This window comes from Proteus sp. fly-1008, assembly GCF_040140305.1.
In the GTDB taxonomy this organism is placed as follows: Bacteria; Pseudomonadota; Gammaproteobacteria; order Enterobacterales; family Enterobacteriaceae; genus Proteus; species Proteus vulgaris_B.
This window is the reverse complement of record NZ_JBEEWH010000003.1, coordinates 230,686-288,356: the sequence shown is the minus strand read 5'-3', so window position 1 is coordinate 288,356 and position 57,671 is coordinate 230,686. Positions and strand designations below refer to the sequence as shown.

General features: G+C 36.9%; 45 protein-coding genes and 1 riboswitch (2 of these 46 only partly in view). Of the genes, 26 read left to right on the top strand and 19 right to left on the bottom strand.

What is annotated here, in order from left to right; all coding sequences use genetic code 11:
- The 4 genes from ABN256_RS07795 to ABN256_RS07780 form a co-directional block, all read right to left on the bottom strand.
- On the bottom strand, positions 1 to 977 hold the 5' portion of the coding sequence (locus ABN256_RS07795; RefSeq protein ID WP_349439314.1) for a sulfatase-like hydrolase/transferase. The gene continues 583 nt to the left of window position 1, outside the view; the window shows 977 of its 1,560 coding nt (coding positions 1-977); its start codon is at positions 975 to 977; the stop codon falls past the left edge of the window.
- A 329-nt stretch (positions 978 to 1,306) separates the two neighbouring features.
- Complete coding sequence (locus tag ABN256_RS07790; protein WP_340893535.1) at positions 1,307 to 1,795, bottom strand: N-acetyltransferase; 489 nt, start codon at positions 1,793 to 1,795, stop codon at positions 1,307 to 1,309.
- Between the two features lie 235 nt (positions 1,796 to 2,030).
- Positions 2,031 to 2,780, bottom strand: coding sequence for a hemagglutinin (locus tag ABN256_RS07785; protein ID WP_197268943.1), 750 nt, complete (start codon positions 2,778 to 2,780; stop codon positions 2,031 to 2,033).
- 235 nt (positions 2,781 to 3,015) lie between these two features.
- Positions 3,016 to 3,843, bottom strand: a complete 828-nt coding sequence (locus ABN256_RS07780; protein WP_196553976.1) for a MurR/RpiR family transcriptional regulator — start codon at positions 3,841 to 3,843, stop codon at positions 3,016 to 3,018.
- A gap of 494 nt (positions 3,844 to 4,337) precedes the next feature.
- On the opposite strand from ABN256_RS07780, the gene ABN256_RS07775 reads away from it, so the two are divergent.
- From ABN256_RS07775 to tehB, 6 genes are all read left to right on the top strand, one after another.
- Entirely contained in the window at positions 4,338 to 4,538 is a 201-nt protein-coding gene (locus ABN256_RS07775) for a hypothetical protein (RefSeq protein WP_196553977.1), read from the top strand.
- A gap of 320 nt (positions 4,539 to 4,858) precedes the next feature.
- Complete coding sequence (locus ABN256_RS07770) at positions 4,859 to 5,413, top strand: cytochrome b (protein WP_115350697.1); 555 nt, start codon at positions 4,859 to 4,861, stop codon at positions 5,411 to 5,413.
- A gap of 33 nt (positions 5,414 to 5,446) precedes the next feature.
- Complete coding sequence (locus ABN256_RS07765) at positions 5,447 to 6,025, top strand: YceI family protein (protein WP_072069302.1); 579 nt, start codon at positions 5,447 to 5,449, stop codon at positions 6,023 to 6,025.
- 250 nt (positions 6,026 to 6,275) lie between these two features.
- Positions 6,276 to 7,361 (top strand): linear amide C-N hydrolase, encoded by a 1,086-nt coding sequence (locus ABN256_RS07760; RefSeq protein ID WP_196554033.1) that lies wholly within the window; start codon positions 6,276 to 6,278, stop codon positions 7,359 to 7,361.
- A 22-nt stretch (positions 7,362 to 7,383) separates the two neighbouring features.
- On the top strand, positions 7,384 to 8,556 hold the full coding sequence (locus ABN256_RS07755; protein ID WP_197268944.1) for an NAD-binding protein: 1,173 nt from the start codon (positions 7,384 to 7,386) through the stop codon (positions 8,554 to 8,556).
- A 78-nt stretch (positions 8,557 to 8,634) separates the two neighbouring features.
- Positions 8,635 to 9,489: an SAM-dependent methyltransferase TehB gene (gene tehB / locus ABN256_RS07750; protein ID WP_197268945.1), complete on the top strand. Its 855-nt coding sequence runs from the start codon at positions 8,635 to 8,637 to the stop codon at positions 9,487 to 9,489.
- Between the two features lie 74 nt (positions 9,490 to 9,563).
- Here tehB and clcA read toward each other — a convergent pair whose 3' ends face one another.
- The gene (gene clcA, locus ABN256_RS07745) at positions 9,564 to 10,985 is read right to left on the bottom strand and encodes a H(+)/Cl(-) exchange transporter ClcA (protein ID WP_197268946.1); all 1,422 of its coding nucleotides are present in this window, start codon (positions 10,983 to 10,985) and stop codon (positions 9,564 to 9,566) included.
- Between the two features lie 196 nt (positions 10,986 to 11,181).
- Here clcA and ABN256_RS07740 point away from each other — a divergent pair, with 196 nt between their 5' ends.
- Positions 11,182 to 12,582, top strand: a complete 1,401-nt coding sequence (locus ABN256_RS07740; protein ID WP_197268947.1) for an alanine/glycine:cation symporter family protein — start codon at positions 11,182 to 11,184, stop codon at positions 12,580 to 12,582.
- A 188-nt stretch (positions 12,583 to 12,770) separates the two neighbouring features.
- Here the strand turns inward: ABN256_RS07740 and ABN256_RS07735 are convergent, their stop codons facing one another.
- Positions 12,771 to 14,252, bottom strand: a complete 1,482-nt coding sequence (locus ABN256_RS07735) for an aldehyde dehydrogenase family protein (RefSeq protein ID WP_109407495.1) — start codon at positions 14,250 to 14,252, stop codon at positions 12,771 to 12,773.
- A gap of 494 nt (positions 14,253 to 14,746) precedes the next feature.
- On the opposite strand from ABN256_RS07735, the gene hcp reads away from it, so the two are divergent.
- The 4 genes from hcp to mgtE all read left to right on the top strand — a co-directional run bounded on the left by hcp (position 14,747) and on the right by mgtE (position 19,605).
- Positions 14,747 to 16,399, top strand: coding sequence for a hydroxylamine reductase (gene hcp / locus ABN256_RS07730; protein WP_340893534.1), 1,653 nt, complete (start codon positions 14,747 to 14,749; stop codon positions 16,397 to 16,399).
- A gap of 57 nt (positions 16,400 to 16,456) precedes the next feature.
- The gene (gene hcr / locus ABN256_RS07725; RefSeq protein WP_197268949.1) at positions 16,457 to 17,461 is read left to right on the top strand and encodes an NADH oxidoreductase; all 1,005 of its coding nucleotides are present in this window, start codon (positions 16,457 to 16,459) and stop codon (positions 17,459 to 17,461) included.
- A 270-nt stretch (positions 17,462 to 17,731) separates the two neighbouring features.
- Positions 17,732 to 18,067 carry a DUF6694 family lipoprotein gene (locus tag ABN256_RS07720; RefSeq protein ID WP_036935025.1) on the top strand — a complete coding sequence of 112 codons (336 nt, stop codon included), beginning with the start codon at positions 17,732 to 17,734 and terminating at the stop codon, positions 18,065 to 18,067.
- 216 nt (positions 18,068 to 18,283) lie between these two features.
- Positions 18,284 to 18,455: riboswitch (M-box (ykoK) riboswitch) on the top strand.
- Between the two features lie 76 nt (positions 18,456 to 18,531).
- Positions 18,532 to 19,605: a magnesium transporter gene (mgtE, locus tag ABN256_RS07715; protein WP_196553986.1), complete on the top strand. Its 1,074-nt coding sequence runs from the start codon at positions 18,532 to 18,534 to the stop codon at positions 19,603 to 19,605.
- A 134-nt stretch (positions 19,606 to 19,739) separates the two neighbouring features.
- Here mgtE and ABN256_RS07710 read toward each other — a convergent pair whose 3' ends face one another.
- On the bottom strand, positions 19,740 to 20,255 hold the full coding sequence (locus tag ABN256_RS07710; protein WP_141650204.1) for a SprT family zinc-dependent metalloprotease: 516 nt from the start codon (positions 20,253 to 20,255) through the stop codon (positions 19,740 to 19,742).
- A 105-nt stretch (positions 20,256 to 20,360) separates the two neighbouring features.
- Here ABN256_RS07710 and ABN256_RS07705 point away from each other — a divergent pair, with 105 nt between their 5' ends.
- Genes ABN256_RS07705 through ABN256_RS07695 form a run of 3 tightly spaced genes read left to right on the top strand, consistent with a single transcriptional unit; the run spans position 20,361 to position 21,540 of the window.
- Positions 20,361 to 20,684, top strand: coding sequence for an ArsR/SmtB family transcription factor (locus ABN256_RS07705; protein WP_072069293.1), 324 nt, complete (start codon positions 20,361 to 20,363; stop codon positions 20,682 to 20,684).
- 3 nt (positions 20,685 to 20,687) lie between these two features.
- On the top strand, positions 20,688 to 21,122 hold the full coding sequence (locus ABN256_RS07700) for a YeeE/YedE family protein (protein ID WP_072069292.1): 435 nt from the start codon (positions 20,688 to 20,690) through the stop codon (positions 21,120 to 21,122).
- A gap of 4 nt (positions 21,123 to 21,126) precedes the next feature.
- Positions 21,127 to 21,540 (top strand): DUF6691 family protein, encoded by a 414-nt coding sequence (locus tag ABN256_RS07695; RefSeq protein WP_072069291.1) that lies wholly within the window; start codon positions 21,127 to 21,129, stop codon positions 21,538 to 21,540.
- Between the two features lie 81 nt (positions 21,541 to 21,621).
- Here ABN256_RS07695 and bcsC read toward each other — a convergent pair whose 3' ends face one another.
- The 5 genes from bcsC to bcsR are packed head-to-tail and all read right to left on the bottom strand — an operon-like array spanning position 21,622 to position 30,839.
- Entirely contained in the window at positions 21,622 to 24,930 is a 3,309-nt protein-coding gene (gene bcsC / locus ABN256_RS07690) for a cellulose synthase complex outer membrane protein BcsC (protein ID WP_340893530.1), read from the bottom strand.
- Positions 24,931 to 24,934: 4 nt separating this feature from the next.
- A complete protein-coding gene (gene bcsB, locus ABN256_RS07685) occupies positions 24,935 to 27,256 on the bottom strand; it encodes a cellulose biosynthesis cyclic di-GMP-binding regulatory protein BcsB (RefSeq protein WP_349439313.1) in 2,322 nt (773 codons plus the stop codon).
- Between the two features lie 60 nt (positions 27,257 to 27,316).
- A complete protein-coding gene (bcsA, locus tag ABN256_RS07680; protein WP_340893528.1) occupies positions 27,317 to 29,902 on the bottom strand; it encodes a UDP-forming cellulose synthase catalytic subunit in 2,586 nt (861 codons plus the stop codon).
- Positions 29,902 to 30,639, bottom strand: coding sequence for a cellulose synthase operon protein YhjQ/BcsQ (locus ABN256_RS07675; RefSeq protein WP_115350682.1), 738 nt, complete (start codon positions 30,637 to 30,639; stop codon positions 29,902 to 29,904). Before ABN256_RS07675 ends, bcsA begins: the two co-directional genes overlap by 1 nt.
- Positions 30,640 to 30,647: 8 nt before the next feature.
- Positions 30,648 to 30,839 (bottom strand): cellulose biosynthesis protein BcsR, encoded by a 192-nt coding sequence (gene bcsR / locus ABN256_RS07670; RefSeq protein WP_197268953.1) that lies wholly within the window; start codon positions 30,837 to 30,839, stop codon positions 30,648 to 30,650.
- Between the two features lie 859 nt (positions 30,840 to 31,698).
- On the opposite strand from bcsR, the gene bcsG reads away from it, so the two are divergent.
- Positions 31,699 to 33,453 carry a cellulose biosynthesis protein BcsG gene (gene bcsG, locus ABN256_RS07665; RefSeq protein ID WP_197268954.1) on the top strand — a complete coding sequence of 585 codons (1,755 nt, stop codon included), beginning with the start codon at positions 31,699 to 31,701 and terminating at the stop codon, positions 33,451 to 33,453.
- Between the two features lie 175 nt (positions 33,454 to 33,628).
- On the opposite strand, the gene metK is transcribed toward bcsG, so the two are convergent.
- Entirely contained in the window at positions 33,629 to 34,783 is a 1,155-nt protein-coding gene (gene metK / locus ABN256_RS07660) for a methionine adenosyltransferase (protein ID WP_072069285.1), read from the bottom strand.
- A gap of 691 nt (positions 34,784 to 35,474) precedes the next feature.
- On the opposite strand from metK, the gene speA reads away from it, so the two are divergent.
- The 3 genes from speA (at position 35,475) to ABN256_RS07645 (ending at position 39,522) form a co-directional block, all read left to right on the top strand.
- Positions 35,475 to 37,382, top strand: coding sequence for a biosynthetic arginine decarboxylase (gene speA / locus ABN256_RS07655; RefSeq protein WP_340893525.1), 1,908 nt, complete (start codon positions 35,475 to 35,477; stop codon positions 37,380 to 37,382).
- Positions 37,383 to 37,485: 103 nt separating this feature from the next.
- Complete coding sequence (gene speB, locus ABN256_RS07650) at positions 37,486 to 38,406, top strand: agmatinase (RefSeq protein WP_349439312.1); 921 nt, start codon at positions 37,486 to 37,488, stop codon at positions 38,404 to 38,406.
- Positions 38,407 to 38,742: 336 nt separating this feature from the next.
- A complete protein-coding gene (locus tag ABN256_RS07645) occupies positions 38,743 to 39,522 on the top strand; it encodes an acetoin reductase (protein WP_196553993.1) in 780 nt (259 codons plus the stop codon).
- Positions 39,523 to 39,582: 60 nt separating this feature from the next.
- Here ABN256_RS07645 and mutH read toward each other — a convergent pair whose 3' ends face one another.
- From mutH to leuA, 6 genes are all read right to left on the bottom strand, one after another.
- Positions 39,583 to 40,260: a DNA mismatch repair endonuclease MutH gene (mutH, locus tag ABN256_RS07640; protein WP_349439311.1), complete on the bottom strand. Its 678-nt coding sequence runs from the start codon at positions 40,258 to 40,260 to the stop codon at positions 39,583 to 39,585.
- Positions 40,261 to 40,884: 624 nt separating this feature from the next.
- Positions 40,885 to 42,564, bottom strand: a complete 1,680-nt coding sequence (gene sgrR / locus ABN256_RS07635) for an HTH-type transcriptional regulator SgrR (protein ID WP_340893521.1) — start codon at positions 42,562 to 42,564, stop codon at positions 40,885 to 40,887.
- A gap of 295 nt (positions 42,565 to 42,859) precedes the next feature.
- The gene (gene leuD / locus ABN256_RS07630; RefSeq protein WP_072069281.1) at positions 42,860 to 43,465 is read right to left on the bottom strand and encodes a 3-isopropylmalate dehydratase small subunit; all 606 of its coding nucleotides are present in this window, start codon (positions 43,463 to 43,465) and stop codon (positions 42,860 to 42,862) included.
- Between the two features lie 8 nt (positions 43,466 to 43,473).
- Positions 43,474 to 44,883: a 3-isopropylmalate dehydratase large subunit gene (gene leuC / locus ABN256_RS07625; RefSeq protein ID WP_349439310.1), complete on the bottom strand. Its 1,410-nt coding sequence runs from the start codon at positions 44,881 to 44,883 to the stop codon at positions 43,474 to 43,476.
- A 1-nt stretch (position 44,884) separates the two neighbouring features.
- Positions 44,885 to 45,976: a 3-isopropylmalate dehydrogenase gene (gene leuB, locus ABN256_RS07620; protein WP_196553997.1), complete on the bottom strand. Its 1,092-nt coding sequence runs from the start codon at positions 45,974 to 45,976 to the stop codon at positions 44,885 to 44,887.
- Between the two features lie 2 nt (positions 45,977 to 45,978).
- The gene (gene leuA, locus ABN256_RS07615; protein WP_349439309.1) at positions 45,979 to 47,538 is read right to left on the bottom strand and encodes a 2-isopropylmalate synthase; all 1,560 of its coding nucleotides are present in this window, start codon (positions 47,536 to 47,538) and stop codon (positions 45,979 to 45,981) included.
- Between the two features lie 868 nt (positions 47,539 to 48,406).
- Between leuA and leuO the strand changes: the two genes are divergently transcribed.
- The 8 genes from leuO to murE all read left to right on the top strand — a co-directional run.
- Positions 48,407 to 49,351, top strand: coding sequence for a transcriptional regulator LeuO (leuO, locus tag ABN256_RS07610; RefSeq protein WP_197268958.1), 945 nt, complete (start codon positions 48,407 to 48,409; stop codon positions 49,349 to 49,351).
- A 522-nt stretch (positions 49,352 to 49,873) separates the two neighbouring features.
- Complete coding sequence (locus ABN256_RS07605; protein WP_197268959.1) at positions 49,874 to 51,679, top strand: AMP-dependent synthetase/ligase; 1,806 nt, start codon at positions 49,874 to 49,876, stop codon at positions 51,677 to 51,679.
- Between the two features lie 222 nt (positions 51,680 to 51,901).
- Positions 51,902 to 52,909 (top strand): catabolite repressor/activator, encoded by a 1,008-nt coding sequence (cra, locus tag ABN256_RS07600; protein WP_072069275.1) that lies wholly within the window; start codon positions 51,902 to 51,904, stop codon positions 52,907 to 52,909.
- Between the two features lie 684 nt (positions 52,910 to 53,593).
- Complete coding sequence (gene mraZ / locus ABN256_RS07595) at positions 53,594 to 54,052, top strand: division/cell wall cluster transcriptional repressor MraZ (protein WP_072069274.1); 459 nt, start codon at positions 53,594 to 53,596, stop codon at positions 54,050 to 54,052.
- 3 nt (positions 54,053 to 54,055) lie between these two features.
- Positions 54,056 to 55,003, top strand: a complete 948-nt coding sequence (gene rsmH / locus ABN256_RS07590) for a 16S rRNA (cytosine(1402)-N(4))-methyltransferase RsmH (protein ID WP_349439308.1) — start codon at positions 54,056 to 54,058, stop codon at positions 55,001 to 55,003.
- On the top strand, positions 55,004 to 55,321 hold the full coding sequence (ftsL, locus tag ABN256_RS07585; protein ID WP_082151795.1) for a cell division protein FtsL: 318 nt from the start codon (positions 55,004 to 55,006) through the stop codon (positions 55,319 to 55,321).
- Positions 55,322 to 55,332: 11 nt separating this feature from the next.
- Positions 55,333 to 57,129 (top strand): peptidoglycan DD-transpeptidase PBP3, encoded by a 1,797-nt coding sequence (ftsI, locus tag ABN256_RS07580; protein WP_072069273.1) that lies wholly within the window; start codon positions 55,333 to 55,335, stop codon positions 57,127 to 57,129.
- Positions 57,116 to 57,671 carry the 5' end (the start) of a UDP-N-acetylmuramoyl-L-alanyl-D-glutamate--2,6-diaminopimelate ligase gene (gene murE, locus ABN256_RS07575; protein ID WP_349439307.1) on the top strand. It continues 932 nt past the right edge of the window, so 556 of the gene's 1,488 nt are visible here — the first part of the coding sequence; it begins with the start codon at positions 57,116 to 57,118; the stop codon falls past the right edge of the window. The genes ftsI and murE overlap by 14 nt, the downstream gene beginning before the upstream one ends.

Here is a 57,671-nt window from a genome sequence, read left to right as displayed (position 1 = left end):
GTATTATCTGTAAGGCCTTGTTTTTCTAATTCATCGACGATGCGACCAAATTGTTCATCAACACCGTTGACCATTGCCATGTATTCTTTGAAATATTGAGGCCCATAGCCTTCTTGGTATTCACTTTCCCATTGTACGTTCGGGCGAGTGTTGAGCTCTTTAGATGTTTTACCTTGATAAGCATCGAGGTATTTCTTCGGTACTTGGTCATAAGGCGAATGAGGTGGATTCATTGAAACCACTAATGCAAATGGTTTTGAATTATCCCTAAATTGATTGTTTTCATTTTTGAGAAACTTGATTGCCATATCAGCTTCATGTTCAGGTCCCCATTGATCAATGTAAATTGGTTTATCACGAGGAGTATCGTTTGCCCAATACATAGGTTTTAAATGTAAATCGTAGGTGCCATAAGAATACCAAAAGTCAAAACCATGGCGTCTATCAGGAGCTGCCCATTCATTCCAATAACGACCTTCCATTGGATTATTGTAACTTTCAATAAATGGTTCGTAAGGTGCATCAAGATGCCATTTGCCAATATAGCCAGTGCTGTAATCGAGAGATTTTAAAACATCAGACCAACATTTTGCATAAGGAGATAGATCAATACCTACTTTGCCACCATAATCATGTGCATTTCCTGTAATGCCATTGCGAACAGGGTATTGCCCAGTCATAAACATGCCACGGAAAGGAGAACAAAGAGGGTAATTTGAAGCCATTTGTGTCATTACTTTGGCTTGTTTCGCAAATTTATTCAGATTTGGTGTAATTGAAGGATCTTCTCCCATAAACTGTAACGCGTGTGCTCGCATTTCATCAGGAAAAACAATTAATAGGTTAGGGGCGTTTTCCGGACGAGATTGCGTGTTAGAGACCGTGCTTCCTGAATTAGCAATAACAGGGGTAGAAACAGTCATTGCTGCACCGCTGGCTGCGAGCCCTTTGATAAAAGTTCTGCGGGAAACAGTCATTGCTTCCTCCTATTTTACGTTTACTTTCGAATTGGTGTCTTTTATCTTATTTATACTTTTACATAAGATCAAAAAGTAAGTTAACGAAAGATCAAGAATTGAAAGGGAGATCACAGAATAGTGTCAAATTGTAAGCAATTTGACAGCTAAAATAGGAGTTGGAATATTGTTAAGAATAGATTAACTTTTTACGAATAATTTTAATTAATTGATTTATAATGATATTTATTGTTTTGTGATGATGATTGCAAAAATAGCTTAAAGTTTCTTTTTTTAGCTATAAAGTTGCATAATAGCTAGTGTAAGTTCTTTTCTTTCGTTTGTTTTCATTATCCTTTAATGACCCACCAAGATGTTCCTTTAAACTCAATATTTTTAACTATCTCCATGCCTAACTTTTGATGTGCTTTTAGTGAGCGAATATTTTCGCTATTAACAAATGCGATAGGGTGCCCGCCATGTAAAGAACAGATCTGCTGGTAGAGATCTTTTAATAATGATTTTCCTCGGTGCGTTTTATCAATACAAACAGGGCCGTAAAACCAATTGTTTTGTGTTATTTCTGGGAAGCGTCGATTAATTTCTTGAGCAATAGGCGGAATTGAGAAAGATGTGACAGGGAAGCTGAAAACCACAGCAACAATATTTTCTTGATTAATTGCAATAATAGTATTTATACTATATTGGTACATTGCCTCAACTTTGTTTTGTGGGTATTCGCCATATAATCCGCCTTGTTGAGATTCTGAATTTGCCTGTAATAATGTTGCTACTGAGTTGATATCTTTATATGTCATTTTTCGAAATATATAATGCATTTTTAATTCCTTTTTATACTAAGTTATAATCTTATTATATAAAAAATAATTTATAATACAAAAATACATTAATAATTCTAAAGATAAATTTATTAATTTAAGTGTGACTATTGAATTTTGACTATCTACAAAACCTCTTTTTGAAAGAAATGTAATAAAAGCAGTAATAGAATATATTTATTACTGCTTAATTAATAACATGATTTTTATTTTTTATTTATAGAAATAGAAGTAATTAGAAACCATAGGCTAATCCCCCACCGATAATGATTTCTTGTTCGCTATTTATTGAAGAATTTAATCTAAATGCAATGTCATTATTAGGTTTATATTGTATTCCCCCAGCAAAAGCTGTACCAGTTCGGTAGTTACTAATACCAATTCCTCCACTTAAGGTGTGATGGCTAAGATAAGGAATATTCGTCATTGCAACAGATGAAGCAATACCTGCAAATACTTTCTTTTCTAATGAGATGATTTTTTTATCTAAATTTGCAATTGAGTCTGTGATTTCAGCTTGTCTTTTCCTGTAATAGTGATCAAAATCATTAACATGAGTTTTGAGCTCATTAATATCTGTACTAATACTTCTTTTTAGCTGATTCATGGCATTATTTGTTGTTATTCTATTTTTTTCTACCATTTTTTTAGTTTGGATAAGATTAACGGCATCTGTATTATTTTTACCATCACTAATATTAACTAATCTCGATGTCTGCCCGTTTTCAGTGTTACCAAATGAAACCGTATTTTCTTCGGTTGCTAATGCATTATGACCAATAGCAACAGAGTGTGTATTTTTAGCTTGGCTATTGACTCCTATTGCAATTGAACCATTACCTGAAGCATTACTATTATCACCTAATGAAATACTAGGAATATTAACGATAATAGGTATTTCTTCCTTTTCTTTTATTGAATCTACATTTGAATGCGAAAATGAAGGGAATAATAGAAAGAATAAAAATAACTTTTTAAATAACATTTAATTTAACCCTTTGAAAGGAATTTTTGGCGTAAATCAATGCTAAATGATTGTTTTTTTCATCACAAATAAAACATTCTGGAAATACTCTTAAAAATAGTTTTAAATAAAATTATATTTTTTTAAATATATGATTGATTACTGCAAAAATATTCTATTAAATAATATTATATTTAATAAGTTATTAAATAAAAAACTGCATTTTCATTAAAATGCAGTTTTGGATAAGTGTTAATTAATGTTTTTTTCTAAAGGCAAAAGCAACAGAAATCGCTTGTAGCAAACACATTGTTGATGTTTGAGAGCGAAAGGTTTTTATTTGAGCTTCTTTTACCGTTAAACAAACGTCACTCAAACTTGCCAGTGGACTAATGGGACTGTCTGTAACAATAATTTGTTTAGCTTCTTTATATGTTGCCATCTCGCACATTTTTTGCATTTCATCTGAGTATGGATGGAAATGAATGCCAAAAAGTACATCCCGATATGTAATATTTCTCAATTGCTCTTTGTACATTCCTCCTAAGCTGTTTACAAAGACAGTTTCGCAAGGAATGTGCGAGAGGGCATGAAAAAAATAACTCGCAGCACTGAATGAATGATGAAATCCACAAATATAAATTGTTTCAGCATGTTCGAGTAACTGTACTGTTTTATTTAACATTTCTCTGTGAGTCTGATTTGCCAATTGTTGCAATGAATGGCTATTTGCTTGTGCAAATTCTTGCAAAACATAGGCAGGCTCATTCAGATTAGGGGGGGCCTCTTTATATTTCTGTTTATAAGTTAAATTTTCATTTTCATTTACCATTTCATTCATCAAGTGATGCTGAAATAATTGTTTCATTTCATTAAAACCATTGAAATGAAACGCATTGGCAAAACGAATTAATGTCGATGGAGGAACATTTGCTTTATCTGCAAGGATTGCAATTGTATCAAATGCCACACTGTTTTTATTATCAAGTAGATAATGTGCAACCTGCTGTAGCCTTTTACTTAATCCATTATAGCGGGAGCGAACTTGTTCCTGTAGTTCATTCAGATTTGTTGCAGTAGACATAGTGCCCTCAATAAAAATACTGCTGTAATTGTAGTGTTTTTTGAGTTGAAATTGAATGTTTTTAGCTAATAGCAATTAAAATGAAATATAGAGTTAATTAAAAGTAAATGAACAACCTAAAGGTAATTATTTGATGTTTAAAACTCTATTTTATTTATTCTTTATTGGTTTTATTATCACTTGTCGAAATTAATTTTCTTTATTTGAAATTAAATGAAATTAACATTTCATTTTGTTAAGGTGGGGATAATAACAATATCGTTTCTATTTTTTCTATTTTGTTTTATTTAACCTATTTCATTTTATATTGTTGTTAATTTAACTTAGAATATTATTTTTTATTATTGGTGTTATTGTAATTTAGAAGTTGAAGTATTTTAATATCTTTGTGCGCAATGATTGATATTCATAATACAACACTTGTTTTATTTGTTAATGATAGTAATTTATGACTATCTTAGTTTAAATATACTTATGTTGGTTGAAACTTTTATATGCAAAACGATCATCCGTGGATTAATTTATTAATGCACTATTTTCATGATCACTACTCAGAAATGATGCCTATTATTTTTTTTGTATGTATTGTGGGTATTATCTTTGGTGTTGTACGTGAAATGCGTTGGTTATCCGTTTTTTTTACTGTACCTTTAATTATCATTGTATTTTGTTTAATTAGTTCTAATTTAGGATAAGTAAAATATACAATTGTTATTAAGGTTGTACAATAGTTGTATTGACCTTATTTTTAGACATTATTTTTTTCTTATATTTTCTCCTGTTATTGAATGTTATAAATCAGCAATGTGTTTATTCTATTTTGCCCATAAGCGATGTATCAACAATACTATTGATTAGATAATCAACTAGGTGACTAATAAGAGATTGTTACATATTGATTATTATTGATAAAGATAAGCAAATTATTTGTTGAATTATATACTAACATTTTATTCCCAATACACTAAACTAGATAACATTGTTTTAATGAATTAAAAACTATTGGGTTTTTATTATGGAATGGCGAAATAACACTTCTCGCTACGGGTACTTGTCACTCCTTTTGCATTGGGTGTCAGCACTTACTGTCTACGGTATGTTTGCTTTAGGATTATGGATGGTGACGCTAGGTTATTATGATAATTGGTATCATTCAGCACCTGAAATACATAAAAGTATCGGTATTCTTTTATTTATCATCCTAATAGTACGTGTGATATGGCGTTGGATATCACCACCACCTAAAGCATTAGGAAGCTACAGTAAATTTACTCGCATTAGTGCTCATATCGCGCACATGCTCTTATATTTAATTTTATTTTCTATTCTCATTAGTGGTTATTTAATCTCCACTGCTGATGGTCAAGCGATATCTGTATTTGAATGGTTTTCTGTACCCGCTATTTTTACAGGGGGAGCCGAGCAAGCAGATTTAGCCGGTGATATTCATCTTTATTTAGCATGGTCAGTTATTTTGTTATCACTATTACATGTGGCTGGTGCCTTAAAACATCATTTTATTGATAAAGATGTAACGTTAAAACGCATGCTAGGAATGCGAACTAAATAGTTAAATTTATAAAACAAAATTATGGAGATAACCATGTTTAAGAAAGCTTTATTGGGTTTAACAGCTGGTGCGTTGTTATTTAATGCGAGCACTGCTTTAGCCGCAGATTATACTATTGATAAACAAGGTCAGCACGCATTTGTACAGTTTCGTATCCAACATTTAGGCTATAGCTGGTTATATGGCACATTTAAAGATTTCGATGGTACTTTTAGTTATGACAAAGAAGATCCATCAAAAGATAAAGTTGATGTTGTGATCAAAACAGGAAGTTTAGATACAAATCATGCTGAGCGCGATAAACATTTACGTAGTGCTGATTTCTTTAATGTGAGCAAATATCCTGAAGCACGATTTGTATCAACCAACGTTACTCGTGAAGGTGAGAACTATGTAGTGGTTGGTGATTTAACATTAAATGGTGTGACTAAGCCTGTATCATTAAATGCAAAATTAATTGGCGAAGGAACGGATCCTTGGAAAGGTTACCGTGCTGGTTTTGAAGCAACAGGTAAAGTAAACTTAAAAGAATTTAATATTAAATCAGATTTAGGGCCAAAATCACAAGAAGCTGAACTAATTATCTCAGTTGAAGGTGTAAAAAAAGCGTAATTGAACGTTTTTTTGTGATGCAATAAAGCCCCATATGACTTTATATGATTTTTAAACCGATACCTTAGAGTATCGGTTTTTTTATGCGCGATTGAAAATTATTGCCTTATACTTAGGTAATAGTTCTTATTTTTTCATAGGGTTAATTAAGATTTATTTTGACGCTTTACCTATTTTAGGTAAGAACAAAGAGGATCATAACAAAGGCATGTTCACATCCTTATCCCTTTATTTAACGAAAAAAGAGTCAATAATGAAAAAATTACGTCATACTTTTTTGGGTACTCTGTTTATTTCTACTTTTTTAACAGCAGGTGTGTCAGAGGTTGATGCGTGTACCCGACTTGTCTACTTAGGTGATAATAATCAAGTCATTACAGCTCGTTCAATGGATTGGAAATATGACATTGGAACCAATTTATGGACATTTCCACAAGGTATGCAACGTTCAGGAGAGGCAGGTGATAATTCAATTAAATGGACATCTAAATATGGAAGTGTTGTTGCATCCGGTTATGATATTTCAACAACAGATGGTATGAATGAAAAAGGATTGGTCGCTAATTTATTATGGTTGGCGGAATCAGATTATCCAGCTTATACCAAAGAAAAACCGGCTATTTCGATTTCAGCATGGGCTCAGTATGTGCTAGATAATTTTGCTACTGTAGAAGAAGCCGTGACAGCATTAGAAAGTGAACCTTTTATTGTTTTAACAGATAAGGTACCAGGACAGGACAGAATGGCGACGTTACACCTTTCTCTTTCGGATGCTACTGGTGATAGTGCTATTATTGAATATATCAACGGCAAACAAGTCATTCATCACAGCAAAGAGTATCAAGTGATGACGAATTCACCTATTTTTTCCGAGCAGTTAGCATTAAATAGTTATTGGCAACAAATTGGTGGAACCGTGATGTTACCAGGAACGAATCGTGCATCTGATCGTTTTGCCAGAGCTTCTTTTTATGTGAATGCTATCCCTAAGGCTCAATCGAGTAAAAAATCACTTGCTAGTGTTTTTGGTGTGATCAGAAATGTTTCTGTTCCTTATGGATTAAGCACCGCTGAGTCGCCAGAAATCTCATCTACACGCTGGAGAACTGTGGCTGATCATAAGAATCAATTATATTTTTTCGAATCAGCATTATCACCGAATACTTTTTGGGTTAACTTAAAGGAAATTGATTTTTCAAAGGAAAGCGGGAAAGTCATGGTGTTACCATTAGGTGAAGAGCAATCAATCATTTATTCAGCTAATGCAACAAGCCATTTTAAGCCAGCAGAGCCTTTTAAATTTCAAGGATTAGATAATATTCCTTTAAATAACTAGTTGAGTATTCACGATACCTAATATGAAATTATCCGTAATATTAAATGTGATAGAGACATCTAAAGTGACAAGAAAGACGATGTCTTTATTACTTATCTTGAATGGTATATTTATCATTTACTCAATTTTGTTGTCCCGTGGTATTTATCTGGATTGGGAAATACACGGCTTTTCTGCATGGCTTAAATCATTGGGTGTATTAAAGCTTCTCGATATACCTAAAGTGATGTTAGCTTGTGCGCTGATCTTGCTTTCAATATTTATGTATTTAGGTGCAAGGATCGCATGGTGTGTCTCGCTTATTTTATTAGCTACCATTGTTTTTCTTGATGTTGCGGTTTATCAGCAAATTGGTTTTCAGGTTTATTTTTCATTTGCTTTGGTAATTGGATTATTAATCAGTTGGCGAGCCTTTCCACATCATAGTTTAACGAGTGCTGGCTTTGTGGCTTTTATCTGTATCCTTTCTTTGCTGTTATTCTCAATGTTAGGAAGTCTTTATATCGGGGATGAGTTCAGGCCTCATATTACAACATTAATGGATGCATTTTATTTTTCTATTGTCTGTATGACGACATTGGGATTTGGCGATATTGTGCCAATTAGTACAAATGCACGTATATTTACACTGACTGTTGTGATCTTGGGAATAACCGTTTTTACCACATCTATTGTTTATGTCATGGGATTTCTTGCTCGTGGGACTCGTGAGATTGTTAAGAAAAGGATCGCTAAAATGCATAATCATTTTATTATTATTGGCTCTTCGGCACTGGCTTCACAATTAGAAAAGGGATTAAGAGAGCAGGGAAAACCGGTTATTGCGATTTGTACTGATAAAAGTAAAGCTGTTTATGATACGCAAGCTAACATTATTGAAGGTGATCCGACTAACCTTAAGACACTGCAATCCGCTAATATTGCTAAAGCCAGTTGGGTAGCAACTTTATCTGAAAGTGATGCTGAAAATACCTTTATCCTACTCACTATCCAAGAATGTTCTAATGTTGATGCCAAGTTAATTACCATTATTAATCAAGATGAAAATAGAGATAAGATCAGCCGATTACGTCCTGATATGTTGTTTTCTTTAGCGTCGTTAGGTAAAGAAATTATGATGAAGGTATTATGTGGAGAATCTATTTCTTCATCAGATGTGACAGATTTGCTTTTAAACAAATATTTAAAATCATAATTTTGTTCAAACTATCTTTACGAACGATAATGATTACCATAAGATGTATTTAATATGCATCTTAAGTGAGGTTGAATTATGGAACTTGTTAGTTATAAAACAATGCCAGAGTGGACACGAACATCAATTCCTTTGGCGTTATTAGAACGCCACAATACAAAAGAAGGCACTTATGCTCAAATGCGAGTCCTGCAAGGTAATATGACATTTGTTGTATTTAATGATGACGGTTCGCAAATTTCGGTGGATTGTGATACGGAAAATCAACCTCCACTCATTCAGCCTCAACAATGGCATAAAATTGATAAAGCGAGCGATGATGTACGTTGCCAGCTTTCATTTTTATGTGCGCCAGAAGATAAACTTTTTAAAGAAAATGACTTATCACTACCGCATTCTGAAGTGCGTTACATGGCAACATTGACTCAGCCTTGCAAGGTTTTGGATTTAGGTGCAGGGCGTGGACGTAATAGCTTCTATTTAGCGTCTCAAGGGTATGATGTCACTGCATTAGATATTAATGCCTCTCATATTGATGCGATTGAAACCGTTAAAGCTAAAACAGGTTTTGCAGTAAAAAGCGGTTTATACGATATAAATGAAGCTTCACTGACTGAAAAATATGACATTATTATTTCAACCGTTGTGTTGATGTTCTGCCAACGTGAACGCATTGAAAGCATTATTAAAAATATGCAAGAATGTACTAATAGTAATGGTATTAATGTGATTGTTTGTCCGGTTGAAACAGCGAATAGTGATCCTGCTGAAATTCCTTTTAAGACTTTTTTACGCCAAGGCGAATTAGCGGATTACTATAAAGACTGGGAAATTATTAAATATAATGAAAACCCTGGTCATTTACATAAAACTGATGCTAATGGTAATCGTATTGCTTTGAATTTTGCGACATTAATTGCGCGTAAAAAATAATTCAGGTCATAACATTTATTTCAAAATACCCCAATTTTTTAGTTGGGGTATTTTTTTATCTGTTAAAGTCTGTTTTATTGTTGTGGTGATTTATCACTTTTAATGTCATCAGCTTGGTCTGTTTGTTCTTTTGTTTCAGACTTTTGTAAGATGCGTTCTAATAAAACAGTATAAATAGGGCGACCACCTAATAGCTGTGCCAACATTGTCGCTCCTAAACAGGTGATTATCATTGGAAGGATAAGCTGATAATTATCTGTCATTTCTAAGACTAAAACTATTCCAGTTAGTGGTGCTCTTACTGTTGCCGCAAATAAAGCTCCCATACCAGCAATGGCAAAAGTACCAATTTGAATTTGATAATCAGGGAAAAGTAATGTTGCTATTAATCCGAATGCACTACCAAACAGAGTGCCTAATGCGAGAGTGGGGGCAAATATGCCACCTGGAGCGCCAGATGCAAAACTAATAATGGATGTGATCGTTCGTAAAATAAAGAAAAGTAACAGTGCAATAAGAGAATATTGTCCGGTACTGAGTGCTGGAATAATACTAAATCCACCGCCAGTAATTTCAGGAATGATAAGTGCCAATAGGCCACAAAGTCCACCAATAATACCGCCAGTTAAAACAAAACGTGAAGTTTTATCTTGATAAAAATGTTGGAACTGAGTTTGAACATAAAAAAGCAATTTACTGAATATAACGCCAATAACGCCGAATAACATACCTAAGACTAAATATAACCAAAGTGTGTTGAGTGGGGCTGATGAAAATTTACCAATATGAATGACACCGCCTTCACCATTAAATAGGCGAAAGACAATGCATGACATAATTACTCCAATAAAAACCGCTTTAATAGAAATAAGGTTGTATTTAAATTGAGGACGCATCTCTTCAATAATAAATAAAATACCCGCAAGAGGTGCATTGAAAGCGGCTGTTAATCCGGCAGCTGCGCCGGTTGCTAATAATGTGTGACGTGATTCTTTATCTTTTAAGCGAGAAATATCATTAACCAATTGACCAATATTGGCACCCAATTGAACCGTTGGGCCTTCACGACCTAATACCATGCCTGAACCTAATGTTCCAATACTGGCAATAAATTTTACTGGTAATACTCGCCACCAACGAACAGGGCGAATATCTATCATTGCCCCTTCAATCTCAGGGATACCAGATCCTCCTGATTCAGGTGAGAATTTTTTCACTAAATAGTAACCGAGCATGGCTAAAACAGAGGAAAATAACAATGTAATAATTACCAGAACATAAGGATTGGTGAAGGTTTTGACGAGTTCTTCTTGTCTGAAGTTTATAACCCAACTCACACTTTTTTCAAATAAAACACCCACTAATCCAGCAAGCGAACCGACTATGGCAGACAGTAGCAGGACTTTCAGTGGCGCAAGGTTGGTTTCTTGAGCTTTTCTGAATAAATTAAAACGTCGTTCATTTTGGCTATTTTGGATAGATTTACGGTTATGCATAACTTTGATTTATGTATTGTAACAATGAACATAATGATAGCGTAATTTTGTATTGAAGTGATATTTCTCACATAACGTAATCAATTTTAGAGTTAGTCGTTTTTTTTTCTAGCATATTTTCACTTTTTCATCTTTAGTGTAATTGATAACAAAAAATACATATTTATATAACATTTTGGACGAGAAAGGGTAATTTATGGATTTCATCACAAATATATTAAGCGCTATAAATAGCGTGGTATGGGGAGTGCCGATGCTTGTCGGTATTCTAGGAATTGGTCTTTTTATGCAGTTTCGGCTCGGTTTCTTACCTATCCGAAAATTAGGTACAGGATTTAAACTTCTATTTGAAAAAAATGATAAAAGAGGCGAAGGACAAATATCGCCCTTTAATGCATTGATGACGGCACTTTCAGCAACTATCGGAACAGGTAATATCGCCGGTGTTGCAACGGCAGTTGTATTAGGTGGCCCCGGTGCTTTGTTTTGGATGTGGATGACGGCATTAGTGGGGATGGCAACAAAGTATTCTGAAGCTGTATTAGCGGTGCGTTTTCGTGAAGTTGATAAATACGGGAACTATGTTGGTGGCCCAATGTATTACATCAAGAATGGTTTGGGTAAAAAGTGGGTTTGGTTAGGTACCGTTTTTGCTATTTTTGGTAGCTTTGCTGGTTTCGGTATTGGTAATACGGTGCAAGCTAACTCAGTCGCAGATGTATTACAAAGTAATTTTGGTATTTCAACTACCATTACCGCCATTGTGTTAGTTGTCTTAGTTGGCGCGGTACTCATTGGTGGGATCAAACGTATTGCCGATGTCGCGGGTAAATTAGTTCCTATCATGACTGTTGGCTATTTTGGTGCTGGTATTGTTGTTTTAGCGCTAAATGTGACAGCCATTCCTGATGCTATTGTCCTTATTGTTAAATCAGCATTTACTCCAGTTGCTGCTCAAGGTGGGTTTGCTGGTGCAGCCGTTTGGGCAGCGATCCGTTTTGGTGTAGCGCGTGGTGTTTTCTCTAACGAAGCAGGATTGGGTAGTGCACCTATTGCACACGCAACAGCTAAAACACAAAATCCTGTTCGCCAAGGTTTGATTGCGATGTTGGGGACATTTATTGATACCATAATCGTCTGTTCTGTTACGGGATTAACCATCGTTATTACAGGACAATGGCTAACAGGACAAAGTGGAGCGACATTAACTGCCGCATCATTCTCTATCGCTATTCCGGGTGGTAACTATATTGTGGCCATAGCGTTAGCCATTTTTGCATTTACTACTATTTTAGGATGGAGTTTTTATGGTGAGAAATGTGTGCAATATCTTTTTGGACCTAAAGCTATTATGCCATTTCGTATTGCATGGCTGATTGCATTACCGGTAGGGGCAACACAATCATTAGAGTTTGTGTGGTTATTGGCCGATACACTCAATGCAATGATGGCTATTCCTAACTTAATTGCATTAGCTTTATTGAGCCCAGTTGTTTATCGCTTAACAAAAGATCATATAAAAGATGTTAACGCTGATAATATTGGGTTAGATAAAGAAACTCATTCAGTGAGCAAAAAAGAAGCCGAAGCAGAGTAACTCGTTCTTACTTATTGGCTAAAAAACACAACAAAAAACCGTATGCACTTAGAATTTGGCATACGGTTTTTTTTATGGTGATAACTTAAAGTGTGAGAAATTATAGATAATAAAAAGCCTTCTGGGGAGAAGGCGAAGAGATGAGTATAGATATTATATTTATAAGAATTTAGAAAAGAGAGAAAATCTTATTCTTTCATACTGATGAAGATGTTTTTCACTTGGCTATAAGCATCTAACATCATTTTATGTGTTTCACGTCCTAAACCTGATTTCTTGTAACCCCCAAATGGTGCGTGAGCTGGGAGTTCATGATAAGTGTTAACCCACATACGACCAGTTCTTACTGCTTTTGCAACACGTAAGGCTCGGTTAATATCTTGAGTCCAAACACCACCACCAAGTCCATATTCTGAATCATTTGCCATTTCGATCACTTCATCTTCATTATCGAATGGAATAACACATAATACAGGCCCAAAAATTTCTTCTCGTGCAACGCGCATTTGGTTAGTTGCGTTAATGATGATAGTAGGACGAACAAAGAATCCATCATCGTAGCCTTCACCCGTAATACGTTCACCACCAGTTAAAACAGTTGCACCTTCTTTTTTTGCGAGTTCAACGTAGCCTAAGATAGTATCCATTTGATCTTGACTAACTTGTGTACCCATTTGTGTATTAGGATCAAGGGGATCACCGACACGAATACTCTCAAATTCAGTTTTTAATGCTTTCAAAAAGTCGTCATGAATATCTTTGTGCAAGAACAGACGTGAACCTGATTCACAAGCTTGTCCTTGGTTCATCAATATTGCCAATGCTGAATATTTGACCGCTTTTTTCATATTTGCATCAGGGAAAACAATATTGGCTGATTTTCCGCCTAATTCCAGTGTTGCTGGAACCATTTTTTTCGCTGCGGCTTCTGCTACTGTATAACCCACATTGGTAGAACCTGTAAACGCCAGTTTATCAATATCTTGGTGCTCTAAAATAGCTTGTCCTACAACAGATCCACGTCCCGTAACAATATTAATTACACCAGCTGGTAATATTTCATTTAAAATACGACCTAGCTCTAATAATGAAAGGGAAGTCAGTGTTGCTGGGTTAATTACGACAGTATCACCCGCGGCAATTGCTGGCGCCAATTTCCATGCTGCCATTAATAATGGGAAGTTCCATGGAATAATTTGTCCAACTACGCCAATGGGTTCACGAATAACAAGGCTAATGGTATTTTCGTCTAGGACGGCACTTTCATCGGTATGAGAGCGTATCACGCCTGCAAAATATCGAAAATGGTCAATAGAGGCAGGTAAATCTATGTTTTTCGACTCATTGAGTGGCTTACCATTATCTAATGATTCGATCCAAGCAAAGCGTTCTTGCTCTTGCTCTAAGCGATCTGCAATTTTTAATAAGAGGGCTTGGCGCTCTGCTGGAGATGTTTTACTCCATGTTTTGAATGCCTTACGTGCGGCAGTGACGGCGCGATCGACATCTTCGGCACTTCCTGATTGGTATTCACTTAATAATTCACCGGTTGCAGGGCTATAGGTTTTAGTTGTTTTTTGCGATGTGCTAGTTACCCATTCTCCTCCAATTAGCATTTTATAGCTTTCTAGAGGACGAAATTCTGATGGAACATTATTTAGTTTAATCATTTTTAATCTCCAATGTAGGGGTGAGCATCATTTAAACTTATAATTTCATTTCGTAATACTCGTGCTAATAACATATATCAAATGAAATAATTTGATTAGCTATTGATGCAATAGGTGATATTAACTATAAAAAATAGTAATGAATATTACTGATTTAACAAAATTGAATTAATTTAATCGTTTCATCTCTCACTCTTTATATGATTAAACAAAAAATACCCCATCAGTTATTCTTCAATATTCTTTCTCATTTTCTTATCAAAGGTGTAATGCGATTAATCAATCTGTTCAAAAAATCAGGCTTTAGATTTATGTGAAATCAAAAGATAAAAAAAAAGATATTAAAAGATTTGCTAGAAATTGCGTTAGATCAAACAACATTTAAATTATTCAATATTGCACTTTCTCTCTGATAAAAATGGCGTATTCTTATGTTGCATCTAAAATGCAACTTATAAAAATAAAGCGTTATCTTTTATTAGAAGGAATACGATATGTATTGTGTGCAATGTGAACAAACAATGAAAACGCCTGTAGGTAATGGTTGTGCCTATGCGCAAGGTATGTGTGGTAAAACAGCAGAAACTTCAGATCTTCAAGATTTATTGGTTGCTGTATTAGAAGGACTATCTGCCTGGGCATTAGCGGCACGTAGTGTTGATATTATTGATCATGATGTAGACAGCTTTGCGCCTCGCGCTTTTTTCTCTACGTTAACTAACGTCAACTTTGATTCTGATCGCATTGTCGGCTATGCGAAAGAAGCTATCTATTTCCGTGAAAGTCTGAAGTCTCGCACCTTAGCAAAAAATGCAGCGATTCAGGTCACTAATCCAAGAGCTGAAATTCAATTAGCTGGAAATGATTTAGACAGTTTACAAAAACAAGCCCAGCTATTTGCCTTAAATGGTGATAAAGCACAGATTGGTGATGATCTTCATGGCTTACGTATGCTGTGTTTATATGGCTTAAAAGGTGCTGCTGCTTATATGGAACATGCGCATGTCTTAGGCCAATACGATAATGAAATTTATGCAGAGTATCACCGCTATATGGCGTGGTTAGGAACTGATCCTGCTGATATGAATGAATTGTTAGAAAATGCGATGGGTATTGGTCAAATGAACTTCCGCATTATGGCAATTTTGGATAAAGGTGAAACACAAGCTTATGGTAACCCAACGCCAGTTGCGGTTAATGTGCGTCCTGTTGCAGGTAAAGCAATATTAATTTCAGGTCATGACCTGAAAGATTTACAAATGCTACTTGAGCAAACTGAAGGTAAAGGTATCAACATTTATACTCATGGTGAAATGTTACCTGCTCATGGTTACCCAGAACTTAAAAAATATAAACACTTAGTGGGTAACTATGGTAGTGGTTGGCAGAATCAGCAAATTGAATTTGCGAAATTCCCAGGCCCTGTACTAATGACATCAAACTGTATTATTGATCCTAATGTGGGTAATTACGGTGATCGTATTTGGACTCGCAGTATTGTTGGCTGGCCGGGTGTAAAACACATCACAGGTGATGATTTCTCTGAAATGATTGAACAAGCTCAATCATTAGAGGGGTTCCCATATAGTGAAATTGAGCATTTAATTACGGTTGGTTTTGGTCGTGAAACACTATTAAATGCGGCTGATACAGTGATTGATTTAGTTTCACAGAAAAAATTACGTCACGTTTTCTTGGTTGGTGGTTGTGATGGTAGCCGTGGTGAACGTAGTTATTACACTGATCTAGCAAGAGAAATCCCGCAAGATTGTTTAATTATGACATTGGCGTGTGGTAAATACCGCTTTAATAAATTAGATTTTGGTACTTTAGAAGGGTTACCACGCTTACTTGATGTGGGTCAGTGTAACGATGCTTACTCTGCGATTATGCTAGCAGTTAATCTAGCTGAAAAATTAGGTTGTGGTGTCAATGATTTACCACTGTCCTTAATTTTGTCTTGGTTTGAGCAAAAAGCGATTGTTATTTTATTAACTCTGCTTTCATTAGGCGTAAAAAACATTTATACCGGCCCTACAGCACCAGCGTTCTTAACAGACAATCTGCTGGCAGTCTTAAATGAGAAGTTCGGTATGCGCTCTATCACTACACCAGAACAAGATCTTAAAGAGATCCTTTCAGCTTAATCGTTTAATTCATCATCATTGCCGAGGCCTACGGGCTTCGGTAAGGAATAAATATCCATGACGATGCCAAGTTCCCTTTGCCCTAATCGTATGCAAGTTCACTCAATTGTTCAGGAAACCCCTGAAGTGTGGACATTAAATTTAATTAATCACGACTTTTATTCATACAAACCAGGTCAATTTGCATTGGTTAGTATCAATAATAGCGATGAAACAATGCGTGCTTACACCATTTCATCTTCTCCAGGATTAAGCCCTTTTGTCACTTTAACTGTTCGCCGTTTAGAAAATGGTATTGGTTCAGGTTGGTTAACATCACAAGTCAAACCAGGTGATTATCTTTGGTTATCTGATGCCCAAGGTGAATTTACTTGTGCAGGAAAAGAAGATGCTCGTTATTTAATGTTAGCCGCAGGGTGTGGTGTTACCCCTGTGATGTCGATGACACGCTGGTTGCTAAATACTCAACCTAAAGCGAATATTACAGTTATTTTTAATATTCGTGAGCAAAGCCAGTTTATCTTTGAGAAAGAGTGGATCGAATTAGCCAATGCGTATCCCTATAATCTCAATTTTATTATGATGCCTAAATTACCTGATAATAAAGGGATATTTAGTGGTCGCATTTCTCAAGAAAAATTAGCTGCATTAGTACCTGATATTGCGAGTCGCACTGTTATGTGTTGTGGCCCAAATAGTTACATGGAAGACACAGGACGTTTTGCAAGAAATCTTGGTGTACCAGCTGAGAATATCTTTATGGAACGTTTTGGTGATGAACCTGTTTGCGTTGATGAAAATGAACAATTAACCATGACTATTCGTCATCCATTATCGCAAATTAAAGTTCCTGTTGGTGTTACTTTGTTAACGGCAATGGAAGAGAATAAAGTGCCTGTTTTTGCTGCTTGTCGTGCAGGAGTTTGTGGCAGTTGTAAAACGCGAATTATTAGTGGTGATTATGATGTTTCCAGCACTAGTACATTAACGCCTGAAGAGATTGCGCAAGGTTATGTGTTAGCGTGTAGTTGCCGTTTAAAAGGTGATGTTGAGCTAGCATAATCTCTTTTGATTAAACTCTTTCCTTCTATTTTTCTATTTTTTGCCCTGTTAATTTATTAACGGGGTTTTTTATGTCTATTCTTCCCATTAAATGTGGTATTAATCTGGAAAATACCCCCCTTTATTTTAAATTAAACTCCATTTTTATTTATTCAGAATAATAAAAGTATTGAAATGGAGGAGTTAATAAAAATATATTTTAATCAGTGTGAAGTTTCCTTATAAACATTCTGCTATTATTTAAACTATTGATTGGGTAAGGGGGGGTATATGAAAAAATTGTTAGTTATTTGTTTGTTTAGTGTCATGTTATCTGGCTGTGAAAAACCTCAACAAACCCTTGATGGCTCTAATGTAGAGTCATTACGTATGTCAATTGTTGAAATGCGTAATTCTCTCCCCCTTGATGAGCAAGCACGTTTTGACGAAGCAATAGAATTAGCGATCCTTAATGATATTAATTTTAATGATTTAGTGATTGCAGGGCGTCATAAGAATGGCGATATGATCACCCGTAAAATGTGCCAATCATTAGATGGTAAAACGGTAAAAGAGATATTTTCACAAGCAGAAGAAATAAGAGTGCAAAAATTAGCATTTAAATAATCAATTAATAAACAAATTACCTCTGATTTATGCGATTTTTACTTTCGTAGAAGAGGTTTATTTCTTTTTATATATTAGTTCAAAATGAAATTATGTTATTTAATTGCCTGGTGAATATTCTTGGCATCATTTTCAATAGAACTTAAACAAAATCGTTATCGTGCTTTCCATTATAATGTGAGTGGTTATAATGCGCGCCGCATTCGCAAGAAAATGGCAGTATCTCGTTAGGCGAGGCTCCTATACAAACACAGGTTACTGATCTGACGACGTCGAGAGACGCCCAAGATTAGGACAGGATATATCGACCGAAGGTATATCCCCATGTAACTTCCAGTATTCATCGGATACGTTGTATAGTGCTAAAACCGAGACGTGTAGATAGCTTTTGCATTCTCGCTTCTGGTTTCGCCCCTATGGAGAACTGATTTGCTAAACACAAACAGTAATAGGGAACCACAAAAATGACTTTCAATACTCAAAACAAAATGGATGCTGTATTAGTTGCAGATGCATCCTTAAACACACCGCAAAACAACTCAACTCAAGACCAATATAATCGTTTAAAAGATGATGCAACCGTTAGTGCTTATATGAGCCAGTCTTATATTGCAGTTTCTGTCGCTGATTCTGTTGAAAATGTGAAAGCTCAATTGGTTAATGATTTAAAAGATGAATTAATTCCAACCTATTTATATGTGGTGGATAAAGATAATTATCTTAATGGGATTTTACCTGTTAAATCATTATTAACCGCGGCAAATGATCTGTTTGTGTCTGATGTTATGCGTCAAACTTTTTTCTCTGTATCACCTGAGCAGAATCGACATGATGTATATCAATTGATTAGCCATAGCGGTTTAGACAGTGTACCTGTGATGCATTTTGGAAAATTAGTGGGTGTGTTACGTCCTCAAGATATTGCGGAATTGATTGAAGATGAAAATACCCTTGACGCACAGATGCAAGGGGCAACGTCACCATTAGAGCAGCCTTATTTAGAAACCAGTCCAGTGACATTATGGCGTAAACGTGTTGTATGGTTATTGATGCTGTTTGTGGCAGAAGCGTATACCAGTACGGTATTACATGCTTTTGAAGATAGACTAGAAGCCGCCATTTCATTGGCATTCTTTATTCCATTACTGATTGGTACTGGGGGAAATAGCGGAACGCAAATTACCTCAACGCTTGTTCGTGCTATGGCGTTAGGAGAAGTTAGCTTACGCAATGTGTGGTCTGTTTTAAGAAAAGAGATAACAACATCCATCATGGTTGCGTTAACCATGGGGATCGCGGGTTTTGTACGAGCTTGGTTCTTAGGCGTTGGAATGGAAGTGATGATTGTTGTTGGATTAACACTTGTTTCCATTACCGTTTGGAGTGCAATTGTTTCGTCTGTTATTCCAATGGTATTAAAGCGTTTAGGTATTGATCCAGCTGTTGTGTCAGCACCGTTTATCGCAACGTTAATTGATGGTACAGGTCTTATTATTTACTTTGAAATCGCATCTCATGTGATGAGCGAGTTTGCCTAAGACAATCCCACATATTTATTCTCAAGATAAAGCCGATGTGATTTTACTAACATATCGGCTTTATTTTTTGCTAAATTTTATTCGAATTAAATGCATTTTAGGCAAGGCTGAGATCTGCTACCTAGTGAATTAGGCTAGAATTTCGATTGTTCTATAAATTGCAAAATTGATTGACAATGACGGCAACGATATTGATTTTCACCACGTAACACCTTGTTATGACGGCGGATTGTAAGTTGATGTTCTTCTTCACATTGGCAAGCATAACGAAAGGTTTTGGCTTTAACAGTACTAACATCAAAATGATGGGTACGTTTAGCTGAAACGCCTAATACTGTTTCCATCATCCATTTCCACTCTTTTCCATGAGGCGCTGCGCGACCGAAATGTCGATTAACTAATAAGTGCGCTAGTTCATGGGGAATAACTTCCTCAATAAAATTCTGTTTATTTTCAATCAATAATGTAGGATTAATACGGATCTCCCAATTTGCATAATAGGCACTGCCTGCAATAGTCCCTCTCTGATTATAATGTAGAGTAGGTTCTGGGTAATTTGTATTAAGATAAAGATTAGCCTGCTGCAATTTTTCACGCAGTGTTCGCATAACGCTTTGCACTAAGGCGATGGGGACTCTTACCGTTTTCATGTTACAGAGCATATAGCGCCTTATACAAACACGCAATAAAAAGAAAACTTGCACAATATATAAATTAACATATTATTAAAAAGTATATTGATTATGGAGTTTACCATGACACAACGAGTTCAACCTGATTTATTAGATGCAATGAAATCGGCGGCTAATGAAGCGTCTAGCATGCTTAAGACGCTAGGAAATGGCGATCGCCTTTTATTATTGTGCCAATTAAGTCAGGGTGAAAAAAGTGTGAGTGAATTAGAAGAAAGTTTAGGTATACGTCAACCTACACTTTCTCAACAACTGACTGTTTTACGCAATGAAGGATTAGTGAATACTCGTCGTGATGGGAAACGTATCTTTTATTCTATTGCTGATGAAAAAGTATTAGTGCTTCTTAATACGCTTTATCAGCTTTATTGCCCTATAGCAGGTTAAGTTATGAATATAGATTGGGTTCACTTTACGCCTTTAAGTGCAGCAATAGGTGGACTAATGATAGGTGCGGCTGCCGCTATTTTATTGTTATTTAATGGCCGCATCGCAGGAATAAGTGGAATTTTAGGTGGTATTTTATCAATAAAACAGCAAGGGAATGGCTGGCGTTGGGCATTCTTAATTGGCATGTTAATAGCACCTACACTGTTTTATTTTTTTGATAAACCTTTAGCGCCAGTGATTGAAACATCACCTTGGATGTTGATCATAGCAGGTGTGCTGGTGGGAGCAGGTACACGTTTAGGTAATGGTTGTACTAGCGGTCATGGTATTTGTGGATTAGCTCGATTATCGCGTCGTTCTATCGTTGCTGTGATAGTGTTTATGGTGACCGCTTTTATCACTGTTTATATTCAACGGCATGTAATGGGAGGATAATAAAATGACAAAGTTTGTTGCTTTTCTTTGTGGCCTTCTATTTAGTGCAGGGTTGATCGTGGGTGGAATGAGTAACCCACAAAAAATCTTAGGGTTTTTGGATATTACAGGAAACTGGGATCCTTCTTTATTGGTAATCATGGGGGCAGGTCTTGTTGTCAGCATTATTGGCTACCAATTAACACGCCGTAGACAACAAAGTATATTAGCGTGCCCTTTAAATATTCCAACCAATAAGATTATTGATAAACCTCTCGTGTTGGGGAGTGTGTTATTTGGTATTGGCTGGGGATTAGCTGGGATTTGCCCGGGCCCAGGTTTGGTATTAGCAGGGGCGGGATTTTATCAAGGTATTTTATTTGTTCTTGCCATGATTACAGGTTGGTTATTAGTCGGCTTTTTGCGTAAAGCACCGTAATGGCAATGTAATCTGCTTATATTTGTAGAAATATTAAACGGGAAGCTCTAGGCTTCCCGTTTGTGTCTGACGAGTTGAACATTATTTAAAGTCAGCGTAAGGGATCAGAGGATTTGGCGGTAAATCTAAATCTCCGTTCCAGCCATCAAATGAATAACGTAAATACATTAATGCATGGCTAGGGGTATAGTTTTTAGCTTGTTGAATATCGATAGCTGCGCCAATAAACCAATGCGGTGTAATGCGATGTTCAACTAATGCTCTTGCGGTATAGCCAATGCCAGTACCCGAGTCACCTTCATCAACCGCATTACGCTCTTGATAATAAAGTTTCATCATTTCTTCTCGATCTTCAGGACTAAGTTCATTCATATAGCGATTAAACTTATCGACGGAGACGAGATTTTGTAAGGGGTAGCGTTTTCTGTCATCAGTTTGGGAGTAAGACCAAGAAACTGAGCCTGATAATTCCCAAGACCAGTTTTCAGTGCGTTCACGATAATTAATCGGTATTCCTAAAGAAACATATTTTTGAGGACTATAATAACCACCTTGACCTAAGGTATAACCACTTAAATCTTTATCGTAATGCCAAAGCATCGAACTTAATCCTACGGAAACCCGACGATTATTTTCATTGATAATTTTATAATAGTAGCCGCCCATTCCTCGGATACTACTATTATCTTCAACGTTTTTACCCGTGAGTTTATCAATAGAAACTTCCCCCCAGTAACCGTCTTTTCCGCCAAGATCATAACTTCCACTCAAACGGATACCTGTTCTCCTTACACCTCCCCACGTTTGGTTTGTCCAAATATCTCGTTGTCCACCAAAAGCAAGTAAAGAGCTATTAACCGGGCGACGATGAATATCAAGTGTCCAACCCACATTAAAAAGATCATGACTATAGGCAATTTTACCAACCCAGTCTGTCACTTCAAAACCTAATGGTGTTGTACCCAGATCCCACTGCCATTGTCCATTTTCCCAACCAATTGCAGGGCTAACACCAAAGGCTTTTTGTTCCAGAGGAGAACAGCCTGTACGGTAACAAGTTCCAAATTTAGAGTCATAAGGTGATGTACCAAGTTTACCACTATTGAGATTGACTAAATCTGCCCGCCAAAAAAAATGGCCATCATAAACAGGATGATCAAGTTGTAACATCGTAGTGTGAGCACGTAATTTTGAATAACCTTCACTTCCACTAGAGCCCCAATAATCATGTTCTAGTGTAAAACGCCATTCTTGCTGACGATAGAGTGATTCAGCATCGGCACGTAAGCTTCGAGATAACCAATTATCTTTTTCGTCATTACGCATTAATGTGGTGTATTCACTATTATCGTTGGGCAATCTATCTGTTATTCCGTCTTTGATCATGGCTTGTTGATAATAATAGTGGGCTTGCTGACGGTGTTGTCCATCACGCTGAAAACGTGCAATATCGCGTAACACTAAAGCGTCAGCACTCTCCGGCTCTTTCTCAATTTGTTGAGTTAAATACGCAAAGTAATGTTGTGCTTTTTCTGTATTACCCACCTCTTTTTCTGCATTAGCAACACGTCTAAGAGAATTACTATTAAATTGGTTTGGTGAAAGGGTTTCAATTTTAGCAAGATAATATTTTGCCTGTGCTTTCTTTCCTTGCTCTAAGGCAATATCTGTTGCGCCCAACAATGCAATTTCATTGTTGGGCTCTAAATTGAGTGCGGTATGATAATAACTTAAGGCTTGTTCAAGGTTATTTCGTTCTTCAGCCCAATTTGCTAATAGTAAATAAGTTTGAATTTTTTGCTCTGATGGAATATGAGCAAAAAGATAATCAACGGCTTGTTGTTCTTGTCCTTTTGCTCGTAAAGATTCAGCATGTGCAAATATTTCACCAGAACGTAATCGGCTATCTAACGCTTTCATACTTTCACTACGTTGAGATAAAGGAATTGTTTTTAGCGTATCAAGAGCCTGTGTTTCTCGGCCTGTTTTGTTCAGGTATAGCGCATAAGCATAAAGGCGAGATGCATCATTAGGGAGACGACGATTTAATTGATTAAAATATTCTTCAGCTACAGTGGCTTGCTGTGTCATTAATAAATCATCAGCAAGACGATAAATATTCCAAACATCATTAGGATAATCTTTAGCGATTGCTTTACGTTTTTCAATGGCACTTAGATATTGCTCTTTATGCTCATCATCAGCAGCTAAATCTTGTCTGATACCTGAAATGATATAGCTATAATCTTCTGCCAAATTTTTATATTGTCTTGGCGTTAACTGGGAAATAAATTGTTGTGCTTTTTCATGGGACTGTTGGCGATAAAGTTTCGCTAAACTATGTAAAGTAGCGGGATGATTGGGTTGATATTTTAATGCCTGTAAATAATATTTTTCCGCTACCTCTAATTGGTGTTGCGCAATAGCGATATCACCTAAGCCAAGATAAGGTTCACTTTTATAAGGGCTTAATTTATTAAGTTGATTGAAATAGCGCTCCGCTGTTTCATAATCTTGTATTAATAGGGCATCATCAGCTTTGGAAACCAAATACCAATATTGATTAGATTGCAACATTGTTTGCCATTGACCACTATTATCATGATTTGGTGCTAATTTTAACGCCTGAGAAAGATAATAAATTGCGGCACCACGTTGATTAGCACGAGAATAGCGGATGCCTAAGGCACCTACAATATCAGCATTATCAGGCTGTTGGCGTGCTTTTTGCTTCAATGTAACAAGAGGCAATGACGAAACATCAGATTTAGGCTTTATGCTTGCCATACGACTTGTTGTTGCCATTATTGTTTGTTGCTGATAAATACCCGCTATTTTTGCATTTTGAGAGTATTGCCGATAAACATGATTAAGTCGGTCTATTTTATCCTCGTGTGAGGATTGCATTAGCACTTGGATATACTCTAGCGCTAAGGTTTCATCAGGTGGCATTCCCCGATAGATTTCATCGTATAAAGTTAAGGCATCATCATAACGCCCAGCGGTGCGATAAAGCTGAGCTCTTTGTAGTTTTTGCCGATTTTCATCTGTTGTTAATGATAACGTTTTTATTGCACGCTGATATTGCTCTGATTGTGGAAATTGAGTGCCTAATTGAGTAAATAACAGTTGTGCTTTTGCACTATCTTTCTGTTTTACAGCAAACTGAATTTGCATTAATAATATATTAGGATCATTGGGTTTTATTAAAGATAAACGATGTAGCGATTGAGCCACTAAAGCTTTATTTCCTGTAGATGTCCCTAATCTCACTTGCTCTTGCAAAAAGGCTTCAGTTGTTTCTTCACTGGCTTGTGTGACAGGCAAGAAGCCTGTCAGCACAAAAAGAGCAATAATAGATCGTCGATGCGAGTGACCAAAATGCCACATAGCCTTAGTCCTTAGCCGCTAAACGACGTTGGCTTCTTATTTTCATTGCTCGCCAAATAAGAAGAGAGACAAGAATAATACCAATGATTGCTGCTAAACCAAGCCAGACTGGATGAGAAGCAAAGACATACCAAACTTCCTCCCACCAAGGTAAGTAACCTACATAATAAGTATCACCAACACGTAAGCTATTAACACCAGATTCTCTGACTAATACCACGGAGCCATGCATTGCATCACGTTTACCACTATCGCTGATAGCTTCATTTAATAGCTTGTAACCTTGTGTACTATCAGCTAATAGAGCGACTACGCTACGTTGTGAAAAGAATGGTGATTGGAATCCGATAATGGCTCCCATTGAGCCCTTAGAAGTTAAGGAGATCCGACTATCTGGACGTTTATCTGTAGGTTGATAGCTAGTATGGCTAAATATGCTGATTTCACGAGAAGGCAATGTAATTTCACTACGTGCCTTATCAATCAATACATTCATCTGTTTGTCATTATTTAATGCGGGTGGAATAGTCCCTATGAGAAGTAGGTCCGCATCTTTTTTTTGTAGCTCTTCTAATGAATCAGTTAGTGAAACATTAAGCGCTGGGTAGCCTGTTTGAGCACCAATATTCCCTGTAGAGATCAAAAGAGTTGATAACTGAGTCGGAGACGGTTGCTGATTGACAAAAATGAGTGTTTCAGAAAGGTCGGCATAACGGCTAAATGGAAAACCTGCATGGCTGTAAACACGTAAATCAGGTAAAGCGATATAATGTCGATAATCACCTGTAAAATTGAAACTGGATAAATCATCAATAGCAACAGCGTTTGGAACAGGTTGATAAGTAATACATTGCTCAGTTGAACCTCCCGGTATTGGATTAGTGTAATCAAATGCAAATGTAATTTGGTTACGTTCACCTAATTTTACTGCAGGGATATTTAATAAATTTTTATGCTCAATCCAGCCTTGAATAAGTGGTAAGTAAGCAATAACAAGATTGTCTTTTTTATCTTTTTCGAGAGGATAGGACTTAATGAAATGGTCATTTACTGAAATAGACATACGTGAATTATCTTGAAATGCAGGCGTGGTATAGCGATAACGCAATTGCATTTGTAATCCCGTATTATTAAACATAAAGAGATCAGGAGGTAAGGTCATATTTAACGTAATAGGATTAGGTTTTAATCCTCGTGATTGCAATTGACCTTCATAATCTTGTAACGTATTAAAATAAATAGGTTTATTTAATTGAACCCATTTGGGTGCATCGTAAGGCTCGCGAGGGATAAGCTTTTCTACTTCATTGATAGTGACAACATTTCCTCTGAAAATAACTTGCCCACGAGCGATACCATTTACTGCAGTGATCAAATCATTATCATCACGTCCCATAATCAGAAGCAATTTGATATAAGGATTTGTTGGATGAGTCAGCATTTCGATAGTGGGAGCATTAACATCAGCATGCTGTTTTAAAAATTCAGGTTTTTGTTTATTGGTCGCAAAAACAATACTGTGTTGATTTGGTAATGCATCATAAAACACAGGATAATTTTGCTGACGCCAATCGACTTGAGTACCAAACCAAGAGGTGAGTATTGCAGCCGCTTTTTGTTGAGTGAGGTTAGGTGATTGGCTGAAAACCATCGGCAGAGTTATTGAACCGAAATCACGGCTATCAAAGAATGGCTCAGGAAAATGAGCTAATTCATTACTTAAACGGAGCGACTGGAAGGTCAGATTTAATTGGCTACTTTTACTGACGTCAAGCCAAAGCGTGGTATTAGCTTGATTTTCACAAATCTCACGATAGTGACCAATAAAAGAGAGTTTTATATGGTTAAAATCTTGAATGAAAAGCGGATCAATCGGTAGGGTGGTTTGATTTTTCTTACCTAAATCTTCTGGTTTTAGAGTAATAACACCCATCATTTCATCGTTTAAATAGACATTAAGATGAGATTCGACAGGAAGCAACGATGGTGAAGGCGTAAATTCTAAATCTAGGGTTGCTTTTGAAACATATTCATCACTCCGTACACCAAATTCTAAATAGCCATCTGGGCTGACCCCAGTTAAATGAATAGCGCCATAGCTAGGGGCTGTATTTGCAAATTTCAGTGTTTTTTGACGCACAGAAGGCGCTATATCACCAGATGACAATGGTGTATTTGTTGGCTCTGCTTGAGAAATAACTTCAGATGCTGCTTCAGTTATTGTGACTGGTGGCACTGAAGTATTCGTTTGCACTTCTTGCGTTTCATCTCCATGGACTGAAGAAGTCAGCATAAATAAGGCAAGTATGAGAAAACGTTTTTTCATTATTGTTACCCAATGATCTTATTGTTTATTAATAAATTCCCAAAAAACGGAGTTTTTCCTTTAAGACTGATGAAATATTTTTGAAACATTAACGTGTTGAGGGAGTAAAGATGAAAGCCACAGCAAAAAGAGGCCGAGTAGGCGGAAAGTGGCATAAATAAAGTAAGGTGCCCGTTTTAACAAGGTGTTATAGCCTTGCATACTGATGAAAATAATATTTTTGAGACTATTTAAAGGTTTATCTATAGGAAGATCGTGTTGCCAATCAGCCCAGATATCAGCTCTATCAAAGGTACAAGCTGTAAAATCAATGGCTTTTTGCGTAGTCATTTCAAGTAGTTGCAACCCAATAATTTGTCCATCAATACGTGAAATACTGGCTTTAAAAGCATGCTCTCGCTGATTTTGGCTCAAGAGTAGGGTGATATTTTCATTTTGAGGTAAAGAGAGAGTGACATTATTAGGCAATAAAATTGCGCAGCTATTATCAGAGAAATCATAAAGATAGCATCTATAGAGAGCACCGTTGTTTAACAACAACATAGCCGGAACTTTGACTCTAACGCGAGGAAAACGACGTTGTTGTTTAGTTTCAACAGAAACTGCAATTGCAACACCCAGTAAGACAAGGTTATAGCAAACCCATATTAGACACATAACAGTCGCCCAAACTTCGTCAGGGTCGCCAGTTGCTATACGCCAAAAAGCAAACAAAATACCCAATAAATTCAGATTGAAAAAGATTAAGTAAGGGCGGTTAATATTCCAATCAACAAACCCTTCTTCCATCACTCCGCCTTTTTCAGTAACGTTAAATTTGCCTTTATATGGGGAAAAGAGGGTGCTTAATACAGGTCGAGTGGTGTACCACGCTAAAATCGTTTCATAGACTTCACCCCAAAATGAATGGCGGTAAGCACCTTGTAATTTCGCACTTGCCAGAGATATGTGGATCAAATACGGCACAACATACAAGGCGATAGCGATGGCGGGTGCATAAATGATGTAGGCGTGAAAAATAAGAAATGTCAGGGGGGCTAGTAAGAAAATCATACGAGGAATGCCTGAGAAAAAATGCAACATGGCATTTAAATAACAGAGGCGCTGTGGAATGCTTAGTCCTTTACCAAATAGAGGATTATCAAGGCGGAATATTTGTACCATGCCTTTTGCCCACCGAATACGCTGTCCGATATGTGCCGATAATGATTCAGTTGCTAGCCCAGCAGCTTGTGGTATACGGATATAGGCAGATCGCCAACCATGGCGATGTAAACGTAATGAGGTATGTGCATCTTCGGTGACAGTTTCAACGGCAATACCGCCAATTTCATCTAGTGCTGTGCGGCGTATAACTGCACAAGAACCACAGAAAAACGTAGCATTCCAAGTATCATTTCCATCTTGAACTAACCCATAAAATAGTGTGCCTTCATTTGGTGTTTCACGGAAATTCCCTAAGTTACGTTCAAATGGGTCAGGCGAGAAAAAATGGTGAGGTGTTTGTACTAACGCCATTTTTTCGTCTTTTAAAAACCAACCCATCGTAAATTGTAAAAATGAACGTGTTGGAACATGGTCACAGTCAAAGATAGCGACAAACTCACCCGTTGCTTGTGTTAATGCATGATTGATATTACCGGCTTTGGCAAAGTCATGTTTTTCACGCGCGATATAACGAATACCTACTTCTTGTGCAAATGCTTTAAATTCGGGACGATTACCATCATCAAGTAGATAAATAGAGAGTTTATCTTTAGGCCAATCTAAATTTAAGCTGGCATAAATAGTGGGTTTAACTACTTGCAGATCTTCGTTATAAGTGGGGATAAAAATATCGACACTTTGCCATTTTGTAATATCTTCAGGCATGGAAACGGGGTTTCTATGCAGTGGCCAAATACATTGCATAAAGCTGAGAAATAGCACACACCATGCGTAAGTTTCAGCAAGTAACAGCAGTAAACCGCAAAAAAGACTAAAATTATCAACCCAATACAGCGTAGATTGATAACGCCACCAGATATATCGACATGCAATGGTAAGTGCCAACATAATCATGGCAATGGAGGCAAAACGGCCAGGGATCTCACGGATCGCTAAAGCTACTAACCAAAGAACAACTACAAAAACAAATTGGAAAGTGAGATCAAATGGTTGAGTAATGCTTAGTAAAATAAAGAAAATAGCTAAAACAGCAATGGCAGAGTAAAGCAGATATTGCCAAATGGAGGTGTTCTTTTTCTTGTGTTGAATGAGTTCAATTGCAATAGGTGAAACCTGAACAAAGAATTTTTTGTACAGATTTCGGATATGGGAAATAAATTGGGTTGGTTTTTTCACCAATAAATACCCAATGTAATGACATGTTAACCAAATGCTTTGTAATAAATAGCGCAAAGGATCGAAAATTTTAGGGCAACGAGGATTAATATGAGGAAATAACTCACGCTGTTTTTTGGCTATTTTTCGCCAAAAAGATGATTCCATTCGTAAAAAAATCCACATAATGCCGATAAATAGCTCATTAACAATGGCTGCGCTACGAGAGGCTCCGTTATGGCGATAGAACTTGTAATAACGAATAAGAATGTGTCGTGGCACATTATTTTCTGTTTTTTTCTTGGCATCGAAAGATGATGGCATTATGGCTGTCCTTCTTTCCTCGCTAATAACGGAATACACCATTGGGTTAGTTGTGTGATTTCTTCAACTAACATGCAATTGGCTCGATAATCATATAAAGGTAAACGTGAGGCACACGCTTCTAATGACGCTTCATCTCGATGAAGAACCGCAGGGCATAAGGGAAAAGAAGTAGTTTGCCAAAATTGATAAAAATCTTGGTGAACTTGGCTAGTTGCTCGAAATTGATTAATGAGTATGTACTCATTTTTACCAAATTCATGTTGATTTAGGCGGATATGGCAGTTGCTTTCAGCCATTGCAACAGTGAAAAAAATAGCCGCTTTTTCTATCCAAGGGGTAAATAACGTATCTTGTGTATGTTGCAAGTCCATTAAAATAATGGCGTCTGGATGCAGTTGAATAAAGGATGATAAAAAGTGATTGAAATGCTGTTTTGCTGAAAATGATAACTGTAAGAGTAAATTATCCTTCGTGTTAACCAAACCAAAAGGTAAAACTTGATAGTGTGGCCGATAGTTAAAAATACACTCCTCTATGGGGGTTTGTGCCAATAATGCCTGACTTAATGTAGTCATTTTTTGCTGTGCAGGGAAATAAAAAGACAAAATACTTTCAGTGCAATTATCAATAATAAGCACTTTTTTATTTTGTTGATTAAATTGCCGAGCAAGAGCAATTGCAGTGGATGTTGTACCCACTCCGCCTCGTATCCCTTTTAATACAATAAGTGGCATAGTTAGCCTCATTTAGTCATGTAATGAAATGCATTGAGTAATGGCCATCGATAAATAAGCACACTATTTTCTTCTTCTTTATTAATATCCTGATAGTGATAGTTATTTAATGAAAATAATTTTTTTAATTTATCGATGTCATTATTTAGATTATTTTTTTCTATTTTTATATTTAAGTTAATAAAAGTTTCATTTCTCATTTTAATAACCTCCAGATAAAAACAAAACAAATTCTTTCCAGGATTAAATTCCCAGCAAAAGAATGTTTAATTAATATTACTTGCTAATTATTTAAAATTTCTAATTTAGAATATGCTTTAAAAATAATTATTTCAATTACGTAAAAATACATAAAATAGATATTTATTATCTTTTTTTTGTAATGGCAGTTATTGGTTTTTCTTTTTAATTCGTATTTTATTTTTTTGAATAATGGATTTTTAAAATAATGATAAAATGAGTTTAACTGCAAAATAAGATAAATAAAAAGAATTGTAAATTAGTTGATTATAACAATACATTAAATTATTTAATTATGACGATCATTATTGTATGTTGATCTTAATCATTTTTAACCACAAACCCTTTGTATAATAATCATTTTTTGATTATTTTTGTTTTTATATTAAGGGGTTTATTTCTTTACTGTAGCGGATGTTTTTAAATTGTTATTAATTGTTGTTTATCTGTTGTTTGTTTTGTTTTTATTTCGAAATATAAAAATAAGATAACTCTGTCTTTTATTAATCAATGAAAATAATGCACCATTTTTAAAAATAGTGACTATTCTATAAATAGAAGCTTGAGTTTTTTCTTTTAAATTTCGACTTAAATTAGTTGGTTTTTTATTATTATATTTTTTATATAAGAGACCAGTGATTGTCTGGTTAATTTATTTTTTCTTTTTTATTTAGGGGTTTTTACTAAGTGGTTAAATAAATATTCTCTTATAACATTATTTAGTAGTTAATTTAATATCAGAAGTAATAAAAAGACAGATATGAATCATCATATAACTGTCGAGTTGGATTTATTTATACTAATAAGTAGGAAATCAAAATGAACAAATCTAATTCAACCCAATTCGATTTTTTACATTACTGGCATGGGTTGGGAGCATGGAATTTCTATTTTTTACTAAAGTTTGTTTTACTTTGGTATGGTTATTTAAATTTTGATGCTTTTAGTAATCTAATTTTCCTCGCATTTTTATTGTTTCCATTACCTAAAAACATTTGGCATAAAATGCGTAATTGGATTGCTATCCCTATCGGAGTCATTTTATTTTATCATGATACATGGTTGCCCAGTTTTTCAACAGTATTGGCGCAAGGAGGTCAACTTAAGCAGTTTTCGTTTGATTATCTTGTCGAATTATCCGTTAATTTTATCAACATTAAAATGATAGGTGTTGCCTTTATTTTACTGGTGGCTTACCTGTTTATTGAGCAGTGGGTAAGGGTTTCTGTTTTTATCATTGCGGGGGTGCTTTGGTTAAATATTGGGGGATTCACTCATTTTTCACAAGGTATGGTGCCTGCTGTTTCAGCAAATAGTTTTACCCAAGAAAATAGTGTCAATAATGAGATAAGTAGTGAACAGGCCAGCGAAATTGAAGTGTTACCCGCAACCGTTGGATCTCCAATTTCCACGCTTGTGGCGCCTGAAGTTATTACGAAACCTGTAGAAAAAACAGCAATGGGAACGCTTTATCCTCCCCAAAAACATCAGTTTAATAATAAAGTATTAAATGATTGGTTAACTCAATTTTATAGCTATGAGAAAAAACGCATAACACCATTCCCAGCGCAGTTGTCTGCAGATGCTCAACCTTTTGATATCTTAATTATTAATATTTGTTCACTTTCAACAGCGGATGCCGCTGCTGTAGGCCTACAAGAGCATCCTATTTGGGGAAATTTTGATGTGCTATTTAGTCACTTTAATACTGTCTCTTCTTATAGTGGCCCTGCATCATTAAGATTATTACGTGCTAGTTGTGGTCAGACTCACCATTCCGATTTATATGATCCGACCGATACACAATGCTTGTTAATGGACAATTTATCTTCGTTAGGATTTGCAAAGAAATTAGTACTCGATCATAACGGGAAGTTTGGTCATTATCTTCAAGAAATTCAGCAGCTTGGTAACCTTAATGTCGCTTTACAAGATCAAAAAAATCTTTCTCATCAAATAACAGCCTTTGACGGCACTAAAATTTATAATGATAAAGAGACGTTGATGCGTTGGTTGCAAGGGCGTGAACAATCAAATGAGAGTCGTAGTGTGACATTTGTGAATTTAGTGTCATTACATGATGGTAATCGTTTTGTAGGGGAAAATAACACCGCTGATTATGGTAAGCGAGCCAGCACTTTATTAGACAGTTTAGATAACTTTATGAATGAGTTAGATAAAAAAGGAAGAAAAGTGATGGTAGTCATTGTGCCGGAACATGGTGCCGCTTTACAAGGTGATAAAACACAGATGTCAGGTTTAAGAGACATTCCTAGCCAAAGTATTACTACAGTACCTGTCGGTATTCGTTTTACAGGGATCAAAGATAGAGCACAATTTTATCCACCTGTAATTGTTGAAGAGCCAAGTAGCTATTTGGCCTTGTCTGAATTTATCTCTCGTAATGTTAATGGTGATGTTTTTAATCAATCTTCTATTGATTGGAATGCATTAGCCAGTGAATTACCTCAAACAGCCAATGTTGCAGAAAACCAAGCTACCATTGTGGTTGATTATCAAGGTCAGTCTTATATCAAGTTAAATGGAGGTGAGTGGATTAATTACCCTAACTAGCTTGTTATAAAAAATCATTTCATTATAAGTCTATGTTCTCGTTTTCTCCTTTTGAGATCCCCGTGTTGATTGCGGGGTTTTTTTTATGGATTTAGAAATAAAGAGTAATAAAAAACCACATCTCAAAGATGTGGTTTTATCAAGCAGTTAATAGCGTGATGTTATTGGCAGAGGATTATTTTAAACCTGCGGCTTCACGTAAGATTTCTGCTTTATCTGTTGCTTCCCACGGGAATTCAGGGCGACCAAAATGGCCATAAGCCGCAGTTTTTTGGTAGATTGGGTGCAGTAAATCTAGCATTTGAATTAATCCGTAAGGACGTAAGTCAAAGAATTCACGCACTAACAGAATAAGTTGTGTTGTTGGGACTTTTTCAGTACCAAATGTTTCTACCATAATTGATGTTGGCTCTGCCACACCGATTGCGTAAGAAACTTGAATTTCACAACGATCTGCTAAACCAGCAGCAACGATGTTTTTAGCAACGTAACGTGCAGCATAAGCTGCTGAGCGGTCTACTTTCGATGGATCTTTACCAGAGAAAGCCCCGCCACCGTGACGTGCCATACCGCCGTAAGTATCGACAATGATTTTACGACCCGTTAAACCACAGTCACCCATTGGGCCACCGATAACAAAACGACCCGTTGGGTTGATGAAGTATTTAGTTTGCTCATTTAACCATTCTGCTGGCAGAACAGGTTTGATGATCTCTTCCATCACCGCTTCATGCAGGTCTTTTTGTGAAATATCTTCAGAATGCTGAGTTGATAATACAACCGCATCAATACCAACAACTTTATTGTTGTCATATTGGAAGGTAACTTGGCTTTTCGCATCAGGACGTAACCAAGGTAAAGTGCCACTTTTACGTACTTGTGCTTGACGCTGAACTAAGCGGTGAGCATAAGTAATTGGTGCAGGCATTAATACGTCAGTTTCGTTAGTCGCATAACCAAACATTAAACCTTGGTCACCGGCACCTTGCTCTAAAGGATCTGCTCGGTCAACACCTTGGTTGATATCTGGTGATTGTTTACCAATCGCACTGATAACTGCGCAGGAATTAGCATCAAAGCCCATATCGGAACTGGTATAACCGATTTCACGAACGGTATTACGTGTAATTTCTTCGATATCGACCCAAGCTTTGGTGGTAATTTCTCCGCCTACCATAACCATGCCTGTCTTAACGTAAGTTTCGCAGGCAACGCGTGCTTTTGGATCTTGTTCTAAAATTGCATCCAGAACAGCATCAGAAATCTGATCTGCAATTTTATCTGGATGACCTTCTGAGACTGATTCAGAAGTAAATAGGTGTGTAGTCATTATATCTTGTTACCTTAATACAAACGGTTTAAGGATGGATGTTTTAACATCTAGACGTCTATTTTATGACTCTTCTCTCTTTAATTCCAGCTTTTTTTAATCAAATATAGGGATAAAATAGAATCAAACAGTTAATCTTATTTTTTATTGCGTGCTATTTACTGATGATAAAAGATCGAAAATAAGAAAAAAAAAGGTTTTTGTGCATTTTGCTTTTGCATTTTATGTTAACTACAGGTATAAACTCGCGGTTACTGTGAAATCTGAGCACAGTGTAAACCGCAGAATTTCTAATTCTGTTTCTCTGTTAGGGAAATGGCTTATAGGTTTAAGCCATGTGTGGAGTGAATGGGTAATGATCCATTGTCTACAGGTTAGTCTTTTCAAAAACCAAAACAGCACTCGCCAATACTATACTCGTAGTATATCTAGAGTGATTTCCTCTCTGAGCTCTTTCTCTTTAGAGCGAAGTTGTCTGTTACTTGCCAATAGGTGATTGTGTTAACTGATTAAAGGTTAACTCAAGAACTTTCTACTATTATGTCCTGCGAATAGCTGGATAATCATATAAAAATATATAGAGAGTCATTACTTCCAACTGTTATTTATCAGTCGTTTCAGATTTTTGTCAGATAATTGACTACTATAGTGACAGGCAAGGTATAAACTCATACTCCCTAAGGAGAATGTCATGAATGATAACATCGCTCGTAAGATGCAGCAGACCTATAACATTGCATATTGGGGGGGCGGTTACTATTTAGCGAACAATCGGGGAAATATTAGTGTTTGCCCTAATCCTGATGTTCCTGATGCCACTTTTGATTTAACCGAGTTGGTTAAACGTGTTCAAGAAGAGCAAGAGCACTTGCGCTTACCCGCGCTTTTTTGCTTTCCTCAAATTTTACAGCATCGTTTACGTTCGATTAATGCGGCGTTTCATCGTGCGCGTGAATCTTATGGTTATAAAGGTGACTATTTTTTAGTTTACCCAATCAAAGTAAACCAACAACGTCGTGTTATTGAGTCATTAGTTAATGCAGGAGAGCCTTTAGGTTTAGAAGCAGGTTCTAAAGCTGAATTAATGGCCGTGCTTGCTCATGCCAATATGACAAGCTCTGTGATTGTGTGTAATGGTTATAAAGATCGTGAGTATATTCGCTTAGCACTTACAGGCGAAAAGCTTGGGCATAAAGTTTTCTTAGTGATTGAGAAAATGTCTGAGATAAAAATGGTACTCGAAGAAGCTGAACGTTTAGAAGTTATTCCACGTTTAGGTGTTCGTGCTCGTCTTGCTTCTCAAGGATCGGGTAAATGGCAGGCAAGTGGTGGTGAAAAATCAAAATTTGGTTTAGCTGCGACGCAAGTTCTGCAATTAATTGATATGTTACGCCAAGCTGATCGCTTAGAGAGTCTACAATTACTGCATTTCCATTTAGGTTCACAGATGGCGAATATCCGTGATATCGCAACCGGTGTTCGTGAGTCAGCGCGTTTCTATGTTGAGTTGCACAAATTAGGCGTCAATATTCAATATTTTGATGTAGGTGGCGGTTTAGGTGTGGACTATGAAGGTACTCGTTCACAATCTGATTGCTCGGTTAACTATGGCCTTAATGAATATGCAAATAATGTTATTTGGGCAATTGGCGATGCGTGTGATGAAAATGATTTACCGCATCCAACTGTGATCACTGAATCAGGGCGTGCGTTAACTGCACATCATACTGTATTGATTTCTAATGTCATTGGTGTTGAGCGTAATGAATTTACCGCGATTACGCCACCTGAGGAAGATGCAGCAAGACCAATCGCTAGCCTTTGGGAAACATGGGAAGAGATGCAAACCAAAGGGCATAGTCGTTCATTACGTGAATGGTTGCATGATAGCCAATTAGACTTGCATGATGTGCATACTCAATATGTTCATGGCATGTTAAGCCTGACAGAGCGTGCATGGGCAGAAGAGTTATATTTAAATATCTGTCGTCGTATCCAATACGATTTAGATCCAAGTAATCGTGCTCATCGCCCAATTATCGATGAGTTACAAGAACGTATGTCAGATAAGTTCTATGTTAATTTCTCATTATTTCAATCTTTGCCTGATGCATGGGGTATTGATCAATTATTTCCTGTATTACCAATTGAAGGGTTAGATAAACCACTAGATCGTCGTGCGGTACTACTCGATATTACGTGTGACTCAGATGGTATTATTGACCATTATGTTGATGGTGATGGTGTTGAAACAACGATGCCTATGCCAGCTTATGATCCTGAATACCCACCTATGATTGGCTTCTTTATGGTTGGGGCTTATCAGGAAATTTTAGGCAACATGCATAATTTATTTGGTGATACTGCTGCTGTTGACGTTTATCTTGATGACAAAGGGGATCTTACTTACGTCCAAAGCGAAGAGGGCGATACCGTTGCCGATATGCTTCAGTACGTTAAGTTAAATCCAACGGTGTTGTTAGATCGTTTCCGTACTCAAGTAAAAAATGCACAGTTAGATGAAGCGTTGCAAGAACAATTCCTGACTGAATTTGAAAGTGGTTTATACGGTTATACGTATCTGGAAGAAGAAGAGTAATTCTTAACTTTCCAATGCAGGAGTGATGTTATTAAACATCACTCTTTATCTATCATATTGATTTGTATGTTACTTATTTAAAATAAGTGACAGAGGTAATAGCATGAAAAATAGTACGTTAGGTAATGAGACTGATAATTCATTGATCTCTAATGCATTTGGTTTTTTACGTTTTCCACTGAATTTTCAGCCTTATAGCAGTGATGCGGATTGGGTTATTACGGGTGTGCCTTTTGATATGGCAACATCAGGTCGTGCGGGAACCCGTCACGGACCGGGTGCTATTCGTCAAATTTCAACGAATTTAGCGTGGGAAGGTAACCGCTGGCCGTGGGATTTCGATATGCGTGAGCGCTTAAATGTTGTCGATTGTGGTGACTTAGTTTTTAACTTCGGTGATGCACAGGATATGAGCGATAAACTACAAGCTCATACAGAGAAGTTATTAGCCACAGGCAAAAAGTGTTTAACCTTTGGTGGTGACCACTTTGTCACATTACCTTTATTACGAGCTCATGCTAAACATTTTGGCAAAATGGCATTAGTCCATTTTGATGCGCATACAGATACTTATGGTAATGGAAGTAAATTTGATCACGGTACCATGTTTTTCCATGCACCAAATGAAGGATTAATCGATCCTAATCACTCTGTTCAAATTGGTATTCGTACTGATCATGACAGTGATAACGGCTTTACCGTGTTAGATGCAGCACAAGTTAATGATCGTGGTGTGACAGATCTTGTTGATCAGATCAAAGGTATTGTTGGCGACTTACCTGTTTACCTGACTTTTGATATTGATTGTCTTGATCCTGCCTTTGCACCAGGAACAGGAACACCGGTTGTCGGTGGATTAACAACAGATAAAGCACTGAAGATCTTACGTGCATTGCAACCGTTAAATATTGTTGGTATGGATTTAGTTGAAGTTTCTCCTGCTTACGATCAATCTGATATTACAGCGCTTGCTGGGGCTACAATTGCACTTGATATGTTATATCTGCAAGCAACAAAAAAATAATTTCTATTAACCCCCAGAAAATAAAGACAAGGCGATATCTTTTTAGGTGTCGCTTTTTTATTTTTCTTCTATCTATGAATAAGTTAAGCATTTTTTGCTAATAAATAAATTCACATCCTCAAATGTCTTTTCTGCTTTTTTTAGCGCTTATTTTATCATTTGTTAAACGCTTATTCTAAATGATAATCATTTATAGAGTGTTTAGTTGCTATTATTGAGTTTATTAGCGAATAATTGTTATTTTGTCATCCGCCTGTTTAATTGCTACTGTTAATCTATTAACAAAGTTCTTTTTTAGAAGAGCTTTTTCATCTGTAAATATTCAGGAGAAAGACAATGGCTTTGAATGGTAAAGTAATTTTAGTTACAGGTGCTGCTCAGGGAATTGGCCGTGGCATTGCATTGCGTTTAGCGAAAGATGGTGCTGATATTGCTCTGGTTGACTTGAAAGCAGATAAGTTAGCAGATGTTGCAAAAGAAATTGAAGCATTAGGGCGTAAAACAACCATTTTTGCTGCAGATATTAGTCATCGTGATGAAGTTTTTGCTGCTGTTGAGCACGCTGAAAAGACATTAGGTGGCTTTGATGTCATGATCAATAACGCGGGTATTGCACAAGTAAAACCTCTGGCTGATGTTACACCTGAAGATATGGATAAAATCTTCAAAATTAACGTAAATGGGACTATGTGGGGTATCCAAGCAGCCGCAGAAAAATTTAAGGCTCTGGGTCATAAAGGTAAAATTATTAACGCTTCATCCATTGCTGGGCATGATGGTTTTGCAATGTTAGGCGTTTATTCAGCAACTAAATTTGCTGTACGTGCACTGACACAAGCAGCTGCAAAAGAGTATGCTAGTGCTGGTATTACGGTAAATGCTTATTGCCCAGGTATTGTAGGTACTGATATGTGGGTTGAGATTGATGAGCGCTTTGCTGAGATAACAGGGGCACCAAAAGGTGAGACTTATAAGAAATATGTTGAAGGTATTGCTCTGGGGCGTGCTCAAACACCTAATGATGTCGCAGCCCTTGTTGCCTTTCTATCAAGTGATGACTCTGACTATATTACAGGCCAAGCAATTTTAACTGATGGCGGTATTGTTTATCGTTAATCACTAATCGAGATTATTTACCAATACCCTGTGTGATTTAGCGTAGTAACACAGGGTATTTTATAGCTGAAAATAACGGGCCAGTAGTGGGGCTGTAAAATTCTTTTTCAAATAAAAGCCTCTGGGCAATGTCATAATACTCTGCCCATTTTCTCCAATTGCTTCCGTTAATGCTTTGCTGTTTGCTGCTTTAGGACGAATTTGTAAGACTTGCCCATGACGCGCAGTAATACTTTCTACTTTGCCCAGTACAATCATGTCCATTAACTCTTCCCAATCATGGCGTAATAATTCTTCTTCTGTATGATTTGGGCTCCAAAGTAGTGGAGAGGCAACACGACGTTGCGCTAATGGAATATCTCTTTCACCTTCAACAGGAACCCATAAAACTCTAGAGAGTTTACGTTTTACATGGCTGTTTTCCCATGTAATACCACTATTACCTGTTAATGCTGCAACACAGACAAAGGTGGTTTCTAAAGGCATACCTAGTCTATCAATCGGGATCGTTTTAAGTTCAATACCCAACTCACTGAAATCTTGTTCGGGTTTACTGCCTGCACTTGCACCTAAATAATACTCTAACAACATTCCTACCCAGCCTTTATCTCTTTTTAGGTTGGCAGGAATAGGTAATTGTGCACAAGCAGCAAGTTCACCAAATGTATAACCTGCTAGGGCTTTTGCTCGTTCAAATAAAATCTGCTCATTTTCAGGTGCTACAGGTGGTGTAAACATAGTTATGATCTTCTTGCTTAAAAAATAGACAGAAAAAAAAGGTTGTTGATAATGTATTTCACTTTATTTCATTTAAATCATAATAGCATGATATATCATCATTTTTTTGAGTTAATTCTTCAATTGAAATTTATAATATCAAGTTGTGCACGGTTATCCTGAAATCATAAACAGGCTTTTACACTAGGTTATCCACAGCTTTATGGGATAACTCACAGAAAGTGAGATCACTGTTCTGATTTACAGCCTTGACTTTTGCAGATATTCCTCAAAATTATCCTATTTTGTCTAACTAATCGGCATAACCTGTGGATAAAACACTCTGTGGTTATTTTTTGTACGATTTAAGGCGGTGAGTCTTTTAATTGTTTTATCCAATCGACGAAATAGGCATTTAAAACTAGCTACTAATTTGAATTATAAGTGATATTTTAAAATTTATATCAACAGTCTTTTTTAGGATATAAAAACTATACCCTGATTATCTCACTCTTTTTCACATAGATATCCACAGAAAAAGTGAATAAATCCCCTAAGCATTTATGTGGGTGTTTATAACTTTCAAGTTTTCTGTGAATTAACTTAAATCGTCACAATCATGACGATGGAAAAGTTCGTTATCTCTTATTCTGGTTGTTGTAGCTCAATATCAGGTGTGAACCATGCTGATTTGAAATCAAACCAACCAAAAGTATTCATTTTGACACCACGTATGGTTCTTTGTCCTTGTAACTCAAGCAAATGGTGAAATAAAGGATAAAGCCAAATATCGTGTGTTAACTGATGGCACCACTCTTCTAGTGGTAGCTTTTTTTGATGCCATAAAGAGAGATCGTGTGTAAATGATCGCCCTAAACAGTGATGAAAAAGAGGTAATTCATAGAGAGTAGCGAAAATAGAAAACGCTAAGGGTTTATAGAAATTTACCGTTGCTAACCAGATATCACTTTCTGCTTTACCGTAATACCATTGTTCATAATCGAGGACTTGAATAGTGAGCTCAATATCATACAGAGATAAAATATTTTTGATGAGTTCAGCGATAGTGCTGTATTCATGATGCTCTTTATATAGTGTGACTGTCAGTTTGGTTAACGATGCAGGTTTGGGATGTTGGCGTATTAATTTACTGTGATGCCAATGAAGTAGTAAACCATAAGCAGGAGACCAATGACGTTGATAGAAAGGATCACAATGTGTCAGCATATTAACGGGAGTTAATACACTGCTTAACCACTCCCTTATTTCTATTTGCTGGCATTGTGCTGAGCGACTATCATAAAGTAAAAAATAACATCCTTCCTCTTTACGACTTTCCAATGAATCTTTGTTTGTATCATCATCTGTTAAATGAATGGTTGAACAGACCATTTTTTTATTCAGTTCTGGGACAACCCATATATCAATTTCATCTAATAATGCACGTAGTCCAAAATAGCGATTAAAGGCTTTTATTTGCAGTTTATGTTGATCATTAGCCATGATTTGATAAGCACCAGTGCCTATTGGGTGCTGTGCAAAAGCTGGGAGTGATGCCCATTCTTGTGGCAAAATAACAGCTTGAGGGCTACCTAATAACGTTGCAAATTGTTTATCTGCTTCGTTTAAGAAAATATCAAGCACATAAGGTTGAGGTGAGGAAATTCGTTCTATATGTGCATAAAGTGGATTGCATCGCTTCATACGCATTAAAGAAGTGCTGATGTCTTCAAAAGTAAGCTCGCGACCATGATGGAAATAGATAGAAGGACGTAAATAAAATCGCCAATGTTGCTCTGTGATCATTTGCCAATGGTGAGCTAATTCTGCTTCGATTTCCCCATTTTCCTCTTTTAAATGCACCAAAGAATTAAATATTTGGCTCATTAAATGTAATTCAGATCGTCTTAAAGGCGTACCTGGCAATAAATTTCTAAAAGGGCGATAGTAAATAATTCGAAGTAACTGTTGACCAGGATGAAAACTTTTCTCAATTTGAGAGAGCACCATTTGACGTACAGAGTCTTTATCTCCCATTAGTGCAACAAGCTTTTCAATATCGTTCTCTTCTATTAATCGCTCAGCTCGATTTTGTTGAATTTCCTGCGCATTAGATTGAAAACTTAGTGTGGATTTTTTGCCTCTACCTACTTCTGCTTGCCAATTTATCCAGCCTATTTCTTGCATTTTATTCAATAAAGAGCGGACATGACGGCGCGTACAATGTAGCGTTTGTGCTAATTCTTGTAAGGTGGTTTCAGATGTTTTTCCCTGAAATGCTTGCCATAGGCGAATAAATTGTAACTCTAAGCGGGGTGTGGACATAAAAGAGGAAATCCCTTAATAAAGTGTTCAATTTTAATTTCCTTATATTAGACCGATAATGCTTGTGTTTAAAGTTAGCTCTCATGTTAGTTATCACAAATTATGAATACTGACAGACTCCCCCATTTGAGCATTCGGTGATTGCCGGCCAGTGATAATTGATCACTGGCTTTTTTATTGGCTATTTATGGAAATAGTTTCATTGAGGCAAAAAAAAACCGTAAACGAATTTACGGTAAGAATGACAAAGTAAACATCACAGAAAGTAGTAGAAGAAGGTAAGAAATTGTCTTTATTAGCGCATAAAGGCCGGTTGATTTGCCTCGTAAGCGCTAATGTCATCTTGGTGTTGCAGCGTTAATCCAATACTGTCTAATCCTTCAATCATGCAATGACGGCGAAATGAATCGATTTCAAAAGAGAAACATAATTCACCGGCTCTGACTTCTTGTGCAACTAAATCGACAGTAATCGGGGTGCCTGTGTGTTGTTTCACCCAATCAAATAATTGTGAAACTTCATCGTCACTTAATTTGATTGGCAATAATTGGTTATTAAATGAATTACCGTAAAAAATATCAGCAAAACTAGGGGCGATAACGGCGTGAAAACCATAATCTGTTAATGCCCAAGGTGCGTGTTCACGAGATGATCCACATCCAAAGTTTTCTCGTGCTAATAAAATAGAAGCGCCTTGGTAAATAGGCTGATTCAAAATAAAATCTGGATTAGGCTGAGTACCTTCATCATCCAAGAATCGCCAATCATGAAACAGGTGCTTACCAAAGCCAGTGCGAGTGACTTTTTGCAAAAATTGCTTAGGAATAATGGCATCGGTATCAATGTTTGCTGCATCTAAAGGAACCGCAATACCGGTATGTTGAGTAAATTTATTCATCATGTTCTCCTTTAAGATGTCGCTGCAAATGTACGAATATCTGCAAAATGGCCATTAATCGCAGCAGCTGCCGCCATTGCCGGACTGACTAAGTGAGTTCGACCTCCACGACCTTGACGACCTTCAAAGTTACGGTTGCTGGTGGATGCACAACGTTCACCTGGATTTAATCGGTCGTTATTCATTGCTAAACACATTGAACAACCCGGTAATCGCCATTCAAAACCTGCTTCAATAAAGATTTTATCTAAACCTTCAGCTTCAGCTTGTGCTTTAACTGGTCCTGATCCTGGAACAACAATGGCTTGAACATGGGATGCAACTTTATGGCCTTTTGCGATTTCAGCAGCAGCACGTAAATCTTCAATACGTGAGTTTGTACAAGAGCCAATAAAAACTTTATCAATAGCGACGTCTGTTAAGTTGACGCCCTCACTTAATCCCATATATGCCAAGGCTTTTTCAGCAGAAGCGCGTTCAACAGGATCATTAAAGCTATCTAATAACGGTACTATTTGATCAATAGCAATAACTTGTCCTGGGTTGGTACCCCATGTAACTTGTGGTGCAATATCGGCAGCATTAATCGTGACAGTGGCATCGAAAGTTGCATCATCATCAGACTTTAAGGTTTTCCAATAAGCAACAGCTTCATCCCATGATTGACTTTTAGGGGCAAATTGACGACCTTTCAAATAAGCAAAAGTGGTGTCATCAGGCGCAACTAAGCCCGCTTTAGCTCCCATTTCAATCGCCATATTGCATAAAGTCATTCGACCTTCCATGCTTAAGGCTTCAATCGCTTCACCTGCAAATTCAACGATGTAGCCAGTACCTCCTGCACTACCTAATTTGCCGATAATGGCTAATACGATATCTTTTGCGGTGATCCCAATGGCAGTCTTGCCTTGAACTTCAATTTTTAATGTTTTAGCTCGTGATTGTTTTAATGTCTGAGTTGCTAAAACGTGTTCAACCTCAGATGTGCCGATCCCAAAAGCTAATGAGCCAAAAGCGCCATGAGTTGCAGTATGTGAATCACCGCAAACAATCGTCATTCCGGGCAACGTTAAGCCTTGTTCTGGGCCCATTACGTGGACTATTCCTTGATAAGGATGGTTTAAGTCATACAGCGTAACGCCAAATTCTTGGCAGTTTTTTATTAACTCTTGCATTTGAATTCTCGCCATATCACCACAAGCATTAATATCTTTAGTCTGTGTTGATACGTTGTGATCCATCGTTGCAAAGGTTTTATTGGGTTGACGAACAGGACGACCTTTTGTTCTTAATCCATCAAAGGCTTGAGGTGATGTCACTTCATGCACTAAATGGCGATCGATATATAAAATCGGTGTTTCATCACTCACTTCTCTGACAACATGTGCGTCATAGATTTTTTGATATAATGTTTTACCCATGTTATGCCCCTCCACGAATATACTGAGCGATACGATCACCCATTTCGGCGGTTGTTATTGCGTTACCATCTCCCGCTAAGTCTGCGGTACGATAGCCTTCTGCTAATACTTGAGTGATAGCATCTTCAATGGCTTGGGCCGCCTTGTCTTCATTAAAGCTGTAACGCAGTAATAAGGCAGCAGATAAAATTTGTGCAATAGGGTTAGCGATATTTTTACCTGCAATATCAGGGGCTGAGCCACCGGCTGGTTCATATAAACCAAAGCGTTCTTCATTAACGCTTGCGGATGGCAACATTCCCATTGAACCTGTGATCATGGCGCATTCATCAGATAAAATGTCGCCAAAAATATTGGAGCACAGTAATACATCAAACTGAGATGGATCTTTAATTAACTGCATTGTCGCGTTATCGATATACATATGCTGAATTTCAACATCTGGGTATTCTTTGGCAATACCGGTTACAACTTCACGCCATAAAATAGAACTTTGTAAAACGTTCGCTTTATCAATAGACGTTACTTTATGGCGACGTTTACGCGCTGATTCAAATGCAAAGCGGGCAATACGCTCGATTTCGTAACGATGATAAACTTCAGTATCAAAAGCGCGTTCTTGAGCGCCTTCACCTTCACGGCCTTTGGGTTGACCAAAATAGATACCGCCAGTTAATTCACGTACACATAAAATATCGAAGCCACGCTGTGCAATGTCAGCACGTAATGGGCAATAAGCTTCTAAACCTTCATATAAGCGAGCAGGGCGTAAATTACAGAACAATTTAAAATATTTGCGTAAAGGTAATAACGCACCACGTTCAGGTTGTTCATTAGCCGGTAAATGCTCCCATTTAGGGCCACCGACAGAGCCAAATAAAATAGCATCGGCTTGCTCGCAACCCGCTAAGGTATTTGCTGGCAATGGTGTGCCATGCTTATCGATGGCAATACCACCGATGTCATATTCTTTTGTAGTGATATTGAGTGAGAAACGCTCACTTATGGCATCCATCACTTTGTGCGCTTGAGCCATCACTTCAGGACCAATACCATCTCCGGGTAATACTGCAATATGATAATTTTTTGACATAATTAAACCGCTTCTTGTGTTGTATGTTGTTTGCGTTTTTCTATTTCGACTTGCTCTGATCGCCAAATGCTATTAATAACGTGGATCATGGCATTTGCTGATGAACCGACAATGTCAGTTTCTAAACCCATTCCGTGAAATTTACGACCTTGATATTCAACGACAATATCAACTTGCCCTAAGGCGTCTCTGCCTTCGCCTTTAGCTGTTAATTGGTAAGTGACTAACTTCAATGGATAACCTGTTGCGCGAGAGATGGCTTGATATACTGCATCGACAGGACCATTACCGGTTGCTGCTTCAGTAATTTCTTTATCACCATGTGTAATGCTGACACTGGCAGTGGCAACGGTAGATGAACCAGACTGAGTATTAAAATAATTCATCACAAACTCATCTGGCTCTTGTTGTTGCTGACCAATAAATGCTAATGCCTCTAAGTCATAATCAAAGACTTGGCCTTTTTTATCGGCTAAACGCAAGAAGGCTGCATATAAATTATCTAAGTTATAATCTGTTTCGCGATAACCCATCTCTTCCATACGGTGTTTAACTGCGGCACGGCCAGAACGAGAAGTTAAATTCAATTGTACTTCTTTTAATCCAATTGATTCGGGTGTCATAATTTCGTAGGTTTCACGGTTTTTCAGTACGCCATCTTGGTGAATACCTGATGAATGGGCGAATGCATTGGAGCCAACAACCGATTTATTAGCATGAATAGGTGTATTACATAATTGGCTGACTAACTGGCTGGTACGATAAATTTCTTTGTGATTAATATGTGTTTGAACATTCATCATTTGTTCACGAACTTTTATTGCCATGATGACTTCTTCTAATGCACAGTTGCCTGCGCGTTCGCCTAATCCATTAATTGTGCCTTCAACTTGTCTTGCACCTGCTTGTACCGCGGTAATGGAGTTAGCGACCGCCATGCCTAAATCGTCATGACAATGGACAGAAATAATAGCTTTATCAATATTGGGTACACGCTCAAATAAGTTGGTGATAATGCCACCGAATTGATAAGGTGTTGTATAACCAACGGTATCTGGAATATTAATGGTGGTTGCACCAGCATTAATTGCACTTTCAACAATTCGACATAAATTATCGATATGAGTACGGCCTGCATCTTCGCAAGAAAACTCCACATCATCGGTATAACGGCGAGCACGTTTTATGGAACTTACCCCCATTTCAATAATGTCTTCAAAAGATTTTTTTAATTTATGTTCAGCATGTAATGCCGACGTTGCCAAAAAGACGTGAATACGAAAAGCGTCTGCGACTTTTAAAGATTTTGCGGCAACATCAATGTCGTTATCAACACAGCGTGCTAATGCACAAATACGGCTATTTTTGATTTCACGTGCAATAGTTTGCACGGATTCAAAATCACCTGGAGAAGAAACAGGAAAGCCCGCTTCAATGATATCCACACCTAACCGTTCTAAGGCATAAGCAATTTGCAACTTTTCCTTTACGCTTAAGCTTGCTTGCAACGCCTGTTCGCCATCTCTCAATGTGGTATCAAAAATAATCACGTTGTTGCTCATAATCTGTTCCTTTCTCTTTTTATTTTCTATTTGCGCTCTCCCAGGTATAAAAAAACCCGCGACTAGCGCGGGTTTTCTCTTTAAGGGTAGATGTGTTTCATTTTTTACCCATAAGCCGACCGCGCATAAAAGTTGCGAGTAGTAGTAGGCTTGATAGTAAAATTGCGTTTAACATGAAACACCCTTAGATAAGTTCTCAATAATCTTTATTTATTGATACCTAATACCAATAAAGATGTCAAGTGTTGGAATTTATAAAATCATTTGGCTGTGTTATTTATAAGTTTTTCACAGTGATTTTGACTAATATCTAAATTTTTACTAATGATTATGACTATCAGTAAATCATTGATTGGGTTAATGTTCCGTACATTGTTTAAAAAAGAGTGAAATGAAAAATTAAACAATTGTTTGCTTTTTTTTTAATCAGCTAAATGAGATGGAAAGAGAGTATCAATGAGATAGTAAGGATTGATAAATGTAAGCAAGGTTTTGAATGTAAGCATAAAAATCATTGTATTATTAGAGTTGATGACTCTTGAATTCTTATTTTAGGAATGAAAATACATCATTTTATTATGATTTTTATCATACTTTGTTTTATTATTTGCAAGGCAGAAGGTAAAACAGGTTGTAATATATATTGATATAATCATTTTATATACATGTAATTTTAATATCAAATTTTTATCTTTATATGAAAATGTCTTTTTATTGATATGAGACTAATGTTTTTAGTTATATGCATGGACGATGAATAATAAATTTTAATAAATAGTTAAAGTAATGATTAAGACATATCTATTATTAATAATATCTTTGTTAATAATAGTTAATTAACCATTATAATAACATAGTGGAGTAAGAAATGACGGATTACACATCAGCAACAGTTACCAGTAAAGAATCAGCAGATATGCATTTACGTAATGTTGATCTTAATTTATTAACGGTATTTGATGCTGTTATGCAAATGCAAAATGTCACCCGAGCCGCACAGGTTCTTGGCATGTCACAACCCGCAGTTAGTAATGCAGTATCTCGACTTAAAGTAATGTTTAATGATGAATTATTTGTTCGTTATGGTCGCGGTATTCAGCCTACATTAAGAGCAAAACAGCTTTTTGGTCCTGTTAGACAAGCATTACAATTAGTACATAATGAACTTCCAGGAGCTGGGTTTGAACCAGAGCAAAGTGAACGTATATTTAATTTATCTATTTGTAGCCCGCTAGATATTAAATTAGCGCCAAAAATAGTTGAACAAATTAAAAATAAAACACCTAACATTAATGTTAATATTAAGTCTTACTTAAATAGTAATATAGAGCACCAATTAAAATATCAAGAAATCGAATTCTTTATTAATTATAAACAATTTGATAGAGCAGAATTTCATTCACAGCCATTGTTTAATGATGAAATTGTTTTAGTTGTTTCTAATAAGCATCCTCGCATTAAAGAAAGTGTGACACAAGAGATGTTATTAAATGAACAACATTCAATTGTTTCTTTAGATGATGTTGGTTCATTTAGTGCTCCTTATTATAAAGATACTCATTTAGAAGATCTTATCACTTATCAGGGAACTGATTTAAACAGCGTATTAAATATTGTCTCTAGAACCTATTTAGTTGCTATCGCACCAAAATGGTTAGTGGAATGCAATGCCAAGCAATTAGATATCAAAGCCATTTCGTTACCTTGGGAAAATACACTGCGTCCATGTTATTTAATTTGGCATGAATCAACCGCGCGTGACAAAGGTCACTTATGGATGAAAAATTTACTTAGTGAAGTTTGTCAGAATTAGAGTGTTTTCGCTCATAATTAGTTTTTATTTCTAATTATGCAGAAATAGTGGCAGATAACATTAGTTGTTAGACTAATGACCAATATGGGTTTTTATGCAGTTAGATAAAATAAATTGGATTGCTGTCACTATTTTTGCCCTTTATTTATTACAATGACTATTATTCGCATTTTCCCTCGTTCAACGGTGATTTTATACACCAATACTCTTTTCTATATATTGTCACTGATTACGTTATAACAGTTACTTGTTGTTATTCATCTATTTTTCTTTTTTATCTTCCATAAAAAAATAGGATTATAATATCAAACTCCCTCACTGACGTGAGATAGCGTCTTTTGACAAAACTTTTCATAACTCACAATTTTACAAATTTATGTAAAATTGAATTCCTTTATTTTGGTGGATCACTTAGACTTTTATCCAAGTCAGCGAACATGTGTAAGCTGAAATTGTAAGTGGCGTATTTTATCCATTTCAATTTGATAACACGGTCGCTTTTCCATAAATAGCAGGAAAATTATGATAACTAATAATAATCTTTACGATTATCATATAATTAGAAGATTGCAGATGCGTTTTTTGCACAGCGGGAATAATATTGCTTATCGTCAGTGGGATGCTAAGTGCAATATCGAAATGTCATGGAAAGAGGTTGAAAAGAAAACACGCGCGCTCTCAAATGCATTATTAGAAATGAGTGTGAGTGTTCAAGAAAATATTGGGATTTTTTCTCAAAATACCATTGATTGGTCTTTGGCTGATATTGCTTCTTTGCAACTACGTGCGGTAACCGTCCCTCTTTATGCAACCAGTAGTGTTGAACAAGCCGCTTATATTTTAAATGATGCAAATATTCGCATTCTTTTTGTTGGCGACCAAAAGCAATACGATATTGCTTCTGAATTATTAGCGTTATGTCCTCAACTTGAACATATCATTGTGTTTAACTCTGATGTCGCATTAAACACAAATACACCTTCATGCTATATCGAGAGTTTAATTAATAACACTCAATATCAGTATGATGATGTGTTAGCACAACGCATTAATGAGTGTAATTTAGATGATCTGTTTACCTTGATTTATACATCAGGAACAACGGGTGAACCTAAAGGTGTAATGCTTGATTACACGAGCCTAGCCTCTCAACTTTATCTGCATGACGAACGTCTCTCATTATCAGATAAAGACGTTTCATTATGTTTCTTACCTCTTTCTCATGTTTTTGAACGTGCGTGGAGCTTCTATGTTATGCACACGGGAGCGGTTAATGTGTATTTAACGGATACACATGCTGTTAGAGAAGCAATGAGCGACATTAAGCCTACCGTTATGTGTGCTGTTCCGCGTTTCTATGAAAAAGTTTATAGCGCAATTCAAGACAAAGTGTCTCAGGCTTCAGTATTACGTCGATTCATCTTTAAATGGGCAATCAAACAAGGTGAAAAACAGCGTGAAGCACAACTTAATCAGCGTAATCTTGGTTTCGTTTCCCGTTTATGTTATCGCTTTGCTGATAAGAAGGTTTTAAAACCATTACGCCAAATATTAGGTGGACGAGTCCGCTTTTTACCGGCAGCTGGTGCGCGTTTAGATGATGCTGTTATTCGTTTCTTTTTAGCAACAGGCATTAATATTAAATACGGTTATGGTATGACAGAAACCTGTGCCACCGTTTCATGCTGGGAAGAAAATAAATATAAATTAGGCTCTATTGGTACACCATTACCTGGTGTTGAAGTTCGTATTGGGGCTGAAAATGAAATTCAAGTCCGTGGTAGCATTGTCATGAAAGGATACTTCAATAAACCAGAAGATACTGCGGCTGCTTTTACAGAAGACGGTTGGTTACGTACTGGTGATGCTGGTGCTCTTGATAGTGATGGAGCACTATTTATCACTGAACGTTTAAAAGACTTAATGAAAACGTCGAATGGTAAATATATTGCACCACAAATGATTGAAGGTACTTTAGGGCAAGACCGTTTTATTGAGCATATTGCGGTGATTGCGGATACACGTAAATTTGTTTCTGCGTTGATTGTGCCTTGTTTTGATGCACTTGAAGAACATGCCCGTGTGTTAAATCTAAAATATCATGATCGCATCGAATTATTACGTCATACTAAAATTAAAGAGCTATTTGATGAGCGTTTACGAGAAATGCAAAAAAACTTTTCGAGTTTTCATCAGGTTAAGCGCTTTACATTGCTTGCTGAAGGTTTTTCAATGGAATCAGGTGAGTTAACACCGACATTAAAACTTCGCCGTAAAATTATTTCAGAACGTTATCGAAATGAAATTGAATTGATGTATCAAGATTAAATTTAAGCGAGAAAAAGCACCTTTAAGGTGCTTTTTTCTTGTGAAATGACTGATTAATAGATAATGATGATTGAAATAATTGATAAAAGGCATTAACGGAAACGTTGACGCATACGGTTTTATCAGTAAATTGTGTTAAAATGCAAAATCAGATCAGCATAATGACTGAAGTTCATAGCAATATGTAATAAATAACACATTTAATAATTAAAAGAGGCTAATGTGAAACTGGATGAAATCGCCCGCTTGGCTGGTGTTTCACGAACAACAGCAAGTTATGTCATTAATGGTAAGGCGAAACAGTACCGTGTAAGTGACAAGACTGTTGAAAAAGTGATGGCGGTGGTCAGAGAGCATAATTACCACCCGAACGCTGTTGCCGCGGGATTACGTGCTGGTCGTACGCGTTCTATTGGTTTGGTTATTCCTGATTTGGAAAACACCAGTTATACCAGGATCGCAAATTACCTTGAACGACAAGCACGCCAACGTGGTTATCAGTTGTTAATTGCGTGTTCAGAAGACCAACCTGACAACGAAATTCGTTGTGTTGAGCATTTATTACAACGTCAAGTTGATGCCATTATTGTTTCAACGGCATTGCCACCAGAACACCCTTTTTATCAGCGTTGGGCTAATCGCTCATTACCGATTATCGCGCTGGATAGGGCATTAGAAAGTGAGCATTTTATCAGCGTTGTTGGTGACGACTTAGAAGACGCCAAAATGTTGGCAACTGAACTGAAAGCTTTTCCTTCGCAATCTGTACTCTACTTAGGAGCCCTTCCTGAACTCTCTGTGAGTTTTTTACGTGAACAAGGTTTCCGTAGTGTTTGGAAAGATGATCCTCGTGAAGTAACCTACCTTTACGCTAATAGCTATGAACGAGAAGCTGCAGCTGCCGCTTTCTCAGAATGGCTAAACAATAATCCAATGCCAGATGCATTATTCACAACTTCGTTTGCTTTATTGCAAGGGGTTATGGATGTGACATTACAACGAAGTGGCCGTTTACCAACACAGTTGGTTATTGCGACTTTCGGTGATCATGAGTTATTGGATTTCCTTGAATGTCCTGTTTTATCTGTCGCTCAACGACATCGTGATATTGCAGAACGTGTATTAGAACTTGTTCTTGCCAGTCTTGAAGAAGAACAAAAACCGCAAGCGGGAATTACACGTATTCGTCGTGATTTATGTCGCCGAGGCAGTTTAGGACGCGCACGTTAATTTGATATTGCTTTGTCATAATTATCTGCATTTATACTCATCCCTGTTTTATTAAATTAAAACGGGGATGCTTTATTTGATTAAAGAATGTCGAATAGCTTAGAGAATATTAAATTTGAGATTAATCTTAAGCCTTTTTTTACTATTTCCCTCATTTTCATAAGTTTTTAGATTAAATTTTGACATGCATATAAGTGATATTGCTTAACTTTAATAAATAACAGATTTTACTTTAGAGAAAGTGAGAAGAAAATAAATAACTATCTGCATGATATTGAAATATTTTTTTAAGCCTTTCTATTTTTATTTATATAAAAGCACCCTCAAATGATTATGTTGGCTAAAGGTAAATGAACTGCAATAAATTAGTTTTTTATCATTAAAATTATCATTTACTCATTATGATTTCTTTATCTGGTTTTCTTCCTTGTAATCGTTATAAATAATTACTTTTCGTGATTAAAAATATAAAGTGAAAAATAACCGCTATTAATCATAGTGTTAATAATCCTTATTTCTTTTTTGTTGATAATTTAAACATTTCGGTGTGCTCATCATATTACTGTAAATATAAATAAAGCTTCCTACATCTGGCTTGACAACGTTTTCATACCATCCGTAAACTCTATTTGTGGGGATTTGTGGGATAATGTGGTGTAAATTATAAAGCTGAGGGTAATGAGGATGTTTCGTGGAGCAACACTCGTTAATCTTGACAGCAAAGGGCGAATAACAGTTCCTTCCCGTTATCGAACAACGCTGAGTGAGATTTCTGAAGGTCAAATGGTTTGTACCATTGATCTCAATCAGCCGTGTTTATTGCTTTATACACTTCCTGAATGGGAAAAGATTGAGTTAAAATTAGCGGCTTTGTCTTCCATGAACCCGGCCGAACGTCGAGTACAACGTCTGTTATTAGGACATGCCAGCGAATGCCAAATGGATAGTGCAGGACGTCTTTTGCTAGCTAGCACGCTAAGACAGCATGCGGGGCTAACCAAAGAGGTCATGTTAGTCGGTCAATTCAATAAATTTGAATTGTGGGATGAACAGGTCTGGTATAGCCAGATTGAAAAAGACATTGTTGCCGAGCAAACCTCACAGGAACCGTTATCGACACGACTATTGGATTTATCACTTTAAATAATGACAACAAATAATTTTAGCCATACCAGTGTACTACTGGATGAAGCAGTGAATGGCCTGAACATTAAGTCTTCAGGTATCTATATCGACGGAACATTTGGTCGCGGAGGCCACTCCCGTTTAATTTTATCGCAATTAGGTGAACAAGGTCGCTTGATAGCGATAGACAGAGATCCACAAGCTATTGCAGTTGCCAATGAAATAGATGATGCACGATTTTCTATCGTTCATGGGCCTTTTTCAAATATTGAACAGTATGTCAATGAGTTAGGTTTAGCTGGGAAGATTGATGGTGTTTTGCTGGATTTGGGCGTTTCTTCTCCTCAGCTTGATGATCCTGAACGTGGTTTTTCTTTTATGCGAGACGGACCACTTGATATGCGTATGGATCCCACTTCAGGGCAATCTGCTGCGCAATGGCTAATGACAGCTACAGAAGATGATATTACTTGGGTACTGAAAACATTTGGTGAAGAACGTTTCGCTAAACGTATTGCGCGTGCCATTGTTGCTCGTAATAAAACAGAAGAGCCGTTGACTAGAACTAAGCAGTTAGCTGATTTAATTAGTGAAGCAAGCCCAGTAAAAGAACGTCATAAGCATCCAGCAACACGAAGCTTTCAAGCAATTCGAATCTATATTAACAGCGAATTAGATGAAATTGAAAAAGCATTAAAAGGTGCAGTCTCAGTTTTAGCGCCAGAAGGGCGTTTATCTGTGATTAGCTTCCATTCATTAGAAGACCGATTAGTAAAACGGTTTATTCGTGATGAGAGCAAAGGGCCAGTTGTCCCAGCGGGTATTCCACTCACAGAAGCTCAGATAAAAGAGTTAGGAAGTGCTCGCTTATCAAGTATTCACAAGATGAAACCGACAGGTATAGAGGTGGAAGAGAACCCACGGGCACGAAGCTCTGTATTACGTGTAGCACAACGTATTGAGGAATAAATGTCTACAGAACGACACACACTACCAGGAGTTATAGGGCAGGATTTACTGCGTCATGGCAAGTTACCTGTATGTTTACTGATAGCCGTGATTATTTCTGCGGTGTATGTCGTGACGACAGCACACAAAACACGTTTATTGACAGCAGAAAAAGAGCGTTTAGTGCTGGAAAAAAATGTATTGGATATTGAATGGCGCAACCTCATTCTTGAAGAAAATGCACTGGCCGATCATAGCCGAGTAGAGCGTTTTTCAAGTGATAGTTTGGGGATGGTTCATGTTGATCCAACAAAAGAGAACATTGTGGTTACTAAATAATTAAGGCACGTATGAAATTTTCACGTTCGGCAAAAGCGAAAGCAAAGACAAAGTCAAATGCCAAACTGCGCAAGCCTGAAGAAAAAACAGGATTTGTGAGTTGGCGTTTTGCGTTGCTTTGCACAGGTATTGGTATCGCTTTAGCCGCGCTATTAATCCGTGTTGCCTATTTACAAATTATTAATCCAGATCCCCTTATTCGTGAAGGGGATATGCGTTCTTTACGTGTACAAAAAGTCCCAACTGCAAGAGGAATGATCAGCGATAGAATGGGTAGACCTCTTGCGGTCAGTGTGCCTGTGTATGCTATTTGGGCAGATCCTAAAGTTGTATTAGATGCCAATCCAGATATGACTGATTCTCGTTGGTTAGCGCTTGCTGACGCACTAAAAATCTCCGTCAGTCAAATCGAACAGAAAATTGCTACCGCACCTTCCGCTCGTTTTATCTATCTCGCTCGCCAAGTTAATCCTGAAATTAGTGATTATATTAGTAAATTGAAAATTACTGGGATTAACATGCGCCAAGAATCAAAACGTTATTATCCATCGGGTGAAGTAACTGCTCACATTATTGGTGTAACGAATATTGATGGTGATGGCATTGAAGGTGTCGAAAAAAGTTTTAACCAATGGCTAACCGGTGCTCCTGGTGAACGTGTCGTTCGTAAGGATGGCTTCAACCGTGTCATTGAAAATATTGCTCAAACAGATAGTCAAGCTGCTCATAACTTGATGTTAAGTATTGATGAACGCCTACAATCCGTGGTTTATCGAGAATTAACCAATGCTGTTATCAAGAATAAAGCAGAATCTGGAACTGCTGTTTTAGTTGACGTCAATACAGGCGAAGTATTAGCAATGGCGAATAGTCCATCTTATAACCCGAATAATTTAGCGGGAACGCCTAAAGATGCGATGCGTAATCGTGCTATCACCGATATTTTTGAACCAGGTTCTACAGTAAAACCAATGGTTGTGATGAGTGCACTAAACAATCATATCATTAAAGAAAATAGTGTTATTAATACAATTCCTTATCGCCTTAACGGACATCAAATAAAAGATGTAGCGTTATATCATGAGCTAACGATAACAGGAATATTACAGAAATCGAGTAACGTTGGTGTTTCAAGACTAGCGTTAGCGATGCCTGCATCTGAACTTGTGGATGTTTATTCACGTTTTGGATTCGGGAAGCCAACTAACTTGGGGCTAGTTGGTGAAAGTAGTGGCATATTTCCAATAAAAAAACAACGGTGGTCCGATCTTGAAAGGGCCACCTTCTCATTCGGATATGGGCTAATGGTAACGCCGTTACAACTAGCGCGTGTCTATGCAACGATTGGTAGTTTTGGTATTTACCGTCCTCTCTCAATTACAAAAGTTGATCCTCCTGTACCAGGAACGCGAGTCTTCCCTGAGCCAGTAATGAAAACTGTCGTGCATATGATGGAAAGTGTTGCATTGCCTGGTGGCGGTGGTGTAAGTGCGGCTATTAAAGGGTATCGCATTGCGATTAAAACAGGTACGGCGAAAAAAGTAGGGCCAGACGGAAAATATATCAATCAATATATCTCTTATGCGGCGGGTGTTGCGCCTGCGAGTCGTCCACGTTTTGCGTTGGTTGTGATAATCAACGAACCTAAAGCGGGTAAATATTACGGGGGCGCAGTATCTGCACCGGTGTTTGGCACAATCATGGGCGCGGTTTTACGAACAATGAACGTAGAACCAGATGCATTGATGCCAGACGATAAAAATGAATTTGTAATTAAAAAAGAAGAGGATACAAGTGGCCGATCCTAACTTAAGTGACCTATTAGGGGCACTCGGGATACAAGCACCGTCATTGATGCTCAAAGACATGACACTCGACAGCCGAAAAGCGGCAAGCGGTGATCTTTTTATCGCCATTAAGGGTCATGAAACTGATGGTAGACGCTATATTCCTCAAGCAATTGCTCAAGGTGTTTCAGCGGTATTAGCGGAAGCACAAGATGTTGCAACGCATGGTGAAATTCGTGAAAGCCACGGCATACCTGTTATTTATATTGATAATCTCAATGCTGAGTTATCAAAATTAGCAGGATATTTTTATCATAAGCCTGCTGAAAAACTGAAATTAATTGGTGTTACTGGGACTAACGGAAAAACAACAACAACACAATTGTTAGCGCAGTGGGCACAAGGTTTAGGCGAAACCAGTGCTGTGATGGGAACGGTAGGTAACGGACTATTAGGTCACGTTGTTCCAGCCATGAACACCACAGGCTCTGCGGTTGATATTCAATTAGAGTTACAACAACTATTAAATAAAGGCGCGACATTTACAGCGATGGAAGTCTCTT

Bases quoted from the DNA above. Each gene is read 5' to 3' on its own strand.
- bcsA (WP_340893528.1), bottom strand. From the start codon at position 29,902: ATGCCATCATCTTTCGATGCCAAGAAAAAAACAGAAAATAATGTGCCA.
- speA (WP_340893525.1), top strand. From the start codon at position 35,475: ATGAATGATAACATCGCTCGTAAGATGCAGCAGACCTATAACATTGCA.
- ABN256_RS07790 (WP_340893535.1), bottom strand. From the start codon at position 1,795: ATGCATTATATATTTCGAAAAATGACATATAAAGATATCAACTCAGTA.
- ABN256_RS07770 (WP_115350697.1), top strand. From the start codon at position 4,859: ATGGAATGGCGAAATAACACTTCTCGCTACGGGTACTTGTCACTCCTT.
- ABN256_RS07775 (WP_196553977.1), top strand. From the start codon at position 4,338: ATGCAAAACGATCATCCGTGGATTAATTTATTAATGCACTATTTTCAT.
- ABN256_RS07605 (WP_197268959.1), top strand. From the start codon at position 49,874: ATGATAACTAATAATAATCTTTACGATTATCATATAATTAGAAGATTG.
- leuD (WP_072069281.1), bottom strand. From the start codon at position 43,465: ATGATGAATAAATTTACTCAACATACCGGTATTGCGGTTCCTTTAGAT.
- ABN256_RS07740 (WP_197268947.1), top strand. From the start codon at position 11,182: ATGGATTTCATCACAAATATATTAAGCGCTATAAATAGCGTGGTATGG.
- ftsI (WP_072069273.1), top strand. From the start codon at position 55,333: ATGAAATTTTCACGTTCGGCAAAAGCGAAAGCAAAGACAAAGTCAAAT.
- ABN256_RS07765 (WP_072069302.1), top strand. From the start codon at position 5,447: ATGTTTAAGAAAGCTTTATTGGGTTTAACAGCTGGTGCGTTGTTATTT.
- ABN256_RS07700 (WP_072069292.1), top strand. From the start codon at position 20,688: ATGAATATAGATTGGGTTCACTTTACGCCTTTAAGTGCAGCAATAGGT.
- ABN256_RS07705 (WP_072069293.1), top strand. From the start codon at position 20,361: ATGACACAACGAGTTCAACCTGATTTATTAGATGCAATGAAATCGGCG.
- bcsC (WP_340893530.1), bottom strand. From the start codon at position 24,930: ATGTGGCATTTTGGTCACTCGCATCGACGATCTATTATTGCTCTTTTT.
- mutH (WP_349439311.1), bottom strand. From the start codon at position 40,260: ATGTTTACACCACCTGTAGCACCTGAAAATGAGCAGATTTTATTTGAA.
- sgrR (WP_340893521.1), bottom strand. From the start codon at position 42,564: ATGTCCACACCCCGCTTAGAGTTACAATTTATTCGCCTATGGCAAGCA.
- leuA (WP_349439309.1), bottom strand. From the start codon at position 47,538: ATGAGCAACAACGTGATTATTTTTGATACCACATTGAGAGATGGCGAA.
- mraZ (WP_072069274.1), top strand. From the start codon at position 53,594: ATGTTTCGTGGAGCAACACTCGTTAATCTTGACAGCAAAGGGCGAATA.
- ABN256_RS07645 (WP_196553993.1), top strand. From the start codon at position 38,743: ATGGCTTTGAATGGTAAAGTAATTTTAGTTACAGGTGCTGCTCAGGGA.
- metK (WP_072069285.1), bottom strand. From the start codon at position 34,783: ATGACTACACACCTATTTACTTCTGAATCAGTCTCAGAAGGTCATCCA.
- ABN256_RS07785 (WP_197268943.1), bottom strand. From the start codon at position 2,780: ATGTTATTTAAAAAGTTATTTTTATTCTTTCTATTATTCCCTTCATTT.
- ABN256_RS07755 (WP_197268944.1), top strand. From the start codon at position 7,384: ATGAAATTATCCGTAATATTAAATGTGATAGAGACATCTAAAGTGACA.
- mgtE (WP_196553986.1), top strand. From the start codon at position 18,532: ATGACTTTCAATACTCAAAACAAAATGGATGCTGTATTAGTTGCAGAT.
- ABN256_RS07695 (WP_072069291.1), top strand. From the start codon at position 21,127: ATGACAAAGTTTGTTGCTTTTCTTTGTGGCCTTCTATTTAGTGCAGGG.
- bcsR (WP_197268953.1), bottom strand. From the start codon at position 30,839: ATGAGAAATGAAACTTTTATTAACTTAAATATAAAAATAGAAAAAAAT.
- tehB (WP_197268945.1), top strand. From the start codon at position 8,635: ATGGAACTTGTTAGTTATAAAACAATGCCAGAGTGGACACGAACATCA.
- hcr (WP_197268949.1), top strand. From the start codon at position 16,457: ATGACGATGCCAAGTTCCCTTTGCCCTAATCGTATGCAAGTTCACTCA.
- ABN256_RS07735 (WP_109407495.1), bottom strand. From the start codon at position 14,252: ATGATTAAACTAAATAATGTTCCATCAGAATTTCGTCCTCTAGAAAGC.
- leuB (WP_196553997.1), bottom strand. From the start codon at position 45,976: ATGTCAAAAAATTATCATATTGCAGTATTACCCGGAGATGGTATTGGT.
- bcsG (WP_197268954.1), top strand. From the start codon at position 31,699: ATGAACAAATCTAATTCAACCCAATTCGATTTTTTACATTACTGGCAT.
- leuC (WP_349439310.1), bottom strand. From the start codon at position 44,883: ATGGGTAAAACATTATATCAAAAAATCTATGACGCACATGTTGTCAGA.
- bcsB (WP_349439313.1), bottom strand. From the start codon at position 27,256: ATGAAAAAACGTTTTCTCATACTTGCCTTATTTATGCTGACTTCTTCA.
- rsmH (WP_349439308.1), top strand. From the start codon at position 54,056: ATGACAACAAATAATTTTAGCCATACCAGTGTACTACTGGATGAAGCA.
- leuO (WP_197268958.1), top strand. From the start codon at position 48,407: ATGACGGATTACACATCAGCAACAGTTACCAGTAAAGAATCAGCAGAT.
- ABN256_RS07710 (WP_141650204.1), bottom strand. From the start codon at position 20,255: ATGAAAACGGTAAGAGTCCCCATCGCCTTAGTGCAAAGCGTTATGCGA.
- speB (WP_349439312.1), top strand. From the start codon at position 37,486: ATGAAAAATAGTACGTTAGGTAATGAGACTGATAATTCATTGATCTCT.
- ABN256_RS07675 (WP_115350682.1), bottom strand. From the start codon at position 30,639: ATGCCACTTATTGTATTAAAAGGGATACGAGGCGGAGTGGGTACAACA.
- ftsL (WP_082151795.1), top strand. From the start codon at position 55,004: ATGTCTACAGAACGACACACACTACCAGGAGTTATAGGGCAGGATTTA.
- clcA (WP_197268946.1), bottom strand. From the start codon at position 10,985: ATGCATAACCGTAAATCTATCCAAAATAGCCAAAATGAACGACGTTTT.
- hcp (WP_340893534.1), top strand. From the start codon at position 14,747: ATGTATTGTGTGCAATGTGAACAAACAATGAAAACGCCTGTAGGTAAT.
- ABN256_RS07720 (WP_036935025.1), top strand. From the start codon at position 17,732: ATGAAAAAATTGTTAGTTATTTGTTTGTTTAGTGTCATGTTATCTGGC.
- ABN256_RS07780 (WP_196553976.1), bottom strand. From the start codon at position 3,843: ATGTCTACTGCAACAAATCTGAATGAACTACAGGAACAAGTTCGCTCC.